Annotated in this window: 47 protein-coding genes and 1 riboswitch (2 of these 48 only partly in view); of the genes, 13 read left to right on the forward strand and 34 right to left on the reverse strand. The window is 45.6% G+C overall.

The window, feature by feature from the left end; all coding sequences use genetic code 11:
- From KOE27_RS05200 to KOE27_RS05220, 5 genes are all read right to left on the reverse strand, one after another.
- Nucleotides 1-119, reverse strand: the start of a protein-coding gene (locus KOE27_RS05200; RefSeq protein WP_215237768.1) for a GNAT family N-acetyltransferase. The gene continues 382 nt to the left of window position 1, outside the view; the window shows 119 of its 501 coding nt (coding positions 1-119); its start codon is at nucleotides 117-119; its stop codon lies beyond the left edge, outside the window.
- 215 nt (nucleotides 120-334) lie between these two features.
- Nucleotides 335-1,984 carry a pyruvate dehydrogenase complex dihydrolipoamide acetyltransferase gene (locus KOE27_RS05205; RefSeq protein WP_215237769.1) on the reverse strand — a complete coding sequence of 550 codons (1,650 nt, stop codon included), beginning with the start codon at nucleotides 1,982-1,984 and terminating at the stop codon, nucleotides 335-337.
- A gap of 122 nt (nucleotides 1,985-2,106) precedes the next feature.
- On the reverse strand, nucleotides 2,107-3,894 hold the full coding sequence (gene lepA / locus KOE27_RS05210) for a translation elongation factor 4 (protein ID WP_215237770.1): 1,788 nt from the start codon (nucleotides 3,892-3,894) through the stop codon (nucleotides 2,107-2,109).
- 248 nt (nucleotides 3,895-4,142) lie between these two features.
- Nucleotides 4,143-5,768 carry an NADP-dependent glyceraldehyde-3-phosphate dehydrogenase gene (locus tag KOE27_RS05215; RefSeq protein ID WP_215237771.1) on the reverse strand — a complete coding sequence of 542 codons (1,626 nt, stop codon included), beginning with the start codon at nucleotides 5,766-5,768 and terminating at the stop codon, nucleotides 4,143-4,145.
- 295 nt (nucleotides 5,769-6,063) lie between these two features.
- On the reverse strand, nucleotides 6,064-7,404 hold the full coding sequence (locus tag KOE27_RS05220) for an MATE family efflux transporter (RefSeq protein ID WP_215237772.1): 1,341 nt from the start codon (nucleotides 7,402-7,404) through the stop codon (nucleotides 6,064-6,066).
- Between the two features lie 447 nt (nucleotides 7,405-7,851).
- Between KOE27_RS05220 and KOE27_RS05225 the strand changes: the two genes are divergently transcribed.
- The 3 genes from KOE27_RS05225 to KOE27_RS05235 all read left to right on the forward strand — a co-directional run bounded on the left by KOE27_RS05225 (nucleotide 7,852) and on the right by KOE27_RS05235 (nucleotide 13,991).
- Nucleotides 7,852-10,236, forward strand: coding sequence for an outer membrane beta-barrel family protein (locus KOE27_RS05225; RefSeq protein WP_215238383.1), 2,385 nt, complete (start codon nucleotides 7,852-7,854; stop codon nucleotides 10,234-10,236).
- A gap of 321 nt (nucleotides 10,237-10,557) precedes the next feature.
- Nucleotides 10,558-11,007: a response regulator gene (locus KOE27_RS05230; protein ID WP_215237773.1), complete on the forward strand. Its 450-nt coding sequence runs from the start codon at nucleotides 10,558-10,560 to the stop codon at nucleotides 11,005-11,007.
- A 158-nt stretch (nucleotides 11,008-11,165) separates the two neighbouring features.
- Nucleotides 11,166-13,991: a PAS domain-containing protein gene (locus KOE27_RS05235; protein ID WP_215237774.1), complete on the forward strand. Its 2,826-nt coding sequence runs from the start codon at nucleotides 11,166-11,168 to the stop codon at nucleotides 13,989-13,991.
- Here KOE27_RS05235 and KOE27_RS05240 read toward each other — a convergent pair.
- Entirely contained in the window at nucleotides 13,954-14,856 is a 903-nt protein-coding gene (locus KOE27_RS05240) for a DMT family transporter (protein ID WP_215237775.1), read from the reverse strand. The genes KOE27_RS05235 and KOE27_RS05240 overlap by 38 nt on opposite strands.
- Nucleotides 14,857-14,958: 102 nt before the next feature.
- Here KOE27_RS05240 and KOE27_RS05245 point away from each other — a divergent pair, with 102 nt between their 5' ends.
- On the forward strand, nucleotides 14,959-15,309 hold the full coding sequence (locus KOE27_RS05245; protein ID WP_215237776.1) for a DUF1801 domain-containing protein: 351 nt from the start codon (nucleotides 14,959-14,961) through the stop codon (nucleotides 15,307-15,309).
- 8 nt (nucleotides 15,310-15,317) lie between these two features.
- On the opposite strand, the gene namA is transcribed toward KOE27_RS05245, so the two are convergent.
- The 3 genes from namA to KOE27_RS05260 form a co-directional block, all read right to left on the reverse strand.
- Entirely contained in the window at nucleotides 15,318-16,382 is a 1,065-nt protein-coding gene (namA, locus tag KOE27_RS05250; protein WP_215237777.1) for an NADPH dehydrogenase NamA, read from the reverse strand.
- Between the two features lie 109 nt (nucleotides 16,383-16,491).
- Complete coding sequence (locus KOE27_RS05255) at nucleotides 16,492-16,695, reverse strand: YwbE family protein (protein WP_215237778.1); 204 nt, start codon at nucleotides 16,693-16,695, stop codon at nucleotides 16,492-16,494.
- A 22-nt stretch (nucleotides 16,696-16,717) separates the two neighbouring features.
- On the reverse strand, nucleotides 16,718-18,955 hold the full coding sequence (locus KOE27_RS05260) for an FUSC family protein (protein WP_215237779.1): 2,238 nt from the start codon (nucleotides 18,953-18,955) through the stop codon (nucleotides 16,718-16,720).
- A gap of 217 nt (nucleotides 18,956-19,172) precedes the next feature.
- On the opposite strand from KOE27_RS05260, the gene KOE27_RS05265 reads away from it, so the two are divergent.
- From KOE27_RS05265 to KOE27_RS05275, 3 genes are read left to right on the forward strand one after another with little or no spacing between them, the layout of a single operon-like run.
- Entirely contained in the window at nucleotides 19,173-19,784 is a 612-nt protein-coding gene (locus tag KOE27_RS05265) for an HPP family protein (RefSeq protein WP_310590057.1), read from the forward strand.
- Nucleotides 19,777-21,039 carry a chloride channel protein gene (locus KOE27_RS05270; RefSeq protein WP_215237780.1) on the forward strand — a complete coding sequence of 421 codons (1,263 nt, stop codon included), beginning with the start codon at nucleotides 19,777-19,779 and terminating at the stop codon, nucleotides 21,037-21,039. Before KOE27_RS05265 ends, KOE27_RS05270 begins: the two co-directional genes overlap by 8 nt.
- On the forward strand, nucleotides 21,026-21,607 hold the full coding sequence (locus KOE27_RS05275) for a GNAT family N-acetyltransferase (RefSeq protein ID WP_215237781.1): 582 nt from the start codon (nucleotides 21,026-21,028) through the stop codon (nucleotides 21,605-21,607). Before KOE27_RS05270 ends, KOE27_RS05275 begins: the two co-directional genes overlap by 14 nt.
- 52 nt (nucleotides 21,608-21,659) lie before the next feature.
- Here KOE27_RS05275 and KOE27_RS05280 read toward each other — a convergent pair whose 3' ends face one another.
- From KOE27_RS05280 to KOE27_RS05290, 3 genes are all read right to left on the reverse strand, one after another.
- The gene (locus KOE27_RS05280; RefSeq protein WP_215237782.1) at nucleotides 21,660-22,184 is read right to left on the reverse strand and encodes a ferritin; all 525 of its coding nucleotides are present in this window, start codon (nucleotides 22,182-22,184) and stop codon (nucleotides 21,660-21,662) included.
- 113 nt (nucleotides 22,185-22,297) lie between these two features.
- Complete coding sequence (locus tag KOE27_RS05285) at nucleotides 22,298-22,645, reverse strand: hypothetical protein (protein ID WP_229252652.1); 348 nt, start codon at nucleotides 22,643-22,645, stop codon at nucleotides 22,298-22,300.
- Nucleotides 22,646-22,789: 144 nt separating this feature from the next.
- The gene (locus KOE27_RS05290) at nucleotides 22,790-24,463 is read right to left on the reverse strand and encodes a glutamine--tRNA ligase/YqeY domain fusion protein (protein WP_215237783.1); all 1,674 of its coding nucleotides are present in this window, start codon (nucleotides 24,461-24,463) and stop codon (nucleotides 22,790-22,792) included.
- A gap of 106 nt (nucleotides 24,464-24,569) precedes the next feature.
- On the opposite strand from KOE27_RS05290, the gene truA reads away from it, so the two are divergent.
- A complete protein-coding gene (truA, locus tag KOE27_RS05295) occupies nucleotides 24,570-25,331 on the forward strand; it encodes a tRNA pseudouridine(38-40) synthase TruA (protein WP_215237784.1) in 762 nt (253 codons plus the stop codon).
- A 23-nt stretch (nucleotides 25,332-25,354) separates the two neighbouring features.
- On the opposite strand, the gene KOE27_RS05300 is transcribed toward truA, so the two are convergent.
- The 4 genes from KOE27_RS05300 to KOE27_RS05315 form a co-directional block, all read right to left on the reverse strand.
- Entirely contained in the window at nucleotides 25,355-26,956 is a 1,602-nt protein-coding gene (locus tag KOE27_RS05300; RefSeq protein ID WP_215237785.1) for an aldehyde dehydrogenase (NADP(+)), read from the reverse strand.
- A 146-nt stretch (nucleotides 26,957-27,102) separates the two neighbouring features.
- The gene (locus tag KOE27_RS05305; protein ID WP_215237786.1) at nucleotides 27,103-28,065 is read right to left on the reverse strand and encodes an AAA family ATPase; all 963 of its coding nucleotides are present in this window, start codon (nucleotides 28,063-28,065) and stop codon (nucleotides 27,103-27,105) included.
- Nucleotides 28,066-28,120: 55 nt separating this feature from the next.
- Nucleotides 28,121-29,491 carry a peptidylprolyl isomerase gene (locus KOE27_RS05310; protein ID WP_215237787.1) on the reverse strand — a complete coding sequence of 457 codons (1,371 nt, stop codon included), beginning with the start codon at nucleotides 29,489-29,491 and terminating at the stop codon, nucleotides 28,121-28,123.
- 86 nt (nucleotides 29,492-29,577) lie between these two features.
- On the reverse strand, nucleotides 29,578-31,875 hold the full coding sequence (locus KOE27_RS05315) for a peptidylprolyl isomerase (RefSeq protein ID WP_215237788.1): 2,298 nt from the start codon (nucleotides 31,873-31,875) through the stop codon (nucleotides 29,578-29,580).
- 327 nt (nucleotides 31,876-32,202) lie between these two features.
- Between KOE27_RS05315 and KOE27_RS05320 the strand changes: the two genes are divergently transcribed.
- Nucleotides 32,203-32,694, forward strand: coding sequence for a hypothetical protein (locus KOE27_RS05320; RefSeq protein ID WP_215237789.1), 492 nt, complete (start codon nucleotides 32,203-32,205; stop codon nucleotides 32,692-32,694).
- On the opposite strand, the gene aqpZ is transcribed toward KOE27_RS05320, so the two are convergent.
- From aqpZ to KOE27_RS05350, 6 genes are all read right to left on the reverse strand, one after another.
- A complete protein-coding gene (aqpZ, locus tag KOE27_RS05325) occupies nucleotides 32,695-33,375 on the reverse strand; it encodes an aquaporin Z (protein ID WP_215237790.1) in 681 nt (226 codons plus the stop codon).
- 154 nt (nucleotides 33,376-33,529) lie between these two features.
- Complete coding sequence (gene gloA2 / locus KOE27_RS05330; RefSeq protein ID WP_215237791.1) at nucleotides 33,530-33,919, reverse strand: SMU1112c/YaeR family gloxylase I-like metalloprotein; 390 nt, start codon at nucleotides 33,917-33,919, stop codon at nucleotides 33,530-33,532.
- Nucleotides 33,920-34,003: 84 nt separating this feature from the next.
- On the reverse strand, nucleotides 34,004-35,191 hold the full coding sequence (locus KOE27_RS05335) for an acyltransferase family protein (RefSeq protein WP_255573693.1): 1,188 nt from the start codon (nucleotides 35,189-35,191) through the stop codon (nucleotides 34,004-34,006).
- 144 nt (nucleotides 35,192-35,335) lie between these two features.
- A complete protein-coding gene (locus KOE27_RS05340) occupies nucleotides 35,336-37,054 on the reverse strand; it encodes a GMC oxidoreductase (protein WP_215237792.1) in 1,719 nt (572 codons plus the stop codon).
- Between the two features lie 54 nt (nucleotides 37,055-37,108).
- The gene (locus KOE27_RS05345; protein WP_215237793.1) at nucleotides 37,109-37,708 is read right to left on the reverse strand and encodes a gluconate 2-dehydrogenase subunit 3 family protein; all 600 of its coding nucleotides are present in this window, start codon (nucleotides 37,706-37,708) and stop codon (nucleotides 37,109-37,111) included.
- A 235-nt stretch (nucleotides 37,709-37,943) separates the two neighbouring features.
- A complete protein-coding gene (locus KOE27_RS05350) occupies nucleotides 37,944-38,999 on the reverse strand; it encodes an acyl transferase (protein WP_215237794.1) in 1,056 nt (351 codons plus the stop codon).
- A gap of 189 nt (nucleotides 39,000-39,188) precedes the next feature.
- Here KOE27_RS05350 and KOE27_RS05355 point away from each other — a divergent pair, with 189 nt between their 5' ends.
- Nucleotides 39,189-39,716: a hypothetical protein gene (locus KOE27_RS05355; protein ID WP_215237795.1), complete on the forward strand. Its 528-nt coding sequence runs from the start codon at nucleotides 39,189-39,191 to the stop codon at nucleotides 39,714-39,716.
- A gap of 56 nt (nucleotides 39,717-39,772) precedes the next feature.
- Here the strand turns inward: KOE27_RS05355 and KOE27_RS05360 are convergent, their stop codons facing one another.
- Entirely contained in the window at nucleotides 39,773-40,984 is a 1,212-nt protein-coding gene (locus KOE27_RS05360; RefSeq protein ID WP_229252653.1) for a sensor histidine kinase, read from the reverse strand.
- 358 nt (nucleotides 40,985-41,342) lie between these two features.
- Between KOE27_RS05360 and hemA the strand changes: the two genes are divergently transcribed.
- Entirely contained in the window at nucleotides 41,343-42,602 is a 1,260-nt protein-coding gene (gene hemA / locus KOE27_RS05365; protein ID WP_215237797.1) for a glutamyl-tRNA reductase, read from the forward strand.
- 494 nt (nucleotides 42,603-43,096) lie between these two features.
- Here the strand turns inward: hemA and KOE27_RS05370 are convergent, their stop codons facing one another.
- From KOE27_RS05370 to KOE27_RS05400, 7 genes are all read right to left on the reverse strand, one after another.
- Nucleotides 43,097-44,893, reverse strand: a complete 1,797-nt coding sequence (locus KOE27_RS05370; protein ID WP_215237798.1) for an ABC transporter ATP-binding protein — start codon at nucleotides 44,891-44,893, stop codon at nucleotides 43,097-43,099.
- 74 nt (nucleotides 44,894-44,967) lie between these two features.
- Nucleotides 44,968-46,296 carry a DEAD/DEAH box helicase gene (locus KOE27_RS05375; RefSeq protein WP_215237799.1) on the reverse strand — a complete coding sequence of 443 codons (1,329 nt, stop codon included), beginning with the start codon at nucleotides 46,294-46,296 and terminating at the stop codon, nucleotides 44,968-44,970.
- A 166-nt stretch (nucleotides 46,297-46,462) separates the two neighbouring features.
- Nucleotides 46,463-47,104: a porin family protein gene (locus KOE27_RS05380; RefSeq protein WP_215237800.1), complete on the reverse strand. Its 642-nt coding sequence runs from the start codon at nucleotides 47,102-47,104 to the stop codon at nucleotides 46,463-46,465.
- 192 nt (nucleotides 47,105-47,296) lie between these two features.
- Nucleotides 47,297-48,352 carry a hypothetical protein gene (locus KOE27_RS05385; protein WP_215237801.1) on the reverse strand — a complete coding sequence of 352 codons (1,056 nt, stop codon included), beginning with the start codon at nucleotides 48,350-48,352 and terminating at the stop codon, nucleotides 47,297-47,299.
- A 21-nt stretch (nucleotides 48,353-48,373) separates the two neighbouring features.
- Nucleotides 48,374-49,282 carry a hypothetical protein gene (locus tag KOE27_RS05390; protein WP_215237802.1) on the reverse strand — a complete coding sequence of 303 codons (909 nt, stop codon included), beginning with the start codon at nucleotides 49,280-49,282 and terminating at the stop codon, nucleotides 48,374-48,376.
- A 1-nt stretch (nucleotide 49,283) separates the two neighbouring features.
- A complete protein-coding gene (gene purN / locus KOE27_RS05395; protein ID WP_215237803.1) occupies nucleotides 49,284-49,859 on the reverse strand; it encodes a phosphoribosylglycinamide formyltransferase in 576 nt (191 codons plus the stop codon).
- 160 nt (nucleotides 49,860-50,019) lie between these two features.
- Nucleotides 50,020-50,901: a geranylgeranylglycerol-phosphate geranylgeranyltransferase gene (locus KOE27_RS05400; RefSeq protein WP_215237804.1), complete on the reverse strand. Its 882-nt coding sequence runs from the start codon at nucleotides 50,899-50,901 to the stop codon at nucleotides 50,020-50,022.
- Nucleotides 50,902-51,089: 188 nt separating this feature from the next.
- Between KOE27_RS05400 and bshA the strand changes: the two genes are divergently transcribed.
- Together bshA and KOE27_RS05410 are read left to right on the forward strand one after the other, a co-directional pair.
- Nucleotides 51,090-52,229, forward strand: a complete 1,140-nt coding sequence (gene bshA, locus KOE27_RS05405) for an N-acetyl-alpha-D-glucosaminyl L-malate synthase BshA (RefSeq protein WP_215237805.1) — start codon at nucleotides 51,090-51,092, stop codon at nucleotides 52,227-52,229.
- A gap of 198 nt (nucleotides 52,230-52,427) precedes the next feature.
- Complete coding sequence (locus tag KOE27_RS05410; RefSeq protein WP_215237806.1) at nucleotides 52,428-52,670, forward strand: DUF4834 family protein; 243 nt, start codon at nucleotides 52,428-52,430, stop codon at nucleotides 52,668-52,670.
- Between the two features lie 74 nt (nucleotides 52,671-52,744).
- Here the strand turns inward: KOE27_RS05410 and KOE27_RS05415 are convergent, their stop codons facing one another.
- The 4 genes from KOE27_RS05415 to KOE27_RS05430 all read right to left on the reverse strand — a co-directional run.
- Nucleotides 52,745-53,839: a M12 family metallopeptidase gene (locus tag KOE27_RS05415; RefSeq protein WP_215237807.1), complete on the reverse strand. Its 1,095-nt coding sequence runs from the start codon at nucleotides 53,837-53,839 to the stop codon at nucleotides 52,745-52,747.
- A gap of 261 nt (nucleotides 53,840-54,100) precedes the next feature.
- Nucleotides 54,101-55,459: a sigma-54-dependent transcriptional regulator gene (locus tag KOE27_RS05420; RefSeq protein ID WP_215237808.1), complete on the reverse strand. Its 1,359-nt coding sequence runs from the start codon at nucleotides 55,457-55,459 to the stop codon at nucleotides 54,101-54,103.
- Nucleotides 55,460-55,507: 48 nt separating this feature from the next.
- Nucleotides 55,508-56,803 carry a voltage-gated chloride channel family protein gene (locus KOE27_RS05425; protein ID WP_215237809.1) on the reverse strand — a complete coding sequence of 432 codons (1,296 nt, stop codon included), beginning with the start codon at nucleotides 56,801-56,803 and terminating at the stop codon, nucleotides 55,508-55,510.
- 31 nt (nucleotides 56,804-56,834) lie between these two features.
- A riboswitch (Fluoride riboswitch) is annotated at nucleotides 56,835-56,902 on the reverse strand.
- Nucleotides 56,903-56,947: 45 nt separating this feature from the next.
- Nucleotides 56,948-57,671: the 3' end of an aminotransferase-like domain-containing protein gene (locus tag KOE27_RS05430; RefSeq protein ID WP_215237810.1), read on the reverse strand. It continues 752 nt past the right edge of the window; only the last 724 of its 1,476 coding nucleotides appear in the window; its start codon lies beyond the right edge, outside the window; the stop codon is at nucleotides 56,948-56,950.

Genomic DNA, 57,671 nt, shown 5'->3' on the forward strand with positions numbered 1-57,671 from the left:
TATAAATCGGGCTGGTCTTTCGCCGTGATGGGGATGTTGAATTCATTTTGCTGGATTTCAAGAATCATGCTCACAAGCTCATTCTGCTGAGTGATACGGTATGGGGTAATCTCAAGCATGCATATATGGAATTGGACAGGATTTTTTTCATCAATGGATATAAAACAAAAGTGCCAGGCTTAAAAACCTGACACTTTGTACATGTGCTGTTGTGTTTGAAAGTCACTCTGGACTAATTATTATTGCTTAACAATGCCAGAATAGTTTCTTATGCTAATTTAGACAAACCAACACCAACTTCTGATTTCCTATAGTGTGTGTTGTACAAATCGTTCTAAACCAGCATGCTCATAGGTTCTTCCAACAGTTTTTTAACTGTCTGAAGGAAGGAAGCTGCGGTTGCTCCATCTACTACACGGTGGTCCGACGACAACGTAACTTTCATGATGTTGGTTGGGTAAACAGTACCATCTTCCTTGAAAGCCGCCACTTTTTTGATGGCGCCGATAGCCAGTATACAAGCATCAGGGGGATTAATGATAGCAGTAAACTCATCTACACCAAACATTCCCAGATTGGAGATCGAGAAGGTATTTCCTTCCCAGTCTTTTGGCTGAAGTTTTTTGTCTTTCGCTTTTCCGGCAAATTCTTTTACCTCAGCAGAAATAACCGACAGCGTTTTCTTGTCAGCATCACGCACTACAGGTACCAGCAGACCTTCGTCTACTGCTACGGCTATACCAATGTTAACGTAGTTATATCTTCTGATTTTATCTCCCAACCACGCTGAATTTACAGCAGGATGTTGTTTCAGAGCTACCGCGCAAGCTTTAACGACCATGTCATTAAAAGAAATTTTGGCAGGACTTACTTCATTCAGCTGCGGACGAAGCGCCATAGCTTTGTCCATAACGATTTCCATGGTGACATAGAAATGCGGAGCAGTAAATAAGCTGTCACTTAAACGACGGGCGATGGTTTTCCGCATTTGAGAAACCGGCAGATCGGTGTAATCACCTGAGGCAACTGCTTCCGTTGCTTTTGGTGCTGCTTCAGCAGGCGCCGCTTTTGGCGCGGGAGCTGCCGCTGCTTCGGCTTTAGCGGCTGGTTTGAACTCGTCCACATCGCGTTTCACTATGCGTCCGTTATCACCACTTCCTTCAATTTTGGCAAGGTCAATACCTTTTTCATCTGCCATGCGTTTGGCAAGCGGCGATGCTTTGATTCTGTCTCCTGAATCAGCAACAGAAACTGCTTTTTCTGATGAGGCATCAGGTGCCGGAGCATTTGGTTTTTCGGCCGTAGCTTCCTCCGTTCCGCCTTCTCCGTTTTCACGGGCAAGCAAAGCTTCCACATTAGCACCACTTTCACCAATTACCGCAATAATTCCGTCCACAGGTACTGCTTCACCCTCTTTAATACCAACGTATAAAAGTGTACCGTCTTCATATGCTTCAAGCTCCATGGTCGCCTTATCCGTTTCCACTTCGGCCAGAATATCTCCTGATTTTACCTGATCACCCACCTTTTTCTGCCATGAAACAAGTGTTCCCTCTTCCATGGTATCACTCATTTTTGGCATACGCACCACAACCGCATTGATTTTTTCAGTTGATTGTGCCGGAGCCGCTTTGGGCGCAGGAGCGACTGGAGCAGTTTCCTCTTTCTTCGGCTCTTCGGCTTTTGGCTCTTCCTTGGCAGCACCGTTGGAGCTTCCTCCATCCAGCAAAGACTTGTAGTCTTCGCCTTCATTTCCAACCACAGCCATTATGCCATCAATGGGTACAGCATCACCTTTTTTGACTCCAATATACAGCAGCGTACCATCATAGTAAGATTCAAGATCCATCGTTGCTTTGTCGGTTTCCACCTCGGCAATTACTTCTCCTGATTTGATTTTATCACCCACTTTTTTGTGCCATTCTGCGATAACACCCTCTTCCATGGTGTCGCTCATCTTGGGCATACGGATTACTTCTGCCATATCGCTTGTTAAGGTATTTTAGTTTCTTGGTCTAAAAATTAGATTTCTGTCAAAATTACAACAAAAGGGTAATTTAGCACTTCCTTTTGCCATTTATTATGCTCGTCCCCGCACCAGCAGCACTAGTTGATTTTCAGAACCGCCATAAATGCTTCCTGCGGTATTTCTACATTTCCAACCTGTCGCATGCGTTTCTTACCCTTTTTCTGTTTTTCCAAAAGTTTGCGTTTCCTGGAAATATCACCCCCATAACATTTGGCCAATACATCCTTACGCATGGCTTTCACGGTTTCCCGGGCAATGATCTTTTGCCCGATGGCAGCCTGAATGGCAATTTCAAACATCTGGCGCGGAATGAGCTCGCGTAATTTTTCACATAGTTTTTTGCCCCATTCATACGATTTGGATCGGTGGACAATGGCCGAAAGTGCGTCCACGGCCTCACCGTTGAGCATGACATCCAGCTTTACCATGTCGGATTCCTGGTATCCATGTAATTCGTAATCCAGTGAAGCGTATCCCCGTGAAATGGTTTTAAGTTTATCAAAAAAGTCAAAAACAACTTCTGCAAGGGGCATGTGGAACTGAAGTTCGACGCGCTCGGCTGTCAGGTATACCTGATTTTTAAGGATACCCCGTTTGTCCATACAGAGGTTTAAAATCGGGCCAATGTAATCGGACTTGGTGATGATTTGCGCGTTAATGAAAGGCTCTTCTATCCATTTGATGTGATTGGGTTCCGGCATTTCGGAAGGCGCGCTGATGTTCAGCAACTGATCTTTGGTATTGATGATCCTGAACTGAACAGAGGGTACCGTTGTGATAACAGTCATGTCGAATTCCCTTTCGAGCCTTTCCTGCACAATTTCCATGTGTAGCATACCCAGGAACCCGCAGCGGAAACCAAAACCCAAAGCAGCCGATGTTTCGGGTTCCCAGACAAGGGCGGCGTCATTAAGCTGAAGTTTCTCCATGGCTTCCCTGAGTTCCTCAAATTCACTGGTGTCAACAGGGTATATACCTGCAAAAACCATTGGTTTTACCTCTGAAAATCCCTGAATTGCCTCGGCCGCAGGCCGACTGATATGGGTAAAGGTATCACCAACTTTTACTTCCTTCGCTACCTTGATTCCGGATATCAGGTAACCTACATCTCCGCATTCCACGGTTTGTTTGGGTATCTGATTGAGCCCGAGCGTTCCTATTTCGTCGGCAAAATATTCCTTTCCGGTGGCCATGAATTTTACACGGTCACCTTTTTTTATACTTCCGTTTTTAACCCGGAAAATTACTTCTATTCCTCTGTAGGAGTTGAAAACGGAATCAAAAATAAGAGCCTGAAGCGGCGCTTCAGGATCACCTACGGGTGCGGGAATCCGCTCCACAATCGCATTCAAAATCTCTTCAATTCCGATCCCCTCTTTGCCGCTTGCTGGAATAATATCTTCACGGTCACAGCCAAGCATGTCTACCATTTCATCCTTGATCTCCTCCGGCATTGCGCCTGGCAGATCAATTTTGTTCAGTACCGGAATAATCACCAGGTCATGGTTGATCGCCAGATACAGATTGGATATGGTTTGTGCCTCAGTACCTTGTGAAGCGTCCACCAGCAACAGTGCGCCTTCACAGGCCGCTATAGACCGCGAAACTTCGTATGAAAAATCAACATGCCCGGGGGTATCAATCAGGTTAAGGATGTATTCCTGGCCCTGATACGCATAGGTCATCTGGATGGCGTGGCTTTTTATGGTAATGCCCCGCTCTCTTTCCAAATCCATATTATCCAGAAGCTGGGCCTGCATATCCCGGTTAGAAACCGTTTTGGTGAATTCCAGCAGACGGTCAGCCAGTGTGCTTTTCCCATGATCAATATGGGCGATGATACAAAAATTGCGAATATTCTTCATGTAGTATATTAAGCTGATAACCCTTTGCTGGTTATCGTATTGACCTACAAAATTACGAGGCTGTTGGTGATTTTAACAGAATGCAGCATTTATTTATCGTTTTTTCTGCATTTGCACATCATAGAAGCCGCCCTGGCGCATTTGCGAACCTGCCGGACTGGGCACGCCTGTTGAACACGGATATGAAAAAAGCTCTGCCCCTGGATGGCAGAGCTTCAATATTAATACAAATACTCTGAGGGGTAAAATCAGAATATGAATTTGGTACTCAGGAAATTGGAAGTATCCTCTTTCACGATCTGGTTGATCAGCTGTTTGTTAGAATCATTCATCTTGAAAGCAACCAGTGACCGGATTGAGAAGGAACGGATGGCATCGGCTACTGAAAGTGTTCCTTCCGCGCTGTCTTTTCTTCCCGTGAATGGGAAAACATCAGGCCCGCGCTGGCATTGGCTGTTGATGTTTACCCGGCTTACCTGGTTGACCAGCGGATCAATTAATGCTGCAACCTCCCCTGCATCCTCACTGAAAATGCTGACCTGCTGGCCATGGGTAGATTCGATCAGATAGGATATCGTTTCTTCCAGGTCGTCAAAAGGTACAACCGGTACAATAGGGCCAAACTGCTCTTCATAGTAAAGTTTCATTTTGTTATTGACCGGATATACAACTGCCGGATAGAAAAACGAGCCTGCCGATTGGCCGCCGTTTTCATTTACTACCTGTGCACCATGCAGTTGGGCATCCTCGATACAGCTGTTAAGGTACTCAATTTTATTGGTTTCGGGCAGGGGTGTGAGTGAAACTCCTTTTTCCCAGGGCATGCCATATTTCAGTTCTGCAACAGCCTTACTGAATTCGGATAAAAACAAATCCACTTTGCTTCGGTGTACCCAGACAATTTTAAGGGCCGTGCAACGCTGCCCGTTAAATGAGAGTGAGCCAGACAAAGTTTCTTTTACCGCAAGAGAAATGTCTGCATTGGAGGTGACAATCGCGGCATTTTTTGCATCCAGTCCTAAAACAGCGCGTAGGCGGTTAACCTTAGGGTGAGATTTCTTCAGTTCATTGGCCACTTTACTGGACCCGATGAGCGTCAGTACATTGATTTTTCCTGACTGCATCAGGCCCGGTACGATGGCATTGCCGCGGCCATAGATCACATTGACTACCCCTTTGGGGAAACAATCACGGAATGCCTCCTGTAAAGGATAATGGAGTAATGTACCAAATTTCGGAGGTTTGAAAAGAATTGTATTCCCCATAATTAGCGCGGGGATGAGGGTTGTGAAGGTTTCGTTGAGCGGGTAGTTGAAAGGTCCCATGCATAATACCACACCAAGCGGAGACCTGCGCACCTGTGCTGCAATACCATCGACAATCTCGAAACCCGACGAATCCCGGTCAAGGTTTTTAAGTGAATCTATGGTTGCATAGATATATTCAACGGTTCTGTCAAATTCTTTGTTGGAGTCGGCAACGGATTTTCCGATTTCCCACATAATCAGTTTAACAATGATATCTTTCTGTTCGATCATTTTCCCCGTGAAGCGTTCCACGCAGTTGATACGTTCGGCCAGTCCCATGGTCGGCCATTCGCCCCGGCCATTGTTGTACGCGGCTACAGCCGCATCCAGTGATTCCATCGCTTCTTTTTCCGTACACACGGGATAACTACCGATGAGTTTCCGCTCCAGTCCATTTTCGGTATGGATACAAACAGGAGAAAAAACTTCATGAACCGGACCGTTCCATTCCCGCATTTCACCATTGCTTAGATACTCACGCTGGTGAACAAGTGACGGAAGCGTAAATTCTGTAGGGATATCTTTGTCGGCGTAAAAGATTCCGGATAATTTGGAGTTGAAATCCATTTCTGAAAAATTAAGATAATAAAATTAGTTAATTGTCCTTTTGACAATTATTGACATACCAATAATTGTTTTGAAACTGAAAATTGCCTTTGGGTCATTAAAAAATTGTTAGGTTTCTCCCGGACAGTTTACCGGGGTGTACTGAGTAATTGATATAAAGACGATGGAATATCATTTCTCACCTGAACAAAAGCTGAAAATGATATAGCCAATTGCACTTTCCATAGGAAGCACAGGTCAGGCGCCTCTGAAATTTCAAATTTATAAATTAAACTCAGATTGAATGCCAAAGGTGTTACACCGTTTTCGAAATGTTATTCTTCCTGCTCATCTTGAAAAATCGTATGATCAGAAATATGGATGCGAAGGTGAGCCCGGCAATCAGGCCGAGCCACATACCTGATGCTCCCATATCAAATCGAAATGCCAGTATATATCCGATTGGGATACCTAAAACCCAGTAAGCGATACCTATAAAAATGGTTGGGGCTTTTACATCCTTGATCCCCCTCAGCAGCCCGGCGGTAATCGCCTGTGTGCTGTCGGATATCTGAAAAAAAGCCGCAAAGATGAGCAGAAGTGACGCCAGTTCAAGTACCTGCCGGTTGTTGTTGAATGCTTGCGGGAGCTGTATCCTGAACACACCAAAAACAATTGCACAGAGGGTGCCGTAGATCAGGGCGGTATAAATAGTGCTTTTTCCAATGAGGTGAATCTTGGCCCAGTTTCCTCTTCCAAAAGCATTACTAACACGGATGGATCCTGCCTGGGCGAGTCCCATAGAAGCCATAAAGGTAAACGAGGCGCAACTGAGGGCGATTTGATGAGCCGCTTGTGAGACGGCTCCCAGTGTGCCGATGATGATTCCTGACACGGCAAATGCCCCGGCTTCCATTCCAATCTGCAGGCTGCTCGGTATGCCTATGTACAGTAGCTCCCGCCAGGTTTTCAGGTTGAATTTCCACTGGTTCCGGCCAACTGTTATGTAACGCTGAAACGTTTTATGTCTCAGAATAACAACAGCCAGGGCAGTGAAGATAATGGTGCGGGTGATGAGCGTTGCCCAGCCGGCACCCAGCAGTTCAAGACGGGGGAAGCCCCAGTGCCCGTAAATCAGCAGCCAGTTGAGCAGGATGTTGAGGGGCATACCCGCCAGGGATAGTATCATGGCGGTTTTGGTATACTCCAGACCATCCGTGAACTGCTTGAGCGTCATAAAAAGCAGCATAGGAATGATAGAAATGCCCATCAGCCTCATAAAAGGTATGGCCAGTTCGACTACCTCAGGATCCTGACCCAGGTGGTGCAGGATATCTTCTCCCGAAATAAGGACCAGAGAAATAAAAATGGCCGTAAGTGCACAGAGGCAAAAACCATTAAAAAGATAATGAGATACCAGCTTGCTGTCGTGCCGGCCATGGGCCATCGATACCATTTGCGAAACGGAGATCGTCATCCCGATACCTACCACAAACGGGATGTTCATGGTGTTCAGTACCAGAGCGGCAGCTGCCAGCTGTTTGTAACTGATAGCCCCTACCATGGCAGAGTCAATCAGATGGAGCGCCATCTGAGCCAGTTCACCGATAATAATGGGCAGGGCAAGTTTAATAGTTTGTGATGCTTCTTCTTTCATGGCTGAGGTATTCACGACCATAAGGTCAAAATGTCTGAATTGTTGTTATTGGCTGTCAGCTGTTAGCTATATAGCGTCTACTGCCTACTGCCTACTGCCTACTGCCTACTGCCTACTGCCTACTGCCTACTGCCTACTGCCTACTGCCTACTGCCTACTGCCTACAACAAAAACGGGCAGCAAAGATAGGGAACTTCAAAGCAAAGGAGTCATGCCGGTAAGAAGTTTTATCTTTTGGTAATGTCCGTACAGACGTGCAGTTCGGATGATTCCGCACATATCACGGCTCTGTTTGGAGTAAATGACATTCACCTATCTGCTTTATAGGAGATATCTTCTTCAGTCGTAGTCTTTAAGAAATTATTAAAAATGAAATTCCCCGTAGGTTTGCAAAGGAGCGTAAGAGGTACACATTTTGGCGGAGCCACTACCTTGTGGTATTTATTAATGGCACTTTGTATTTCGGAATACAGCTTCGCGCAGAGCAGCCAGAAAGTGAAGGTTACCGGAAAAGTGATTGATGCGCAGAATAACAGCGCGCTGGGCTATGCTAGTATCCGGTTGTTCAGGAGTGCAGACAGTACCTTTGCAGATGGTGCCATCTCAGATGAAAAGGGCGGATTTGTGGTGGAAGTAGGAACGGGAAATTATTATGCTATCTCCGAATTTATTGGTTACAGAGCAATCACCACCTCAAATATCCGGGTTGGAAATTCTCCGGTAGATATCGGTATGATTAAGCTCGGTGCATCGGCCAGGTCGCTGGAAGAAGTGACGATTCAGGGTGAAAAGAGTACCATGGAATTATCATTGGACAAGAAAATCTTTAACGTTGGAAAAGACCTGGCCAATGCCGGCGGAACGGCCGTAGACATCCTGACCAATGTGCCGTCTGTGGCGGTGGATGTGGAAGGGAACGTAAGCCTGCGGGGCAGCGGGAATGTAAGGATTCTGATTGATGGGAAACCGTCCGGACTGGTAAGTATCAAAGGAGCTAGCGGCCTTCAGCAACTTCAGGGAAGTATGATTGAACGTGTGGAAATTATCACCAATCCTTCGGCACGTTATGAAGCAGAAGGTATGGGTGGCATTATCAATATTGTTTTGAAAAAGGAAAGAAAACAAGGTTTTAACGGGTCTTTTGACATTATCACCGGGCAGCCTGTGAATTACGGGGCCGCAGCAAACGTCAATTATCGAAGAAAAAACCTCAATTTCTTTATTAACTATACCATGTCGTTCAGGAACACACCGGGGCGCAACACGATCTATCAGGAATTATACCGCAATGATAGTACTTTCATTACCCAAAGGAGCATGACCAGCAAGCTCAAAGGGCAGAACAACAGCGCCCGGGGAGGGCTGGATTATTATTTCAATGAAAAAAATGTCCTCACAGCCGCTTATACCTGGCGTATCAGCAATGGTAAACGTTTCTCTGATCTTAACTATTACGATTATATCGGAAGTATGGCGAATCCCGTGAGCCATACCAACCGGACCCAGGATGAGACAGAAAAGGAGCCCAACTCCGAGTATGCATTGACCTACAAAAAAACTTTTAACCGAAAAGGGCAGGAGTTTACAGCAGACGTAAGGTACCTCAACAACTGGGAAGACTCGGATCAGTATTACCGAGAAAATGTGTACAAGCCCGACGGAAGCCCTTCGGGAATTCCCTCTTTGTTTCAGAGAGCCCCTAATTACGAAACGGAAAAGCAGCTTCTTTTTCAGGCAGATTATGTGCATCCGTTCGCTAAGGACGGAAAACTGGAAGGCGGTTTGCGAAGCAGCAGCCGCAATATGACCAACGATTACAGTGTGCTGGAACAAAATGAGGACGGAACCTGGGTGAACCTACCCGGCCTCACCAACGACTTCCTTTACAAAGAGCGGATCAACGCCGCGTATGGTATTATCGCAAATAAAATGAAGAAATTTTCCTACCAGGTGGGCCTGCGGGCGGAATGGACAGGTGTGACCACCGAGCTCCGGCAGACCAGGGAAGTAAATGAAAGAAATTATGCAAACCTCTTCCCGAGTGTCCATGTGACCTATGAACTGCCCAAGCAAAATGCCCTGCAGCTCAGTTTCAGCAGAAGGGTACGCAGGCCGCAGTATAATGATTTGAGTCCCTTCATGACTTACAGTGATAACAGGAATTACTGGAGCGGTAACCCGGATCTCAATCCTGAGTTTACCAATGCTTTTGAGGTAGGGCATATCAAATATCTGGAAAAGGGATCACTCACGTCTTCGTTATACTACCGTCATACCAATGGCAAGATTATCAGTATCAGAAGGGTGGAGGATAATGGTAATTCGTATACGCGTCCGGAAAACCTCGGAACGGAAGACGCCTATGGGGCTGAGTTTACAAGCTCATTTAATCTGTATCAGTGGTGGAAATTGGACGGAAGTTTTAATTTTTTCAGGGCGATGATCGATGGGACAGGTCTGGATGAAAATTTTCAGAGTGATACTTACAGCTGGTTCGTACGTACTACTTCCCGTTTCACCTTATGGAAAAATACCGATGTGCAGTTTCGAGGAAATTATGAAGCGCCGCAACAGACACCACAGGGCAAAAGAAAAGCGATGGCAACGCTGGACCTGGCAGCAAGCCGGGACATCCTGAAAAATAACGGAACATTAACCCTCAGTGTTATAGATGTCTTCAATTCCAGAAGATACCGTTCGATCACTGATGGAGCCAATTTTCATACGGTCAGTAATTCCCAGGGAAGGCTGAGGCAGGTGAACCTCACGCTCAATTACCGGCTGCATCAGGCTAAGAAAAAGCCGAAGGAAGGAATGGAAGGAGAGTTTTAAGCCTGGCGTCCCTGCCTGCCTCTGACTTAGTCAGTCTGAGGGCCTGTGGTAGCTGTTTAACCTACTCTGCTGATTAAATAGAAATGGTAACTAAATCTACATGGCCGATATGCGGTTGTAGATTTAGTTACTATTTTGCATTGTAAGTAGTATTATTTCTAATCAATTATAAAACTTTATTTGTTTTTACTGGTTATTGACTTTATAAGTGCGTAACTTAGATACCGGGTTGATCAAGTGGAGTAACAGAAATCGTGAATATTCTTCGCTCCTTTTTTCCTTAAGCGCCTCTTGGGAGTGATTTAATTAACCCCGGTTATCATGAAAAACGAACATAACAGATCCATCTTCCTTGCAGATGACGACGCAGATGACTGTATGTTGTTTGAGGATGCCTTGAGGGAGGTGTGTACAAAAACCGAGCTCACCACTGCTAATGATGGAGTGGAGCTGATCCATCTGATGGAAACGGCCGTTCCGCCACCACCGGATGTTATTTTTCTGGATTTGAATATGCCCCGGCGGAATGGTTTCGAATGCCTGGAGCTGATCAAGAATAATCTGGCCTGGAAGGATATCCCCGTCATAATATTTTCAACCACCGGACAAGAGGAAATGGTGAAAAGGGTATATGAAACCGGCGCAAATTATTTTATCAGGAAACCGGGGTCCTTTCCCAAACTGAAGCAAGCCATACGACAAGTCCTGGATACCGACTGGAGCCAGCATACCTGGTCGCTCTCTCCCGAAAATTTTCAATATTTATATTAAATTTCTATCTTGGCGCTATGGTGTACAAGGTGTAAAAGGTCATATCCAACTTGCTGGTGTCTGGTGCCACTTGTATTAAGTAAATGATGCGTATGCTCCTTGCGAAAAAGGGATAACCGTTACATGCTGATTAATGAACAAGGATAGCAGGAAGTTTAATGAATTTAATTGAGCTTGATTTTGAACGGGCCAAGGCGCGCCATTTGCTGTTCAAGACCAGATTGAGATCAATACTCTACGGGGCATCTCTCGACGAGGAAACGGTAATTTCTCCTACAAAATGTTTAATGGGTAAATGGATATACAGCCATGCACTGGTTGTGTATGACTATATCCCCGAGATACGTGAACTTGAGCGTGTCCATGTTAAAATTCACCAATATGCCGGTGAACTGATCAGTTTATATAAAATTGGCAGAGAACAGGAAGCCAAAGATGGTCTGCAGACCATAGAAGTAATGGCATCAGAGCTGCTGCGGTTGTTAGCTGTTATAGAAAAAAAAGTGGTATCAGCAGAACCGAATTATCAGCAGAAAGGTGATATAGAAGAACTCCGAATTAATTATTCAGAGCTGCGGGATCTGAACAGCATGCTTCAGGACTTGGACAGGCGTATTAAGGAACACATGGAGGCTACCTCGGTGGTCCGCAAAAAGGCTGTTGAAAACGAAGAGAAGTTCAGAAGTGTGGTCAAACAGGCACCTGTAGGTATCGCCATCCTGAGAGGTCCTGACATGATAGTGGAAATGGCTAACATAACTTATCTGCAGATTGTAGACAGGGCAGAGGAAGGTTTTGTAGGTAATTCGCTTTATTCGTCCCTCCCCGAAATTAAGGCTGCAGTGGATCCTATCCTGTCAAGTGTTTTCAATACCGGTATACCCTACCATGGAAATGAATTTGAAGTAACACTCCGGCGCTTTGGACGGCAGGAACAGTGTTTTTTTAACTTCGTATATCAGCCGTTACAGGAGGCCAACGGAGACATTACCGGCGTTGTAGTGGTAGCCACAGAGGTTACGGCGCAGGTAAACGCCAAACAAACCATACAGCAAAGCGAGGTACAATTCAGAAACCTGGTCACACAATCTCAGTTTGCTAAAGCCATATTCAAAGGGGAGGACATGGTGATCAGTGTGGCTAACGAGGCACTTCTTAAAATCTGGAGGCGGAAAATAGAGGAAGTGGAAGGACGGAAACTGCTGGATATATTTCCGGAATTAAAGAATCAGAGATTTCCGGAAATATTAAAGGATGTATTTACTACCGGAGAGATATACCGCGAAAATGAAGCGCTTGCTTTTATTGACGGTCCGGGAGGTACCCGGGCGCATTACCTGGATTTTCAGTATGCCCCGATGTTTGAAGCCGACGGGAGTATTTCGGGAATCATGGTTTCGGTGAACGATGTAACCGATAAGGTGCAGTTCAGAAAAGAGATCAGTGATGCCGTTGAGCGTCTTTCACTGGCTACGGAAGGAACCCGGCTGGCAACGTGGGATTTGAACCTTATAACTTCTGATATTATTTACTCCCCCCGCCTCGCTCAGATTTACGGATATGAGGAGCATGTTATGCTGACGCACGATCAGTTACGCAAACGAATGCATCCCGATGATCTAAGGTCTATTATCGAGCCTGCATTTGCAAAAGCGATGGAAACGGGTACCTATTTTTATGAAGCGCGGCTGGTGCACCCGGATGAGAGCATTCACTGGGTAAGGACGCAGGGGAAGGTGTACTATAATCATGAACAAAAGCCGGTGCGGATGCTGGGTACCTTGATGGATATCACTGAGCAGAAGCAGTCTGATTTGGCCCTTCGAACCAGTGAGGGTAAGTTCAGAACCCTCGCAGATTCTATGCCACAGCTGGTGTGGACCGGAGATGCCAATGGGAATCTTAATTATTTCAACCAGTCGGTACGTACCTTCAGCGGGCTTTCCCCTGAACAAATAGAGCAGGATGGATGCCTGTCACTGGTTCATCCTGCAGACGCTGAACTGAGCCGCAGGCGATGGAATGTAGCCCTGAAAACGGGTACTGATTTTTTGGTAGAACACCGTTTCCGAAAAAGCGACGGAGCGTATCGCTGGCATCTCAGCCATGCAATTCCTCAAAAGGACACAGACGGCGTGATTACCATGTGGGTAGGAACCAGCACCGATATTCACGACTCCAAACTCTTTATTGACGGGCTCGAATCCAAGGTGGCACAGAGAACTCAGGAACTCACGCTCATTAACGATGAGCTGGTCAGGACGAATATGGAACTTGCTCAGTTTGCCTATGTGGCGAGTCATGACCTTCAGGAGCCACTCCGTAAAATACAAACGTTTGCGAGCCGGATACTAGAAACGGAAGTTAACCTCTCTGAAAGAGGCAGGGATTATTTTGGCAGAATGCAGGCTTCCTCTACCAGGATGCAGCAGCTGATCACCGACCTGCTGGCATTTTCCCGTGCCAATGCCGTCGAAAAACATTTTGAAAAAGCAGATCTCAATGTGGTTTTGGGAAGTGTAAAAGAGCAACTCAACGATACGATTCAGATGAAAAACGCGGTAATAGTTTCCGACAATCTGCCGGTCATGAATATCATCGTATACCAGTTTGAACAGCTTTTTACCAATCTGATCGCTAATTCACTGAAATTCGTTAAATCCGGTACTACCCCGGTTATTACCATCACCAGCGGAACGATTTCGGGCAGGGAGATACCCGAACTGGAAAACGGGGATAACCGCCCTTTCTGGTTTATTTCATTCAGCGACAATGGGATCGGTTTTGAGGAGCAGTTCAAAGATCGGATTTTTCAGGTATTTCAACGGCTCCATACCCGGAATGCCTATGATGGGACGGGAATAGGGCTGGCGATCTGCAAGAAAATTGTTGAAAATCATCACGGCATCATTACTGCCGCGGGAAGACCAAACGAAGGGGCCACTTTTACCTGCTATTTCCCTGTTGCCGATCGGCAATCTTAGGATGGGGAGAATCCGTTTTTGATCTGTAAAAGGTAACAGCAATTCCCAGAAGGATAATTATCCCTCCGAGGATCATCTGAAGGGTTACTTTTTCCCCGATAAACATCCAGGCCATGACGCCGGTCACTACCGACTGGCTCAGAAGCCCGAGAGATACCCGTCCGGCATCCATTTTTTGGATGGCATAGCTGATCGTAAACCAGCCAAGCAGCTGACAAATTACCCCCTGAATCATTAGCACACTCCACACCATAGCGGAGAAATGCCATAAAGGCTGATCAAGCAATAAGCAAAGGGTCAGCAGGTATACTGCAGACACGGACATACTGAACATCAAAAAATTTATAATGTTGATTTTATCCAGTACTGTTTTGCTGATGAGCATGTAGGAGGCGTATAATATGCCGGAGGCAATCGCCATCAGAAACCCCTTGTCGAAGCGCATTTCTAAAATAGTATCAAACCCGATCAGTACCGTCAGACCTGCCAGTGCAATCGCCGTTCCAACCCAGAACTTGGGTTTTGGCTTTTTTGTGAGAAAAAGAAAGCTTGCAATACCAACCCAAACCGGGGAAAGGTTGGTTAGCAGGGTGGCCTGTGTCGCGTTGGAGTACTGAATGGATAGATTCCATACGGCGATATCGCTTCCGAAAATAATCCCGCAAAGGATAATAGGTATCCAAAGTTTCACCGCTGGAAGGATAAGTTTCCTGGAGAACAACACATAGGGTAAAAGCAACAGGGTGCCGATCGCCATCCTGTAAAAAGCAGAAGTAATCCCTGAAACGGGTGCCCATTTCACCAGAACGGGGAATATACTGATACTGATGAGGCCAATAAGTAGGCTGATCCGGGGACTGAACATGCTGATATAATTTACTACAAAGGTACAGTACCAGCCGGATTGACATAAAACAATTATTAGTCGCTATATTACCTTTTATTTGTAAACGCTAAAAAAAGAAAGTTGAGGGACATCGATAACTATTTTCTGAGCAGGCAAGAGCCAGCCCGAAGTATACTCGGTTCACTGAGATCGCTGATCTTAGGATATGATCCGGGCATTACAGAAGTGTGGCGTTACCGCATGCCTTTCTATTGTTTTAACGGGTGGCGTTTCTGCTATTTGTGGCAGGAAAAGGATAATGGCAAGGCCTATCTGGGTTTTGTAGATGGTAATTTAATAACACACCCGGACCTGGTGGCCGAAGACCGCAAACGAATGAGGGTTCTTAAATTTGACCCCAATCTGGATTTGCCGATAGAAAAGATCAATAGCTTGTTGGGTATGGCCATTGATCTTCTACCGGATAAATAGGTTCTATTCTAAATTTTGGCTCTTTCGTACTGGACCGGCCAATGGATGTCCTCTCCAAGCTCCCGCGCTGCCGAAAGCGGGAAATAGGGGTTGCGGAGTAACTCCCTGGCCATAACAATCAGGTCGGCTTGTCCGCTCTGAAGTATTTCCTCGGATTGAGACGCATTGGTGATCAGCCCGACTGTCCCCACGGGTATACCCGCTTCTTTTTTGATCCTTTCGGCAAAAGGTACCTGGTAGCCGGGGCCGACAGATATTTTCTGATGTGCCGCTAGTCCGCCACTGGAGACATCGATAAGATCCACCCCCTCATTTTTTAATATCTCGGAAAGCCGGATGCTTTGTTCTACATCCCAGCCGCCATCTGCCCAGTCGGTTGCCGACAGGCGTACCACCATTGGAACATCTTCACCGATTTTTGCTTTAACCCCTTGTACGATTTCAATTAACAGCCTGATCCTATTTTCAAAGTTGCCCCCATAGGCATCCTCACGCAGGTTACTCAGAGGTGACAGGAACTGATGTACCAGGTAACCATGGGCCGCATGGATTTCTATCACTTTAAAACCGGCTGATACAGCTCTTCCCGCACCGGAAACAAAGTCAGCCACCACCTTTTCAATACCCGCTTGATCCAGTTCCTCAGGAGCATCTTCATTTTCATGGAACGGAATAGCCGATGCACTTAAAGTTTTCCATCCGCCCTGGTCTAAAGGTACCTGTCCTCTGCCTTTCCAGGCGGGATAGGTACTTGCTTTTCTTCCAGCATGTGCGAGCTGAATGGCCGGAACCGCTCCTTGCGCCTCAACGAAACCGGTAATTTGCCTTAATTTTTCAATGTGTTCATCCTTCCAGATCCCCAGGTCCTGTGGAGAGATACGGCCTTCAGGGGATACCGCTGTGGCTTCGGTAATGATCAGTGCTGCGCCGCCAACGGCCCGGCTGCCCAGATGTACCAGATGCCAGTCGTTGGCAAAGCCATCTTCCGAAGAATACTGGCACATGGGTGAGACAACAATCCTGTTTTTTAGCGTTATATTTTTTAACTGGTACGGCGAAAATAAAGAAGACATATTTTTGAATTTTAATGGATGGTGGTAAATGATTCCCACACCTTGTTAAACAGCCTCAAAGCCCAAACAATTCCTGTTAGGGATGTCCAGGAAATTAAAATTCCCAGGGTTATGTATGAATGACTTTCACCCGGCCCACCAGCCCGCTTTCGAGCCGTACCTTAATACCGTGGGTATGAACCGGTGCTTTGGTCAAAACGTCTTTGACGATTCCGTCGGTGAGTTTGCCGGTTCGCTGGTCCTGTTTCAGGACGATGGAAACGGATAGTCCCTGCCTGATGTTTCTGCGTTCGGTTCCTGATAATTCTGTCATAATGAAAAGTTAAATGTGCCGGTCAGACTTTGGTCGTCCGGATTTTTTGCAGGATTTTTATTTCATCAATAGTGATGGTGCTGATCAGCTCAAAAAGCCCGTTGATCGTTCTGAGGTCCGAGAGCATTTTTCGTGCGGGTGATTGAGCCGATTTTTCAACACCTAATTCTTTGATCTCCTTTTTACGGGTAGCCAGTAAAGCCAGCAGTTTCTGGTTTTGGGGCAAGGCTTCTCTTGCAATTTCCAGATTTCCGGAAATTTTACCATCCAGTACATCCAGTACGGCTGTGAACTGCCGGTCGATCTGGCGGATCATTAATTCAAATTCGAATGAAAACTGTTCATAACCAATTGTTTGTGCATAGGTGGAAAGCGAAGCTATGTAGGAGGTAAGCATGTGGCTGGTTGCCACAAACTGGTGGTACTCTTCCATGTTGTGCTGCTGACGCTTAGGCTCTGACAACATTTTTTCAAAATTATCAGACAGGTTTGCCAATGCAATGATCGCATTTTTACGGTGTATTTTCAGTTCGTTAATATCAAGCACCTTTCCGGTGAATCTGGCAGCTACTATGTCAAAGTACTGACGGTTTGCTACCAGCGCCTCACTGATATACTGATTGATCTGGGAATGTTCCCAAACCGGCAGCACGTAAGAAGAAACGAGATAAGCAATAATAGAGCCAATGAGTGTATCCAGTGCCCGGTCCTGAAGTACATCTGTAATGTGATGAGGGTTCAGGAAATTGAGAGAAAGTATCACATACAAAGTAATGCTGGTGGAAGCAATGAAATAATTGGTTTTCAGGAAGGTGTACGCCAGGATCATTGCAATCATCATAAGCCCGAAAAGGGCCGTTCCGTCTTTGATGAAATACAGGATCAGAAACCCCGAAACCACACCCAGCATAGTCCCTCCGATCCGGTAAAGATTCCGTTGTTTGGTGATACTGAATGCCGGTTTCATGATGGTGACGATGGTCAGGAGGATCCAGTAGCCATGGCCCAAATCGAAAAATAAAGAAGCTGTATATCCGATCAGCAAGGCCAGCGTAACCCGTACCGCATGACGGAAATGGCTTGATTTCAGCGACAGGTTATCCAGCAGAATACGCGGATGGTATTCCTGTTTCGGAATAAAATTTTCAACAGACACATTGGGTTTGTAATCTGCACTGAGAGAAACATCGTAGGTGGTGGCAAGGTGCAGTTTTTTTACCCTTTCGGTGATATCCTGTAGGCTGTTCAGGATTTGGCGCAGCATCATGTAGTCTTCAATGTTGTCGTGTGTCATTTGTTCGGCACGCATACGTTCAAATACCGACTGGCATTTGTTGAAGGCTTCGTCCAGGTCATGTTTGGGTCTGGAGGGAAATCCGCTCTGGACGGCTATCCCAATCTGCTGTATTTCGGCTGCCAGCCAGGTGATGTAAGTCCCGAAAAGCCGGAGTACCTGAGAGTGATCGAAAGCCTTATGCAGGTTTTCGTAGTTTTGCTGAGAATTAAGAATTCTTTCAAAGAGATCAATACTGTCCAGGAACATCAGCATGAGTGTCCGGCTGGTATTGGTGGATTCTGTAACAAATTCCCGGGTTTTGAAGAGGATCTCCCGCAGATTTTCGTGGTTTTCCCGCAGAAGTACCTGCTCATGGACCAGCCTTCCGAACAGGTCGTCGTAGTCGGGTTTTGCAAAATAATACCGTGCTTTGATGAACAGCAGTTTCCCAAGCTCAATAAAATTTTCGCCCAGCAGTTGCTGTATCAGCTTATAGGGAAGGAGTTTTTCAAGTACCATAAAAAGAAAGAAGTACCAGATACCTCCCAGTGCGAAAATACTGGCAGTGCGGAGTACCATTTCCCCGCTCAGGTGGTCGTCAATATTAAATACGAAGACAAGAAGCGATATTAATCCGATGCTGTTAATCCGGTTGCCGTATACGCCGGCAAGGGAGAAGAACATTCCGAAAATTATAATTTCCGCAAAAACCATAAAATGGATATGCCGGAGCAATCCTGTAATGCACGCCACCGAAAAACAGGTAATAATGGCAATGATCAGTGCGTTGCGCCTGCGGTGGTAAGGGCCGGGATTATCCGTGCTGCCAATGAGCAATGTACCCAGCGGAAAAGCGATGAGATCTCCCAGGATTCCATAATGCTGGAAAATCAGACTGGGTACTACGGCACCCAAGCTCAAACGGATTCCCGTACTCAGGTGGTGACTGGAAATGAATTTTTTAAATTCGTCGAGGTAATTCATGCTAAGCAAAAGCCGGTACCTGTCGCAATAGTACCAATTAATTATCTTTAATGCTCAAAAAGCTGTGCCAACGAGGAAATTTTTAATCCACTGGTCGGGTTAGCTTTGCATTCATTTAAGTGAGATATTGCATAAATTTTATTTCAATACTGTATTTGACTGAATTACAACCGGAGCTCTATTTTCATGTTTCGGTTAAGAAAATGGTGGGTTTATAGTGAGACAAAGAATAAAACGCAATGCACGGCTGGTCCGTTACGTAATTTACAAAGAGACGCTTGTTGATTTTAAAGATCATTTCTGGACTTTTATAGGGTCATTTCTGGGTATCGGAATCATAGGATATCTCAATCGCGAAAATTTTGCAGCTAACGACAATCTCTTTCTGATCGGTTCTTTTGGAGCCTCTTCGGTGCTCATCTATGGCATTGTGAACAGTCCGCTCGCCCAGCCACGTAATTTGATCGGCGGGCATCTGGTTTGCGCAATCATTGGTGTAAGTATCCATTATCTGATTCCGGGGCAGATCTGGCTGGCGTCTGCTTTTTCGGTTTCGCTTTCCATCGTTGCCATGCAGATCACCAAAACGCTTCATCCGCCTGGCGGGGCCACGGCACTGATTGCAAATATCGGCTCCGAAAAAATTACCAGCCTGGGATACTGGTACGTTGTAAGTCCGGTACTTTCAGGCGTTTTGATTTTACTGCTGGTCGCCATATTGATTAATAATGTTGCAGCACACAGGAAGTATCCCGCCAGAAAGGATTGGTATAAAATATGGCAGCGCAGGAGAAAACGAAGGTTTACAACAACACGTCATAATGGTTAATAAGAATACGTATCATAGAACAAAGAAACAGCGGGTGGTGGCGGTAATACTGGCCGCAGTGGTTATTGGGATTATATCGGCGCTCATTGCAGATACTTTAAAGGTTGTTACCGAACATTACGAGCATTTGCTGGCAGGAAAGGCGGCCGATCATAAATATCTGCTCTTTCTTTTTCCGGCGGCAGGTTTCGTGATCATTCATTTGCTGCGCGAACTTTTATTAAGGAATAAACCCAACAAGGGGATCAGGGAGGTAATGGATGCCTTGGAGAAAAAGGGAAAGGCTTTGCCTGCTTACAAAATACCTTCTCATTATTTCAATGGTTTTCTCACGGTGATATTCGGCGGATCAACCGGTATCGAAGTATCCACGGTAGTGGCCACGGCGGCATTGGGAGGACTTCCCGAGCGAAAAGCGGGATTTCTTAAAAATCACAGGGCTGATCTTACCTGTGCAGGCCTGGCTGCGGGTGTAACCGCTTTGTTTAATGCTCCGCTGGCCGGGCTGTTTTTTGCCCTGGAGGTTTTTCTGAAGAAGAGAAGCAAGTTATATATTGCCTGTCTGGTGGCAGCAGTGACCTCGTCTCATCTGGTGACGAAGTATTTCTTCTATGTTCCTGTTTTCCATTTTAAGGTATTATTCTGGCGTTATGAAGCATTGCCTTTTTTCGTCCTGGTAGGGGTTTTTGCTGGAATTAATGCGGTATACCTGTCAAAAAGCGTGATTGGGGTGAAGCAGCTTTTTGCGAAAGCCGCAAGTCTGCCCCGCCAGATTCTTTATGGTTCGCTTGCAGTGTCGGTACTGCTGTTTTTCTCTCCCACGCTTTATGGCGAAGGCTATGCCGGTATAAACCAGATAGCCGGTATCAACAGCATTTCTGGCCTGTCTATGATATTGCCGTTGCTGGCGGCAATGCTCTTGAAGCCTATTGCTACTTCGGCTACTTTGGGGGTTGGGGGAGACGGCGGTGTTTTTGCGCCCAGCCTTTTTATTGGTGCCTTTTTAGGACTTATTTCCGCCTTAACCTTAAATTACTTCTTTCATCTTGATCTGATGCCGGTTAATTTTATCCTGATCGGTATGGCTGCTGTGCTGAGTGGGTGTATCCACGCACCATTTACGGCTGTTTTTCTCACCTGCGCCATCGCAGACAACTTCGTTCTGCTGTTGCCATTATTGCTCGCTTGTTTCATTTCCAAATTTGTTGCGAAACTGATTTTCCGGGATAACGTGTATACGTATGGACGAAGCTGAAGGCCGTCTTCCGGATATGGGTTTAACTCCCTTTCCCGTTCTCAGTACGAGGCGATTGAACGTCCGTCGGCTTGTAGATGAGGATGCAGAAGCTGTTTACTGGCTGCGGAGCAATCAGGAAGCGATGAAATACATTGGTAAACCAGTTTTAAAGTCGTTCCAGGAGGCGCGTATCCTGATTGCCGGTTTTGACAAAATTATTGATACGAATGCTGGCCTTGTATGGGGAATTGATGACATAGAAACCGGCAGATTGCTGGGGACCATCAGTTATCACAAGATTGACTGGGCAACCGGTCGGGCGGAAATTGGTTATATAATCCACCCCCGCCATTGGGGAAAAGGGTATGTTTCGGAAGTTTTGGATGAAGTTATCATCTTTGGCTTTTCAAAACTTGGTCTGAAAAGTATCGCGGCTGTGGTGGAGGTTGATAATCATGCCTCTGTTAAGGTATTACTGAGACAAGGTTTTGAAAAGGAGGGTATCGTGAAGGAAGACTTGAATAATGAGGGCAGCTCTTGCTGTATTCAGGTATATACGTTAGAAAGACCCCATTTCTCGTTATAAAAAACAAAAAGCCGTGTTTTGCACGGCTTTTTACTACTGTTTACATAACAGGTTATTCATCGCTGCCAATTTTGGCAATGGCTTTGTCTATCTGATACAATCCTGTTCCGGCTTCGCCGATTACGTCAAAAAGCTCAAGAGCACGGCGTGCATTATCTTCCTCTTCAATTTGCTCAGTTACAAACCATTGCAGGAAATTTTCAGTAGCATAATCTTCTTCTTTTCTGCTGGCGGTTACCAGTCTGTTGATGGAGTGAGTTACGCTGATCTCACTTTGCAGGGCAGCCTCGAATACGCTTCTGAAAGAAGCAAATTCCTGCCTTACAGCGGGAACTTCCGGAGAAACGGCAGTTCCGCCAACGGTCATTATATAGTTGAAAATTTTGAGCATGTGCACGCGCTCTTCATTGGATTGTTTCATGAAGTAACCAGCGCTGTTCCTGAAACCGTTACGGTCGCACCAGGATGCCATAGCAAGGTATTTGGAAGATGCTTCCGCTTCCATTTTGATCTGGCTGTTCAATAATATTTCTATTTCCTCTTTAAGGGAAGTACGTTGTCTGAGTAGATCTTTCATGGGTGTAATATTTTTTTGTACACATTGATAAGTGCAAATATTACAGGAAAGTTCGTGAGAACAAGCCCCTGAATGAAATTTGGAATTGGTCTAAAAGGAAGGAAATGAGCTATTTAGATTAATTCTGATTCCTGATAAAGGACTTCATGCAGGAGAGAATTCAGCTCGATTGCGAAATGGGTACCATTCACAAGTTCACGTAACTGGATCAACTCACAGAGTGTGAGTTTTTGATAGATGTTAAGCCGTGGCGCTTCAATGAACTGGTAGTCAGATTCGTCGGAAAGATCGAATATTTTACTGCGGATATCAATATTATTAATGACCCGGCGGAAATTCAGAAAATCCTGAATTTTGAAAGAGGCTTCCATTTCACCAAAACGGATGAAAATTCTGGAAGTAGTATCGCATTGAAAACTCAAACCTTTTGAAGTACTGAATAACTCATTCAACGAATTCACTGCACGCCGTTGTTAATGTGATTAGAATTGTACTGCAAAGATAAGGGTGGAAATTTTCTCAGACAAGTTTATTTAAAAACATTCTAAGTATATATAATAAAAAGTCCGGCTACACATTAACCGGACTTTTTCGGGGTGGGGCAATTATTTTTCTGTTGCTTTGGCCCAGGTATCTCTCAGGGTTACGGTTCTGTTAAAAACCAGTTTTTCAGGAATACTATCCTTATCTTTTGCAAAATATCCTTTTCTGAGAAACTGAAAAGATTCTCCTTCCACAGCTTCTGTGAGCGCAGGTTCTGCATAGCCGGTAATGACATGAAGTGAGTCCGGGTTGAGGTACTCCTTAAAATCGCCTTCCTGATTGGAGGCATCTTCCACGGAAAACAAGCGGTCGTAAAGCCTTACCTCAACAGGAACGGAGTAGTTTACGGAAACCCAGTGGAGGGTTCCCTTTACATTGATACCCGTGGTATCCTGGCCACTTTTACTGTTTTCTATGAAGGAACACCTTACCTCGGTTATTTCTCCGTTTCCGTCTTTCACAAAATCATCACACTGGATAATATAGGCACCTTTCAGACGTACCATTTTGCCTGGGGCGAGGCGGAAATATTTTTTGGACGGCGTTTCCATAAAATCTTCCTTCTCTATATAAATCTCTCTGGTGAACGGAATTTCCCTGTTACCGGCAGCGATATCTTCCGGGTTGTTTTCGCTATGGCACATCTCCGAAATCCCTTCGGGGAAATTGGTGATTACCACTTTCAGCGGATCCAGGACAACCATACGGCGTAGGGCCTTTTTATTCAGATCTTCCCGTACACAGAATTCAAGAAGTCCTACATCAATCATATTTTCGCGACGTGCCACACCAATCCGTTCACAAAAATCACGGATGCTTTCCGGGGTATATCCTCTTCTTCGCAGGCCGCTGATGGTAGGCATACGGGGGTCGTCCCATCCGCTCACATGGCCTTCCTGAACAAGTTGTAACAATTTACGCTTGCTGGTTACGGTATAATTAAGGTTACGCCGGGCAAATTCATATTGGTGCGACGGGTAAATAGCCAGCTGTGCGATCAGCCAGTCGTAAAGTTCACGGTGCGGGACGAATTCCAGGGTGCATATAGAGTGCGTTACGGTTTCGATGGCGTCGCTTTGGCCGTGTGCAAAATCGTACATCGGGTAAATGCACCATTTATTGCCTGTCCGGTGGTGATGCGCATGTTTGATCCTGTAGAGAATTGGGTCCCGCATGAGCATATTCTGATGTGCCATATCAATTTTGGCGCGCAGGGTTCTGCTTCCGTCCGGGAACTCTCCGAGTTTCATTCTCTCAAAAAGAGTTAAATTTTCTTCAACAGAACGGCTCCGGTAGGGGCTATCTTTCCCGGGTTCGGTGGGTGTTCCTTTCAAAGCGGCAATTTCTTCCGAAGTTGAATCGTCCACGTATGCCAGGCCTGATTGGATCAGTTTGATGGCATAACCGTACAGTGTGTCAAAATAATCGGAAGCATAAAGTTCATTTTTCCACTCGAAACCCATCCAGCGGATATCATTTTTGATGCTCTCCACATATTCCGTATCTTCTGTAACGGGATTGGTGTCATCAAACCGCAGATTCGTATAACCCGGATATTTGTTTGTCAGACCAAAATTAAGGCAGATGCTGGAGGCATGCCCGATGTGCAGATAACCGTTGGGCTCCGGCGGGAAACGCGTGATGATACTTGTGTACTTTCCTGCTTTTAAATCGGATTCAATGATTTCTTCAATAAAATTCAGGCTCTTCTCTTCTTTTTTCTCTTCCGTAATCATACTTAACCGCAAATAATTAGAATTCAAAGTTAATGCACTTCACATGAATATCCGCAATCTGCGATCGTAAATCGAAAATCAGTTTTCTTTCTGTTAATTTTGCCGGATGCGTTATTTTATTGAATTCAGTTATAAGGGTACGGCTTACAACGGCTGGCAAAAACAGAAGAACTCACTGGGTATCCAGGAAATTCTGGAGGATGCGTTTGGCAAAGTTTTGCGCCAGCCGGTTGAAATTACCGGAAGCAGTCGTACAGACGCGGGTGTGCATGCGGAACAGCAATTTGCACATTTTGATACTGAGCTGCCCATCGTAGCACCGGATTTACTTGTCCATAGTATTAACGGGATGATACCCAGGGACATTGCGGTAAAAAGCATCAGAGCTGTAAATAAAGAGCTGAATTCCAGGTTTGCAGCGACACACCGACGATACGAGTACCGTATAATAAAGAATAAAAATCCTTTTCTCATCAACGAAGCATACCTTTTAAGAGGCGACCTTGACGTAGTCAGCATGAATGCAGCAGCTGGTTTTTTGCTGGGGCTCCATGACTTTGAAAGTTTTAGCAAGATTCATACCGAAGTCAATCATTTCAGATGCACGGTCAGTACTGCCGAATGGACTATTCTGAACGATAAACTGATTTTTAAGATACAGGCCAACCGGTTTTTACGCGGGATGGTGCGGGCAATAGTAGGTACACTTCTGGAAGTGGGCAGAGGCAAGAGAACCGTAGAGGGTTTTAAAGAGGTACTTCAGGCCAGAGACCGAAAAGCCGCCGGTCCCCAGGCTCCCGCCGAAGGGCTTTTTCTGGTGGAAGTAGGATACCCGGCTGCTATTTTCAACGAGTCTGTCCAGGCTTGAGATTTAAGGCCCATCCCTGTTTTTTACGGTTGAATGGTATCTCTGGTTTCCTTATTGTTTACCAGGCGCATGATGCCTAGCGGATTTTCATTTTTAAGTTCATCGGGTAACAGATCGTTGTCCCAGCCCTGGTAGGATTGCGGACGTACAAACCGGAGAATAGAATGCCTTCCGACAGATGTAAACTTTGCATCACTGGAAGCAGGAAACGGGCCGCCATGGTGCATGGAAGGACAAACCTCAACGCCCGTTGGTACACCACGGATGATTACCCTGCCCGAAATCCGGGATAAATTTTGAAACAAAGCGGTATGCCTGCGGATTTCTTCCGATTCACCCATGACGGAAGTTGTCAGCTGGCCTTTAAGTTGAGATATGGCGAGGGATAACTCTGCTGCATCATCGCAAACCACCAGCAGTGAAAAAGGCCCGAAAACCTCTTCCTGAAGTTTGGGGTTTTCGATGAATTCTCTCCCGGATACCTTTGCCACCGACGCCTGAGACTGGGTTTTGCTTTCAGAAGTCCGACCGGAAAGGGCTAGTTCCGTTACACCAGATTGTTGGAGAATATCGTCTCTCAAATGATAAAAATTCCTGCAGATACCAGCCGTCAGCATCGTAGCGGACTCTGTTTTGAGTATTTCTTCACTATAAGTTTTCTCAAAAGTTTCAAGTCCATCCGAATTGGTAACAAACACCAGGCCCGGATTGGTGCAGAACTGTCCAGCCCCCAGCGTGACAGACGCCGCAAGCGTATGGGCCAGATTTTCAGCATTCGATTTTAAGTACTCCGGCAATATAATTATTGGATTAACACTTCCCATTTCGGCAAACACGGGAATGGGTTCCTCGCGTTCCTGTGCCATTTTGTAAAGTGCCATCCCGCCTTTGAAGGAGCCCGTAAAGCCCACCGCTTTGGTATAGGGGTGTTTTACGAGGCTTGCTCCCACTTCAAATCCATCGTCATATAACATAGAAAAAACGCCATCGGGCATACCTGTTCTTTTTGCCGCTTTAACCACAGCCTGAGCCGTAAGATCACTTACGCCGGGGTGTGCGGCATGTGCCTTTACAATGAGCGGATTTCCGGCTGCCAGGGCAGGGCCGGTGTCCACACCGGCGACCGAATAGGCAAAAGGAAAATTACTGGACCCGAAAACAACAACCGGCCCGATAGGCACCAGCATTTTCCGAAGATCCGGTTTTGGCGCGGGAAGACGGTCGGGGATAGGGGTGTCTATGCTCGCTTCCACCCAGGAGCCTTCCCGGAGGAGATCAGCAAACTGGGTAAGTTGGGTAATTGTGCGTGCCCTTTCTCCCGCCAGGCGCACGGCAGGCAGCCCGGTTTCCAGGCTGGCACGTTCCAGTAATTCATCACCCAGGGCCAGTATTTCTTCGGTAATGGCCATTAGGAAATTTGCTCTTTGAGGAGGGGGGATGTATGCATATTCCAGGAAAGCCTTTTGCGCCAGTTCCATGGTACGCATTACTTCACCCGGCGAGGCCGCGTGGAAATCATCTTTTAAATATGCATCATCGACGGGTACATAAGCTTTAAAGGTATATGGATTTTCAGCCGAAAGTGAATAACCGATATAATTTTTACCCTGAATGACTGTTGACATACTTTTGCAGTTTTTGGTTAATATCTGATACCCGGTTCGAAAATAACAGGCGAAGGATAAACTAAGATATAAATGGGTTTATAACTAAAAGAATTTGTGCCGGAACGACACAAATTCTTCACACCTGTTAAGTTTATGATGTCCTGTCAGAGCAGTCGTCTGATCAACTGATCAACTGAAATGCCTTCTGCTTCTGCTTTGAAATTTCTGATAATCCTGTGGCGAAGAACGGGTAAGGCCACTGCCTTTACATCTTCAATATCCGGTGAATACTTTCCTGAAAGCAAAGCATTACATTTCGCGGCGAGTATCAGCGACTGAGAGGCTCGGGGCCCTGCTCCCCATTCCAGATAATCATTGGTTTCTTTTATCGCCAGTTCAGAAGATGGCCTGGTTTTGTGTACCAGTTTTACGGCATATTCGATCACGTGATCCGTCACCGGAACCCGGCGTACCAGATTCTGAAAATCCATAATTTCCTGGGCACTAATGATTTCCCTTACCTGGTATCTCCGGTCGCTTGTCGTACTTCTTACGATCGTGACTTCTTCCTGATAGGAGGGATAATCGAGCTGGATCATAAACATAAAACGATCAAGCTGTGCTTCAGGAAGTGGGTAGGTACCTTCCTGCTCGATCGGGTTTTGAGTGGCCAGAACAAAAAATGGTTTTTCCAGCAAATGTTTGGAACCTGATATGGTAACAGAATACTCCTGCATGGCTTCCAGCAATGCCGACTGCGTTTTGGGCGGAGTACGGTTAATTTCGTCGGCCAGGATAATATTGGCAAAAACCGGCCCTCTGATAAACTTAAAATTCCGGTTCTGGTCCAGTGTTTCAGATCCCAGGATATCGGAAGGCATGAGGTCAGGCGTGAATTGAATCCTGTTGAATTTAAGATCGAGAGAAGAAGCAATCGTCTGAATGAGCAGTGTTTTGGCAAGTCCCGGAACGCCTACAAGCAAGCAATGTCCCTGACAAAATATGGCAGTCAGTAAACTTTTTACAACTTCATCCTGTCCCACAATCACTTGCCCAATTTCACTGCGGATTTTATCATAGGCTATTTTCATAGCTCCGGCAGCTTCTACGTCCGATGAATAATTCACAATTTCAGATGGTTATCAATGTACGTTACTTATTCTCAGCGAAGTAATCTGGTTATTATAAGTCGTCATCCTTGACGAGTCCCAGCACCTTACAATTTTTATATTCAGGTTCAATACTGATGAAAACATCTCCCTGCGCTTTTTTGAACCATTCTTCAAGTGCATTATTCCTTTTATTACTTAATACGATCTGAGCAAGTTTTTCGTAGTCGTCTTTGAGGTTGGCAGTATGGGGTTCTGATTTACTCTTATACCACAGAATGCGCATGGCGCTTCTTCCGTCTTCGGTACGGTACGAAATCGGTTTGCTGATTTGCCCCACTTTCATGGTATCTATGGCGAAATAAAGAGCCGGATCCATTGAAGCATCCAGGGTTAGCCTGCCCACGCCGGTGCTTCTATCCTGTATAAGCCCGCCAGTTTCAGCGGTTTCTTTATCCTCGGAATTGTCCAGCGCTGCTTTGGCGAAACTCAGTGTGTCGCTTTGAATGAGTGCTCTCAGGCTGTCCAGTGTCCGGAGGGCGCTAGTCATGTCGGTACCTTTATTATAGTCCGGACGAAGCAGGATGTGGCGTGCATGGTATTCAGCCCCACGGGTTTCAATGAGTTTGATCAGGTGAAAGCCAAATTGTGATTCGACAATACCTGACATTTCCCCAGGTTTCAGAGCCAGAGCGGCACCTTCAAATTCGGGCACCATGGCACCCCGTTTGGCAAAGCCGAGATCACCGCCGTTTTTGGCAGAGCCAAGGTCTTCTGAATATATCTGTGCAAGCATCATAAAATCTTCACCCTTTTCAGCGCGCGCTTTCAGGTCCTGCAACTGTTGCCTGAGTTTTTCTTTCTGTTCTCTGGTTACAGTACCCAGTCTTACGATATGGCCTATTTCTACCTCAGAAGGGATATACGGTAAACTATCCTTGGGGATTCCGTTAAAAAATCTGGCTACCTCTTTGGGGGTGATTTTTTCACTCTCAGAGATGGTGTGCTGCATTTTTTCAACGATCTTCTGATCCTTTACCTGCTGACGAAGTTCTGCTTTAAGATTGTCAACACTTTTGCCATAGGCTTCAACAATGTTTTTTTCCGAACCAAACCGCTGGATCATGTATCCCATTTTGGCATCAAGTTCCGCATCAACGTCTTTGTCTTCCACCAGTACTGAGTCAATTTCAGCTTTGGCCAGCAGCATTTTGTTGATGATCAGCGACTCTAGCAACTGGCATTTTTCGGGTGCGCGTTGGCCCTGAGAAACATAGGAATTGTACATTTCCTCCAGCTCGGAATTGAGAATATAGTGGTTGTCCACCCGGGCAATTATCTTGTCCAGACTTACTCCTTTCTGCCCCTGCCCATTACTGTAAAGGCTTAAGCCTAACACTAAAACGGCCAGCAGGTTAAACGCAATTGACTTATTTATGTTCATTTTTTTTCTGATAGTTCCCTATTGATATCTTTACTCCTGATCAGTAGCCGGTGTTGCAAGCCGCCAACCAAAATGCTAAAGTACGGTTATGGCTTTATTTTTTCTAATTCTTCCTGATTCACTTTAACAGGAAATTGTTCTTTCAGTTTTGAGAGCCATTGCTTTTCAAGCTCTTTCTGGTAATCATTAATCACACTCCCACGCGCCTCACTAAACTTTTTGTTACGTGCGGGCTCTATTTTCTGTATTTCTATGGATCTCAACGCAGCATTTTCGTCTTTGAGAATTTGCACTCCGGGTTCCCATTTAGCCCCTTTCAGGAGAGGGTTGCTCTGAGAAAAATAGCCATCCTGGATGGTAACGGTTCCGGGATTGAAAGAATTATAAACTTTCTCTACATCTTTTTTAGACTGGCTGAAAAACTGAAAGCTTATCCTTCTGTTGCGTTGGGCTTCACCGGATGGCCTGAAAGAGCCGTAATCCTTTTCAATGATCCTTTCCAAAGGTATGTTCTTCGTAATCAGGTATTTGATCACATTTCTGATTCTCGCCGAAGACGTCGTTTCCGGTTCCTGGGCAGAGCGGTATCCTGCTACTTCAACAAGGTAATCGGGATTCTTGTCCATGATTATGTTCAAATCAAAAAGAGCCTCGTTGTGTTCTGGTGTAATATCTGCTTTTCCCTCAGGAAACAAAAGCTCTGCTGATTTCCTTTCCAGTTTATAGGGGGCCTGTGCAAGTGTTTTTTGGATGGCGTTCAACGTCTGCGTATCTGGAGCAGCTATGACAGTTGCCAGGGCACGCTCGGGAAACCGGTATTTCGATGGGTTTTTCTGATATTGCGCCATCTGTCCGGAGGAGTCGGATAGAGAACGCTGCCATACTTTTTCTTCCATAACCTGCGAGAGCAGCACTCCTTCTCTGATTTCATTCATCAATGTTTTGAATTCAGGACTTGTTTCTTCAAGATGCTCTTTTTCATAAGCCTTCAGACGGTCAGTAAGGTATTCATTATAATATCTTTTGAAAACAACGGTCGGTGAAGACCCTTTCGGTCTGGGCTGTTGCCTGCGTTTTACATCATTCAGAAACGCCAGGGCATCGTAAGGCTTGCTGTTGATAGAAAACAAATTAATTCCGGCCCAGTCGGTAGAAACCGGCTTCATGTAATCCCATTTGCCGGTCAGCAGGGTACTGTCGGCAAGGGGCAGTAATTTGTTCCATTGCTCAGGATATTCGATGGGTTTGAGTTGATCGGTCAGTCGTTTTGCATGGGCCTGTTCCAGCACTTTCCCTCGTGAATCGGTAACCACTTTCTGACGAAGTGATCCGGCCATATTCTGATAAGTCTCGAGGCCTCTTTTTTCAATGAGTTTTATAATATGCCAGCCATAGATGGTTTTCAGGGGTTTGGAATAAGCATTCACCTTTGGCAAGGAAAATGCAGCTTCCTCGATTTCGGGTACCATCTGGCCTATGCCAAAAATGGGTAGTATACCCTGGTTACGCTTGGATTGTGTGTCATCCGAATATGCCGAAACCACACTTTCCCAGGTGTCGCCATTCTGGATTTTTTGGTAGGCTTCCAGGATTTTGGTTCTTGCCAGGTCTTTTTTTGATGGAGAATCAGCGGTATCCGATGCGATCATAATGTGTGCAATCTGCACCAGTCCGCGATTCGCCCTCTTATCAGTTACCTTGATGAGATGATAGCCGTGCCTTGTTCTGACTGGCTGAGAGATTTTGCCGGTCGGAAGGTTATATGCAGCGTTTTCAAAAGGGTATAACATTTGAAACGCCGTGAAATATCCAAGGTTACCTCTGTTGCTTTTTGCGGTTTTGTCTTTGGAAAAGCGGGAAGCCATTTCTTCAAAGTCCGCACCTTCTTCCAATCTTCCTCGAAGTGTAACGGCTGCATTGTAGGCTTCCAGGGTATCCGAAGGGGAGGCATCCTCCGGTACGGCGATCAGGATATGGGATGCTTTGACTTCCTGTTTTAACCTGTTGTATGCTTCAATAGCCAGCTTTTCAACCATTGCCTTATCTACCAGAAAGTTCTTTGCCAACTGTTCGTGATAGGACTTTATCTCCTCTCTGAAGTCGGTGACGGTATCCCTTCCTTCTGACTTTGCATTCAGCACTTTCAGCTTTTGGTCTGTATACAACACCAGGTACTCAGCGGGGGTGAGGGCCTGGCTGGAATCTGAGGCAAACTTGTTTTTTTCGTAGGAATCTTTGAACTCGGCGGGTGAAAATTTCTGCCCACCGATTTCAACAAGCGCGGGGGTGCCACTGCTGACAATCTGTTTGGTTGGGGCTGGTTTTTTACAGGAATTAAAAAGAAGCAGGGCGAATGATAAAAAGATATACTGGTATTTACGCATAATGCTCAGGTTATAAAGTAACCTGCCGGTCTATATCACGGCGGGTAATAAATGGCAAAGTTAGAGTCTTTCGGGTTAGTTAAAAAATATAACGTAAAAGGGTGTGTGATTTGGTATACATCCCATTCATTCCCAGTTCCCCAGCTGTATGGCATTTTTGCCACAGGAAGTCAGGTGAAAGTTGTCTGTGTTGAAAGTTGAAATATTTTTTTAGCAACAGAAATGGGTTTTATATCAATATACAAAGAGTGGTTACATAATCAGTGATTTTGTAATCTTTCGGGCACAATTTTTATACTTAGAGCGGAAAATAAACAGGAGACGGAAATGGCAACGGAAGAAGAAAAAGCAGGAGATTTTACCGCGAAGATCAGCTCGCTCTGGAAGGAGCAGAAGATCAGGGAACTGTTGTATTTGAAAGCATTGAAAAAGGACGGTATGGGGCCGTTAAGACGAATGTTGTCGCAGGGGCATTTCAGTGCGGTGCTTTTTCAGCGGGAGATAGGCTGGATTTATGATTACTTCAAATGTTTTCTGACGGATCAGGATCTCGGCGCAAATGAAACGGATTCCGAAAATTCACTGGTACTGAACGACTTTGACAGTCTGAACGGGCAAGAGCAGGTAGCGGGATTTCTGAAAAGAAAGGAAGAAGCGGTGCTCAATTCTTACCGGTCTGTATACAACCGTCTTGAATTTGACACGGAAACAGGAAGGGTATTAAAGGAACATTTGGACAGGATTACTGAATTTTGTGAAATCCTGTCCAAACAGGAAGACAGATCCGGCAGAGTCTGGAAAATGAAGGTTTCCGCCTGATCAATCCTGTGTTGAAAACACTTTATAAACGATGCCGGCTACTGCCGCACCTGCAACAGGGGCAACTACAAAAACCCAAAGCTGGGAAATAGCCCATCCACCTACGAACAGTGCCTGGCTGATACTACGGGCCGGGTTTACTGAGGTGTTTGTTACCGGAATACTGACCAGATGAATAAGGGTAAGCGCCAGGCCAATGGCCAGGCCTGCAAAACCCGGTGACGCTTTTTTGTCGGTTGAACCAAGAATGACCAGCAGGAAAACGAAAGTCATAACAAATTCGGTTAACAAAGCGGCTTCCATATTATACTTGCCGGGGGAGTGGTCGCCATATCCGTTAGCCGCAAAATCACCCAGTATGCTGCCATTGCCGGTTGCAATGATGGAGAGTACCAGTGCTCCGGTGATTGCCCCCAAAATCTGAGAGATGATGTAAGGTATCAGTTCCTGAGCGGAAAAACGCCCACCTACCCACAAACCGACTGACACCGCAGGATTTAAATGTGCCCCGGAGATATGGCCCAGAGAATAAGCAATGGTTACCACGGTTAATCCAAAAGCCAGAGAAACCCCCAGTAGTCCGATTCCAACGCCGGGGAATCCAGCTGCAAGAACCGCACTGCCGCAACCGCCCAGTACCAGCCAAAAGGTACCGATGAATTCTGCCAAATACTTTTTCATGATAAGCTGTTTTAGTGTGTGTGATCAAAGCTTTCCCAATAGACGCAGAATACCACCGGGTGGTCACCCATTATTTAAAGGAACAGCTACAAATTAGAGTCGGTGCCGTAATCCCGAATGAGGTTTCCTAAGGTTATGGTATTACAGGCTGCTTTTAAACTTCATAAAGCTCTATGGGCAGATTATCGGGATCAGAGAAGAAAGTGAATTTTTTGCCGGTAAACTCATCTGTGCGCACGGGTTCGGCAACAATTCCTTTGTTATGCAGAGCGTCAATGGCCAGTGTAATATCATCCACTTTAAAGGCGATATGGCGCAGCCCGCAGGCTTCAGGACGAGAAGACCTGGCGGGTGGTTCAGGAAAGGAAAACAGTTCGATGCAGTAGTCGCCGTTCAGGGAAAGATCCAGTTTATAGGATCGGCGTGCTTCCCGGAAAACCTCTCGATCAATGGAAAACCCAAGTATTTCAGTATAAAACTGTTTGGATTTTTGATAGTCTGAACAGATAATGGCTATGTGGTGTACGGATTTAAGAAATGTCATGATGGCATTATATTTAAGTTGAATCAAATATAATGCCATTTTGAGATTCCCTATCAAAACCAGATACCTCCTGTTCGTTCTGCCTTAAATCCGGATGAAAAGTTTTTTGGTATACATCCACCGTAGAATGAGCCATTCTACAAGAAGGATTACGGTACCACTGACCAGGGTGCGGTAGGGTAAGCCAAAAATGGTATCGTACTGCGGACTGATGTTGATACGGAACGATTGGTCAATGAAGCTATCGATGGTATGTGCAATGATGTATGCTGCGATTGAATTGGTGCCGATCACAACAAGCGGGTAAAACCATTTCTGATTCTGTTTGACATCCACTAAAAAATAAAATATACCCAGAAACAGAAAGCACCAGCCGCCACTGAACAATGTCCAGGCCGGAGTCCATATTCTCTTGACGATCGGGTTTATTCCCAGAATATCCAAAGCCAGGGCAGTGACGAAAAGAATGGCAGAGGTGATCATCACTCTTTTGATAAACCAACCGGAACTGGGGGTACTTCTGAGCCATTGACCGGCGATGAGTCCCAGTATCATGGTGCCCAGGGTGGGTATAAAACTCAAGGTACTGTATCCCCCTCCATTAAACCGAAATACGTTTTCTCTTGGGAAAATATTCATAAACCACCGGTCAAACGCCCAGGCAGCATTTGTGTTTTTGTTCCAGTGCGCGGCAAATCCTTTGAGGTGGTGTGGCCAGTCTGCCGTGACACCGGTTTCTGTCCAGTCGAAATACAAGCCTGGCAGCGGATAAAGCGCAAAAAACAGCCAATAGCCTATTAATATAACAGACAGTGCAATCCATTGTGTTCTTTTTCCGGCAAAGCCCAGGGCAAACAGAAAAGGGTATCCCAGCCCTATTTGGGTAAGCGTGTCTTCAAAAGTAAAATTGGTTTGCGTGCTGTGCATGGATCTCAGAAAGATACCCAGCAAAATCAGGATCAGCGATCTTCTGATGGTGTGAAACCACATCATTTGCCTGCTTTGCTGTTTGGTGGCCCGGCTTGCCACTGAATAGGGGAGGGCAACGCCTACAAGAAACGAAAACGAGGGCTGAATAAGATCATGAAGTGAGCAGCCAACCCAGTCAACATGACTTTGATGCCAGTCCAGCAAAGCCCAGAAGGAACTTTCGGGCAGCGCTTTGGATACCGCTCCGAAACGGAGGACTTCTCCCATCATCAGTAACATAACGAAGCCACGGTAGGCATCAACGGAAATAACCCGTTGGGGAATTGCAGGTAGATCTTTCAAAAGCTTCAATGTTTGAGGTGGCGTGGGCGGATTATATTATCAAGTACAGTCATACTTTTAAAATGTACTATTTTGTGAAAAGAAAAAACCCCGCCGGATTTACCCTGCGAGGCTTTCATGCATGTTAAGAAAATGATTTTATCACTATAAATTCATTTTTTTTAGCTCTTTCACGGCAAAGTCTGCGGCGCGGGCAGTGAAGGCCATGTAAGTAAGTGAAGGATTTACACAGGATGCGGATGTCATGAAGGCACCGTCCGTAACAAACACATTTTCAGCACCCCAGACCTGATTGTTTTTGTTGAGGACCGATGTTTTCGGGTCGTTACCCATGCGGGCGGTACCCATTTCGTGTATGCCTATTCCCGGGTGTTTGGTTTCGTCGTTGTAGGGCGAAACGTTTTTGAATCCGGAGGCTTCGAGCATTTCCACGGCATCGTTCATCATATCCTTACGCATTTTTTTCTCGTTGTCGCCATAAGCCGCGTCAAAAACAACGATGGGTAACCCCCATTTATCTTTCTTGGTAGGATGGAAGGTAAACCTGTTTTTTTCATCCGGGATCATTTCACCAAATCCCTGCAGGTTCATAGTCCATCCTCCTGGTTGTGATATTTCCGTTTTAAAGTCCGCTCCGAAGCCATCTTTTCCCACACCACGTCCCCAGCTCTCCCGGCTTGCACCTCCCTGGTAACCAAAACCACGGATGTAATCACGCTTGTCAGAACCCCAGTTACGGTACCTAGGAACGTAAATTCCGTTGGCGCGGCGCCCGAAATAATACTTATCCTCAAACCCTGGTACCTCGGCTCTGGCACCCACGGCCAGATGGTGATCCATGATGTTACGCCCAAGCTGGTCACTGTCGTTACCCAGGCCGTTGGGGAAGCGTTTGGATTTTGAGTTCATCAAAATGGAAGCAGAGGCAATGGCCGAAGCATTCATGAAAATAATTCTTGCGAAATACTCTTTGACTTCCAACGTATTCTGGTTGATGGTTCTCACGCCTGTTACTTTTCCAAGCTTGTCGTCATAGATCACTTCCGATACAATGGTGTCAGGTATCAAAGTAAGGTTTCCGGTTTTCTGTGCGGCCGGGAGTGTTGACGACTGGGTACTGAAATAAGCTCCGTAAGGACATCCCCGCATACACATGTTACGGAACTGGCATGCGGCCCGGCCGAGTTCGGTATGGAATGCCTGCGGCTGCGTTAGATGAGCGGCACGGCCCATAATAATATGGCGGCCTGCAAACTTCTTTTCCACTTCGGCTTTAACATGTTTTTCAACGCAGTTCATCTGCATGGGGGGCAGAAAATGGCCGTCGGGTAAAACATCCAGTCCCTCCCGGGATCCGCTGATACCTGCAAATTTTTCGACATAGTCGTACCAGGGTGCAATATCATTATAACGCACCGGCCAGTCCACACCGATTCCGTCCTGGGCATTGGCCTCAAAATCTCTCGGGTTCAGGCGATAGCTCTGGCGTCCCCATAAAAGAGACCGGCCTCCCACGTGATAGGCTCTGATCCAGTCAAAGCCGCGGGTTTCTTCGTAGGGATTCTCTTTGTCGTTTTCAAACAGGTACCGGTGTTCCTCATTGGCTGTATAGCCAGTTCGCATACCCGCCCAGTATTGTTCCTTGGCCATTGTGGTCACTCTTCCCCGGTGCTCAAATTCCCAAGGTGCTAACGTGGCCGTTTTGTAGTCCACAATATGTTTAATGTCTCGGCCTCGTTCCAGCATCAGTACTTTTAATCCCTTTTCGGTCAGTTCTTTGGCTGCCCATCCGCCACTGATCCCGGAACCAACCACGATTGCATCAAAGGTGGTTGGTTTAGCTGCTTTAATATTTAAGTTCATTGTGAATAATTTTCAGGTTAGAATTCATACCACTGCTGCATCTCGTCTGATGGCTTACATCGCCCATGCTTTCTGCCCGGGTTTGTAATCAATACAACCGTCATAGCGCCCGGGAACCGGAACATAATCAAGTGCTTGCGTGGCTCCTGCCTCGGACGTGAAGTATCCCAGCAAGGTAAGTTCTTTCATGAGGCGGAAGAAAGGAACGTGCGCTTCTGAATATTCCTTTCCGGCTTCGGTGTACTTTTTCTTTTCGTCTGCTGCTTTGGCTATCTCTTCCTTAGCGGATGCCTCCATTTCTTTCAGGATTTTCGTCTGCTCATCCGGACTTACTTTCATAAAATCCTTCTTTTCAAGCTCTTTCAGGCCCTGGTTGAAACCATCCTGATCTTTTGCCGCGTAACAATCTTTCAGCATCTTTTCAATAAAATCGCCCACCTTAGCATCTTTTGCCCCGGGCGTATCCGTTTTGGGTATTATGATTTCCGCTACTTCCGATACCAGACTTTTTCGCTCAGCTGTGAATGGGAAAGAAAGGGCAGAAGCAGACTCATCGGCAGATTTACAGCCTTCCAGAAAGGCGATCATGGTAGGTGCAGACAGGGTGCCCCCCATCAAAAGCGCCACACGGCCAAGTGCATCACGTCTTTTCATCTTAATGTGCTTACGGTAGGTTAATGATATAATTGTATTAATTTAAATAAAATAAATACAATTTGAATAGAACGGTCTAATTTAGGAAATATTCCTTTCTGCGGATTGTTAGAAAGGTTCTATATAGTGAACAAGACGATATGATTTTGATAATCAATTGATTATAGCATTAAAATGGAATTAATTTTAGAAGGGTTTTGAATGCAGGAATAACAAGCCCGGAGATGGGAAATGGTTACAAAATCATCAGGTTACAGCCCCGGATATCGGAGTTGTCGAACCGGCCCATCACGTAAAACGAATTTGCATCGTTTCCGTATCTTCCCAGGTCCTGGGTTTCGACAAAGGAGCAGGTATCCAGGTTGGCCAGATCAATCACGTTAATGCCACCAGTTTTGTTGGAGGAGATATTTTGGTCATGTACAGAGAAAGGATCGTTGATATCCCGCAGTAAAACCCTCATGGTTTTACCAGGCACAAACAATCCGTCGCCTGAAGAGTATCCCTGGGATAATAATTCCGTCATCCCATATTCCGAATGAATTTTTGATACTCCAAAAGCGGACGTAAGTAAGTCATGAACTTCCTCTCTTAGCATTTCGCGTCTGCGGCCCTTCATGCCACCGGTGTCCATTACCGTGAGCTGCGGGAGTCCTTTTAGAAATTCAAGACGATCTCTGTTTTCAGCAAGATCCAGTAATGCAAAAGTTACACCCAGCAGGAGGATTTGTTTGCCATCGGGGTGGTCTTTGAGATACCGGAGGCGGGTCAGTAATTCCTGGGTATCATGGAGGTAAAAACCAGAATATTCCGAGCCACTTTCCTTAATAAAATGATCCATCATATACACCAGCGATGAATTGTTTCGTTCAAGGTACGAAGGCAGCAGCGCAAGGATATGGAAGTTTTTGAGCGGGCCATAATGCGCTTCAAAAATGCGGACGGAAATAGCTTCATAAAGGGCAGCATCATGCAGATGATGACGACTGGTGTTGGAGCCCGTAGTTCCGCTGCTTTCAAAAATGACCTGTGAAACAGGCGGCTGGCCGGTCCTGATGGTATGTTGTTTGAAAAGCTGTATAGGGAGAAAAGGGATTTCAGTCAGCCGCCTGACCTTGTCAATGCCGGTATTCAGATACAACAGAAATTCACGGTAAACAGCGTTGTACTTCGCCTGAAAGCGGAAGATATCCAAAGCAAGCGGATTAAAATCCTCGTGTTCAATTTGGAGGATTCTCTGCCTTAGGGTTGTCCGTTGTTCGGAGTATATTTTGTTGTTTGGTATTTCCAATACTGTTACTTTCGTAAGAATATGACAAAGGTAAACCGGCAAAGGCACAATGCGAAGCAAAGTCGTTATTTAGTAAACCGGTTGGCTGGTTGCGGAATGCGCGATAGCAAATTTTAAAATATAATTGCGCAGGTATTGCATCGTAAATCTATTAGTCCATAAATTGTTTAATATTAATTTTTGCAAGAAATGAAGTTAAATATCTGCTTATTTTTTATAAGTGCTGTGGTGCTGGCAAGCTGCGTGGATATTCCTGATTATGACAATACCCCTAAAATTTATTATAATGGGGTTGATCACTACACTGAAACGGATGAGAGCACTGGTCAGCGAAAGGAAACCGTGATCATTACCATTGATTTTGAGGATGGCGATGGAGATTTGGGGGCCTCACCGGCAGAAATCTCGAACCCAGACTTTAAGGCACCGTATGGTTCATGGGGTAATTATGAACTTGTAACTGCCAGAAAAAATATTGACGGTACCTGGTCGGAATCCATTCTGGCGTTAGACCAGGAGAAATGGATGCCTATTCTTAAACCAGACGGAAAACCGGGCCCTATCAAAGGAAAGCTGGATTTGAATACCGGTGGTAACCCTTATACCAATTCTACGGTGCCAATCACTTTTAAGTTTAAGGTAAGGATCAGAGACAGGGCGCTTCGTGTAAGCAACCAGATTGAAACAGATACTGTAATCCTTCCGGGTTATCGTTGAGAATCAACTTTTTGTACGGCATCAGCGGGTATATTGTCATGTACCTGCTGCTATGTTTATACCTTTTTCAGCTCTTCCTCTCCAATAATCTTCGCATTCAGAATTATCCTGAAGGTAGTTCCCTTGCCAATCTCGGAACTTTTAACGAAGACCTTGCCCGAGTGGTAGTTTTCGATGATCCGCTTGGCAAGGGTAAGCCCCAAGCCCCAGCCACGTTTTTTGGTACTGAAGCCCGGGTTGAAGATTTTGTTCATATTGGCTTTGCTCATCCCTTTTCCCGAATCCGAAATATCGATCCGTATCTCCTTAGTGAGCGGTGGTGATTGCAGTATTACGTTTATTTCTCCCACACCTGCCATGGCGTCAACGGCATTTTTACAGATATTCTCAATTACCCACTCAAAGAGATTTTTGTTCATTAATACGGTTTGTCCGTTCGCCAGTTCGTTGGAAACATAAAATTTCACTTTGGAGGAAACCCGTTTTTCAAGGTACGAAATGAAATTGCTGACGACGTCGGCCACTACTTCTTCCTTCATGGTGGGTACGGAGCCAATGTTGGAAAACCTGGTGGTAATCATTTCCAGGCGGATCACATCCTTTTCTATTTCCTCAGCGATAGAAGGATCAATTGATGGCTCGGACCGGAAGTATTCCACCCATGCCATGAGCGAAGAAAGCGGTGTGCCCAACTGGTGGGCCGTTTCTTTCGCAAGCCCTACCCAAACCCTGTTCTGTTCTGCCTTGCGTGCTGAACTAAATGCCAGGTAAGCCAGGTAACCTATGAACAGCATCACAAAAAGGGAGATGAAAGGATACAGCCGGAGTTGTGTAAGCAGAAACGAATTGCTGTAATAGATATACCCCTTGCCCAAGCCGGTTATTTCAACCGGGATAGCCGGGTGCTCCTGCTTCATTTTGGCCAGGCTTTTGTTTACGATATCCTCCTGCTCTTTTCTGGAGCTGTTCTTAGGGAATTTCATATTGATCTTTTCCTGAGGAAAGCCGTTCTGGTCAACATATATCGCCGGGATCTGGTAGAAATTGACAGCATCTTCTATCACTTCCATGACCACTGTAAAATTTTCTCCCGGCTGGCTGTTAATGGCATACTGCAGACTTTTTGCATACAGACGGACTTCTCTTTCTTCCCTTTCTTCCAGCTTGTCTACCAGATAATTGGTGTAAAACAAAGAGCCGATGCTCAGAAAAAGCAGGATAATGGCAATTACATATTTAAACAGGCTTTTCTGCTCGTAGGTATCCATGAAAGAACGCCTGAGTTTCTGACTGTTTAAAAGTGCCACAGGATGTAATCTGAAGCGCGGCTTTTTTTTCGGGGTTGCGGTAACCATGCAGGTCGGAGGCACATTTTGGCCCGTAAAATTGTTTACTCCTACAAATAACGTAAAATATTCAAGGTTAGTGGGGCCTTAAGCAAATGTGTGTTTCATGAATCAGGAAAATAACTGACTTTCGTCATAATCTGACCCGTATTGTCGTCGGAAATTTACATGACAAAAGGCTGCTTTATTTATATGATTTCTAAATAAGTGAGCTTCGTTTTGATTGGGTTCTTAATCTGAATATTGTGAAGTACTTTTGTAAATCGAATCGGAAATAGTGATGTACAATCAGTTCAAATCAGTTAGTTTATCGCATAAGAAGGCCCCTGTTGACATCAGGGAACAGCTTGCGTTGACTGAGGAAGGTGCCAAGGGCATCATGATTAAGTTAAAGGACTTCTTTGACATTGCCGATGTGCTGGTGGTTTCGACCTGTAACAGAACAGAAATCTATTATTCGGCAGCGGATGACCTGAATGGCCAGATTGTGAAGCTGTTACTCCTGGAAAAAGGGGTTACCGATATCCCTCGCTTCCTTCCTTATTTTGAATTATTTTCTTCCGGAGAGTCTGCCGTCAAACATTTGTTTGAAGTTGCTACGGGCCTGCATTCGCAGGTGGTAGGCGATATGCAGATTCCGAACCAGATTAAACATGCCTATCAATGGTCTGCTGATCTGAACATGGCGGGACCTTTCCTGCACAGACTATTACATACTATTTTCTTTGCCAATAAAAGAGTAGCGCAGGAAACATTTTTCCGGGACGGAGCAGCGTCGGTTTCTTATGCTGCCGTGGAGTTACTGGAAGGCCTGATGCCCAATCCCAAGATACTCATTGCAGGTTTGGGTGAAATTGGCTCAGACGTCTGCCGTAACCTGGCTGAAAAGGAAGGTGCTGATGTTACGCTGGTGAACAGAACCAAAAGCAGGTCCGAAAAACTTTCGCAGGAGCTGGGTTTCCGTTTTGCCGAGGTCGAGGATATAGAAACAGAAATTTCAAGAGCTGATATCATCATTACTTCCATCGCCGCCGACAAGCCTTTCTTTACCAAAGAGATGATGGTTCGGCTGCGCGGCATGTCTTTCAAATATTTTATTGATCTTTCGGTACCCCGCAGTGTTTCTCCGGAAGTGGAAGAAATTCCCGGAGTGATGTTGTATACCATTGATTCCATCCGTTCACGGGCAGATGAGGCTTTGAACCGCCGTATGGATGCTGTGCCGCATGTCAGGGAGATCATTGAAGAAGCTGTTACTGAATTTAATGACTGGTCAAGAGAAATGATTGTATCTCCGACCATTCAGAAACTGAAAGGTGCCCTGGAGAGTATCAGAAAAGAGGAATTAACACGATTTACCAAAAGTTTGTCGGAAAGTGAGCTTGAAAAAGTAGACAGGATCACGGCAAGCATGATGCAGAAAATATTAAAACTTCCGGTTTTGCAGTTAAAAGCAGCTTGCAAAAGAGGAGAAGCAGAAACTCTGATTGATGTTTTGAACGATCTTTTCAATCTGGAAAAACAGAAAGAAAGTCACTGATATTCACTATGGCGTATGACTACCCGGTAGGATTTATTCTTATCGGGTTTTTTTATGAGCATACAAAAAAGAGCGATAAACCTTTGGTTTACGCTCTAAGCATTACCTTACCCTCCACAATAGTCTTTAATATCTATATATTACTAATGGACCGTTTCGCTAGCTGCAGCATATCGTCCTCATTAGTTGTTGTTCTACTTGTCGTTTATCTAACCTGTTGTTTTCGAGGTACCGCTACACATTCCAACAAATCGGGGTTATACCATCGCTTGTATCCATATTTACGATGATCAGCAGCATTTGGATGTTTGGGTTGAAAAAATATTTTTGACAATCATCTGAATTATGAATGCCTAATTGTATTATTTAAATTTAATTAGCCATTTTGCTTGGTAATATTTGTAATATATATAGATTATTTGTCTGATTATTTTTTAAAAACATAATGGTTTTCAAAATAAGACATTCACAACCTGTCCTGATTTTGGAAGGCATCAGGGAGCATTTCGGTTGTCTGTTTCCCACAGTCCCACCATTTTGTCGAGGTTCAGGCTGCGGGCCGATGCATTGAAGATCTCACGGTAAACTCCATCCTGCTGATATAATTCGTTATGCGTTCCATGCTCGGCCATCCGACCTTTTTTTAACACGTAAATGTGGTCCGAATCCAGAATCTGAGACAAACTATGCGATATGATTACGACGGTTCTGCCTTTCTTGATGGCGTCCAGGCTGTTCTTTATCTGTTCGGTAGCGATCGCGTCCAGGCTTGCAGTGGGCTCATCCAGAAAAATAACAGGTGGGTTTTTGAGGAACAGCCTCGCAATAGCAATGCGTTGCTGCTGCCCGCCAGAAAGCAGTTGTGCGTCCGATGCGTACTGATGCGGTAATTCCAGTATCTGGTCGTGCAGATATGCTTTTTTAGCAGCTTCTTTAATTTCTTCTTCGGTAGCATCCATTTTTCCGTAACGGATGTTTTCTGTAACAGAGCCTTTGAAAATGTGGTTCTTCTGTAATACCATGCCGATCTGGCTCCGTAAAACAGCCAAATCATACCGGTTCAGGGGTACGCCGTCCAGCAGAATATCTCCGGAATCAGGACGGTAAAATCCGACCAGGATGTTAATCAGCGTACTTTTCCCAGCACCTGACAGCCCGACCAGCGCGGTTGTTTTTCCGGGCTCAATATGCATATCAACATTGAAAAGTGCTTTGGTGCCGTTGGGATATGTGAAAGAGATGTTCTTTAAAAGGTAATTTCCTTGGATGACTCCGGGTGCAAATTTGCCGCTTTGCTCAGTGGATGCTGCATCCAGAATATCAAAAAAACCTTCGGAGTAGGTGAGTGCATCGTTCATCTCGTCATATATCCTGTGTAACTGGCGTATGGGCGCGGACACGTTGTTGAACAGAAGGATATGGAACATAATGGCCCCGATGGACATCTGCTGATCCAGCACCAGATAGGCTGTCAGAATAATGATAAGTACCACCCCTATCTGCTCAATGAAACTTTTGATACCGTCGTAGAGGAAGTTGGTTTTGCGGGTTTTGAGCTGTGAGTCTGTCAGCTCCATCTGTGTTTGGTACTGTTTTTTCGCTTCGAAATTTTCCTGTACAAAAGACTTGATCACAATAATGGATTCGATCAGGTTGATCAGCCCGCTGCTTTTATTCTCCCGTTGCTTTTTCAACTTACGCCTGACTCCCTGTAACTCTCCTGCCTGCCTGTAACTTACCCAGAAATAAACCGGCAAAATGGCCAGTGCTATGGCTCCTACGTATACATTGGCCGAAAACATGATTCCAAGTGCTACTGCGGAATTTGCAAAAAGCGGCAGAATATCTATGAAAAAATTCTGGATGAGCTTGGTGAGGCTTTCCACACCGCGGTCAATGCGGGTCTGAAGTTTGCCTTTTTGATTGTCGTTGTCGTTAAAAAATGAAAGATCGTAGGTCAGGATACTGCCCACGGCTTCCTGTGCCAGATCGCTGGAAACACGGATCCTGATTTTTTCACCAAAGTACCGCTGCCCGAAAACAATGAGGGAGTTGACGATTTCCTTAACGAAAAGGATCAGTGATATTTGTATCAAAAGTTCCTTGCCCTGGGAAATACCCCATTTTTGGTCCAGCATGGCCTGAACCGAATCAACCGTATGCCTTAAGACCCACGGATTGACCTGAGCGGTAATGGCACCGAGTAATGTCAGGAAAAGTGCAAAGATAATCTGGCGGTAATAGGGTTTTACATACGGCTGCAAACGTTGAAATATTTCCCAGATACTCATACCTCAATTATTTTGGACGGATGGCCCAGTTTTGCTTCAATTTCCGGGCCATGGTTAAGCTGCCCGTAGCTTGTTTATTTTTTCCCAGATCGTTTGATCGGCCGGCCGTACTTTCTCATTTTTTCTTCGGCGTGGTTGCGGCGGACGTTTACTTTCTGATTCTTTGCTTTTTTTTCATGGAAGGCGGGCCCCACATCTTCCGGTTTCGGCCTTTTCGGCTCAATCGACTTCATGAAAATCTTCGGCTGTTCATCTTCAGTAAGCACTTCTGAAATTTTCAGATTTTCGGGTAATGGCAGTTCAGGAATCTGGTAATTCATCAACTCTTCAATATTATCCCTGAATTCTTTTTCCGCTTCGGTAATAAATGAAATGGCAATGCCTCTTTTATCAGCACGTCCTGTTCTTCCGATCCTGTGAATATAATTTTCAGGTGTTTCGGGAATGTCAAAGTTGATCACGTGGGATACCTCTGCCACATCCAGTCCGCGGGCAATGATATCGGTTGCAATAATGATCCTGAAATTTCCTTCCTGAAACTGCCTGACGGTATTGAATCTGTTGTTTTGTTCCTTGTTGGAATGTATTACGCCCACTTTGTTCAGGTATGCCACCTCCATTTGTGCAAAAAGCTGGTCGGCCAGCTTTTTTGTGGCGGTAAATACGAGGACTTTGGTCATATCCTCGTTTTCTTCCAGCAACAGATCCAGCAGATTTACCTTTGTATAAAAATTAGGCACCAGATAGGCTCTCTGTTCAATGTTTTCCAAGGGGGTACCGGCTGGAGCCGCCTCCACCCGCACGGGATTGTTGAAATAGGTTTTCATGAGCAGCTCCACATGCTGGGTAATGGTGGCAGAAAACAGCAGATTCTGCCGACGCTGAGGGATCAGGTCCAGTATATTGGTAAGCTGTGCCCTAAAACCCAGGTTCAGCATTTCGTCCACTTCATCAATAATCAGTTTTTTAACAGCTTTCACTTTAAGGGAGCCGTTCATGATGAGATCCACCAGGCGCCCGGGTGTGGCAACAATAATATCGGCGCCGTTTTTCACTTCGGCCATCTGAATTTTGATATTCCCTCCGCCGTAAACCCCCACCGTTTCCACGGTCATGTAAGCGCTGAGTTTTTTTGTCTCTTCCATCACCTGCACCACGAGTTCCCGTGTGGGGACAATGATCAGCAGCTGTGGCAACCTTTCTTTGGAAAACTGAAGCTGGCGCAATGAAGGCAGCAGATAGGCAAATGTTTTGCCGGTTCCGGTTTGGGCAATGCCGCAAACATCCTGTCCGGACATAGTCACAGAAAATACTTTTTGCTGTATGGTAGTGGGTGTGGTATAACCTAAATCCGCAAGTGCATTGAGCAGTGGTTTGGTCAGGTTGAGGTCTTCAAAAGTCATTACAGTTCTGATAAATAAGATACAAAGGTAAGATTTTATAGTTGGAACACCGTTTTCTCCTTTTCATAAAACAAAGCCCGGAACCTGGGGGCTATGCGCCTCGGGGTTCCGGACTTTATCTGGTTTTTATTTATTCTGAAGTGTGAATGTCAAAAATCTCAGTGGCTCATCTTGTTCTTAGCTTACCTGTTCTGCTGTTGTAAGTTCCCAGCGGGAAGCTCAACCCCACGTTAATACCCCAATTATGATTGTAAACTCTGTTATTGGGGATGCGGCTTACGTCCAGTAGGCCAAGTCCGTACCGGGCGTCCAGATTGAGCCAGATCTTATTCTGGAGCTGGTAATTAAGTCCGCCGCCAAAGGTGAGGCCAAGGTCAAAAGGGTTGTAAACAGGATCGTTCCTTTCTCCATTAATATTCTTGCCATCCTTATCAGTAGCGGCAAGAAGGAAATTGGCATTGGGGCCAAGAAACAATTTGGGTCGAAGACGGTCTCCGTACTTACCAAAAAAGAAGGTAGCCAGAAGAGGTACCTGAATATAGTGCAGGTTTACTTCGTTGGTTTTATTGTTAACCTTTGCGCCGAGCTGTGTGTACAGGAGCTGGCCGCTGAAACCAAATCCGCTCCGGGAGCTGTAGTTATAGAATCCGCCGACGGTTAGTCCGGGTTTCCAGTTGTTATTGGAGATATCTCCCCGAAAATTAGCGATTGAAACTCCCGCGATCGGGCCTATCGAGACATTCTCCTGGGCGTGTAACTGTGAGGCAATTAAAAGGCCTGTGATTAATAAAATAATGCTATTTTTCATAAGACGCTGGTGGTCGGTTTATCCAGCCTGTTTCAAATAGTATACCCGTTACACCGGTATATGGCAACAATTTGGAAGACCGCCTCAGGATCAGGCCATATTGAATGATTACAATTCTGGCACCTCGGAAATACTGAGTACTATCTTCTACATTTCGTGGGATTATTTAACAATAGCCTTCAGTAGCTTTATCTAATTCTCCGGTATCTGATAGGTTTTCAGGTAAGCCTTCAGCCGGGTGATATCCTTCCAGACGGTGATGATATGCTTAATGTTCTTGATTTCGGATTTTGCCTGGTTGACAATGCTGTTGAACTGGATATCGGCAATGTTAAAGGACTGGATATGCTGTGGCGGAATATGGCATAAGCCGGCAAGTTGGTTTTGGATCAGCACTTTTTCGTTGTCCAGATATTCCAGTTGCTGTTTCAGTGCCTTGTTATAGTAGGTAAGTTCGTTTTTGGTTAAATTTTCCAGCGTTACTTCTGCTGAATGATCCGTGACGATCTGCATTTTCAATAGTTCGAGCAGATTGTTTTTCTGATAGGCTGCCGTAATCTCCTGAATCAAAGCGGTTTTCTTAAGTTTTTCATTCTCATCTCGTTCAAGGTCGGGGTGGTAGGCTTTTACCAGATCCAGGTAAATAGATCGCACAGCGCGGCTGGTTTTATGCCTGTCGAGAATTTGTCTTGCTGCTTCTTTTTGTTCTTCTGCCTGCATCCGCCGTTTTTCGGTTTTCCAGCGCAGTTGTTCTTCTTCATCCCATTCATAGAAATTGGATGGGTCCTGGAAAGCAGTTTTGGAGTTTTGAGGCAAGTCTTCCTGGATTTCCTCCGCTGTCTCCTCGTTGCTTTCCAGTGGCTGTTTCAACAATGCCTCATAACTGATATCATTGTATTGATCAAAAACAGGGATCAGTTCTTCCACTCCCTGGCGGATCAGGTCCAGGCTGTTTTCCGAAATGAGGTAAGCAAGTTTGGTAAGATATGCCTTTCGGAGCAGGTCGCTTTTGTAGGCGCTCTCCATGATCCTGACCACTTCCACCCGGTGCGTCTGATATTCAGCAGTCAGCGGTTTCAGTTCCTGATCCGCGCGTTGCAGCAAATGGCTGAACGCACGATGAAGGTCTGCGATGGTAGCTTCTGTTTTTTCAATTGTATCAATAAGGGTATTAAATTCCTGCTGCTTTTTATTGAGAGCCGATTTCGGCTGTCCGATCCGCAGCAATGGTTGCCTGTTACTATCCAAATTTTTTAATTGTTAAGTGAACTACAAACCGAGTTCCTGATAAGAAATAAGAATTACCGCAATGACGGCAATCACCAGTCCCAGCCGGTTAAGGTTATTGAGCTTTTCCTGATATACCACCCACGCAGTAAAAGATGCCACCAGCATGGTCAGTATGTTATAAATCGGGAAAACATAAGCTGCACTGTTACCGAAAGACGAAAGCGCCTTCAGCAGAAAATAAAGAGAAAGGAAATTGGGTACTCCCAGTAACAATCCGCCAGCCACACTTTTCCAGGCAACAGTTTCTTTGTTGTAAACCACGCGCAGCAGCAACAAAATAGTACCCACCAGAATCGCCCCGGAGCAGGCTATGATCATAAAAACAGTTGTGTGCCCCGGTGCATAATAAGTGGACGACAGGTAATTGATAAGTGTATTATTGGTGCCGCTTGCAAAAAAAGTCAGAACGGGTAAGAGTACCACCATCACCGGGGTTTTCCCCGGAACCGCTATGGAGGATGCTTCTTTTTTTTGGATGGCACCTAATGCCAGCGCAAGAACGGCCAGTACCAGCCCCAGATAATTGGTACCTGTAAAAACCTTATTATTATTCTGAAACACAAACAGGCCGAAAATCACAGGAATGACCAGGGACATGTTGGCCGAGAGGGAAGAGGCCGTTACGCTTACCTTCTGCGCCGTGCGCCCGATGAGTATAAATGCAATCACAAACAGGATTCCGAGCGCCAATGTGAGCAATGTACCTGTTGAGGACCAGCTTACTTCTGTAAAAACGCGGAGGTCAGGCGTTAGCACCAGCCCCGTCAGGACACAGGAGTAATAGTTGAAAACTACCGCATGAAAAGAATTTACCCCATAACGCGGATAGGCCCTCATGATGAGGTAAAGCGCTACGGTAAACAAAACGGCAAGGAAGAAATAGAGCATGTTACCTGGTCGACTCGGTGATGACCTTATCAATCACTTCGGGGTAGTGCGCATGTTCAAGCACCTGTACCTTGCTTGCCACGTCGTCGGGGCTGTCGGTTGGTGTTATCTCGCAGCTTGCCTGGAAAATGATGTTACCTTCATCGTAAAACTCGTTCACAAAATGGATCGTTATGCCCGATTCCCGCTCTCCGGCGGCTACTACGGCCTCATGCACAAAATGCCCATACATGCCTTTCCCTCCATATTTAGGTAAAAGAGCTGGGTGGATATTGACCATTTTGCCGGGGTATGCCTCCACCAGAAACGGCGGAATTAGCATCATAAAACCTGCCAGAACGATGAAGTCAATCTTTTGATTTTTTAATAAATCAAGTATTTTTTCGGATTCATAAAAACTCTTGCGATCAAAAACAACCGAAGGGATATGGAATTTCCGGGCTCTGGCAATAACGCCTGCCTGCGGATTATTGGTCAGGATGAGGGATACTTCCACATCCGTTCTTCCTTCAAAATAAGAACAGATCTTTTCGGCGTTGGAACCTGAACCTGAGGCAAAAATGGCAATTCTTTTCATGAATGATTTATATGAAATCCAAAACAGCAATATCCGAACCTTGATCGGGGGAAGGTTATTCTTTAGATTACAAAGCTATGAAGAAAACGGCTTTCACCAGCAGGTATCTTGTATTTGGGGCAACCGGGAATTGATAAGTACTGTACCGCGTGCAAATGACTCACGCAACCAGCATGGTCATCAGGCCCAGCAGCATGATGATCTTGCTGATACTGCTGATTTTTCGGAAATCCTTTTTAGTATCGGCTTTGGTAAGGCGGAAGGTGAGCCAACCCAAAGGCAGGAGGAGCATAAAGAACAGGATTAAAAGCAAACGGTTTTCCAAAGCGCTGGCCATGCTGAATAAAACCACCACAAAAAAACCGACTACAATGTAAAGGAACGTTTTGGTCCTTCTGATTCCCCAGATAATCGGGAGGGTCCGGCAGCCATGCGCTGCGTCTCCCCGGATATCTTCCATATCCTTGACCACTTCCCGGATGAGTGAGATAAAAAAAGAGAATATGGCGTAAATAAGTACCAGATGACGATTGGCTGGATAATGGACAGTCAGGATCAGTAACGACAAGCCGGTCAGCAGCGAAACAATAAAATTCCCGATAAAAGGCAGGCGTTTAAATCTTTCAGAGTAAAACCACAGCAGGGTGATGGAAAATACATTGACCAGGAAAATCCATGGACTGACGACCATCCCCAGTGCTGCTCCTAATACATTGAAGACCTGGTGCGCTCCCATAGCCCATCGCCTTTTGAGGTAACGACCCACCACCACGCGTTCGGGCTTGTTGACAATATCTATTTTGATATCGAAATAATCGTTGATGATGTATCCTGCTGCTGCTATAAAAACCGTTGACAGCGAGAGAAAAAACATGTCATAATCGGTGATGATCTGCTTCCAGTTTTCTTTCGGCCCGATCAGGAGGATACGCGTCAAATACTGCGTCAGCGCAACAATCACCAGGTTTGTCATCCTGACAAGGCGTACGCTTCCGGCAATATAATCCCTGATTCTTGCTTTGGATCGGGCAGACACATTCATTCGGTTTGTGGGAGGTAATTTGGCTGGTTCCAACATTAAAGTTATTCAACTTTAATCTATAAATCGAATTTTAGGAGTTTTCTGTTCCTTTTGGGATTAAAAAATAATGTTTTGTGTTATCTGGCTACACAGTAATACAGGGAGGTTCCATCCCTGATCAGATTTGTATTTATCTTAGATCATAATTTATGAAAATAGGAATTGTATGTTACCCTACTTTCGGAGGAAGTGGTGTGGTAGCTACCGAACTTGGCAAAGCACTGGCGAAAGCAGGCCACCAGGTTCACTTCATTACATATTCACAGCCGCAAAGACTTGATTTTTTTAACGAAAATTTATATTATCACGAGGTAAATATCCCTGCTTATCCTTTGTTTCAGTACCCACCATACGAGTCGGCTCTGTCCAGTGCTATGGTGCATGTGGTGGCAAGTGCAGGGTTGGACCTCTTGCACGTGCATTATGCTATTCCGCATGCGTCTTCGGCCTACCTTGCCAAGCAGATACTCGCTCAGCAGGGTATTCATATCCCGGTCATTACAACGCTGCACGGTACGGATATCACCCTGGTCGGGAAAGATGAATCCTATGAACCGGTTGTTACGTTCAGTATCAACCAGTCGGATGGGGTTACTACCGTTTCTGACTCACTTCGAAAAGATACCTACGCGCATTTTAATATTACCAGGGATATTGAGGTGATTCCCAATTTTATAGACCTGGAAAGATTCAACCGGCAGAAAAAGGATCATTTTAAACTGGCCATTTGTCCGAACAATGAAAAGCTGATTGTACATACTTCAAATTTCAGAAAAGTAAAGCGGATTGATGATGTGGTACTGGTTTTTGATAAGCTCCGCAAAATAACGCCAAGCAAGCTGCTGCTTGTAGGAGATGGTCCGGAGAGGGCACGGATCGAGCGTTTGTGCAAGGATCTGGATATGTTGTCGGATGTTCGCTTTTTGGGCAAACTTGATGCCATAGAAGAGGTGCTTTCTGTTGCTGACCTTTTTCTGATGCCATCCGAGTCGGAAAGTTTTGGTCTGGCGGCGTTGGAGGCTCTCGCCTGCGAAGTACCGATCATCACTTCAAATGCCGGTGGACTTCCCGAGTTGAATGTGCAGGGCTATTCGGGTTTTATGAGTAACGTTGGTGATGTAGATGACATGGTACGCCACGCTGCTTACATACTAGATGATTCCAATTTGCAGACATTTAAGGAAAATGCGCTGGCAAGGGCCAAGGAATTTGATGTGGCAAAAATATTGCCCCAGTATGAAGCCTACTACGAAAAAGTAGTTGAAAACTCCAAAGCGATGGCTTTGTAAAACGGAAATGTGCTAAGCTTGTGCAAAATGAAATAAACGAAAGTGGTGTGGTACGAAATCCTTTTTCCTTTATATCACCGGTTGTCACTCTTTTTGTCCATCAGGCCAGTCGGACAGATCGTTCCTCAGGTTTTCTTTCAATTCTACGCGATATATATTAAGTTTACGTTATTGAAAGAGGTTATAAACATGTGAAAAATGAAGCTGGTATTTAATATTCTCATCATATTTTTTCTTTTGATTGCCTTTGTGCCCATCTTCAGGCGATTTATCTTCCATTTACTGGTAGGGCGCCAGCTGGTCAAAGAGCAAAAGCGGCAGTTCAGGGCGGAGCAGGAAAGAGCACGTAAGCCAGGTGTCAGGGTTGATAGTGTTCCTCCGGACGCCAATCAATCCCGGTTTAAAGGGGGAGAATATGTTGATTACGAAGATATAAAGTAATCCTCGTACATATCAGAAATGAAGGAAGCCCGGTTCGCCGGGCTTCCTGTTTTTTAATGAAGTAAATCATTCCGTTAATAGACCATCACCGATCCGCTTCCTTCCCTTTCTGCATAATATAACCGGAGCCTGACGATGTATTCACGTCCTTTGATGAGCCTGATATTAATTTTTGAATTGAAATCGGTACCGCTGTCGTCGTCGCCTGAGAGATATACCTCGCCTCCGGCGGTTCTTTCAAAGAGTACCATGACGGTATCCATCGCACCGAAGGTTTCTATCTTGTATTTTCTGGAAGTCAGCGGCTTGAAGACAAAATTCTTTTGCTGGCCCGCTTTAATATCCAGTACCTGGGATTGCGAAACCTTCATTTCGATATAATCAGCGGCCACCAGCGGCGGATAAAATTTTCTGACAAATTCTTTATCCTTTGCCGACAGACCACCGGCCGGGTTGATACCATTACGGAATTCCGCCGGTTCTTTGATCATCCCCGGACCAAAGGGGTAATGCATTACCGAATTGGGGTCGTGAGTAGAGCCTTCTACCTCAGTCGGCGATAGCTTACGGATAATATTATGAAAAGTCGTTTCACGCGACCAGCTGTTTGGTGGTTGTGCCAAAGAAGCATATACAGCCTCTTCATCCCACACAATACCCGCAAACGGGTTCTGGTGCTCATGTGGGGCTCCCAGCGTGTGGCCTATTTCGTGTATGGCAGTATCCATTTCATGAGTAATATCCCAACCGAAATTCATGGTCCTTTCGTCAGGTGAGGGTACCAGGTCAATCACATCACGGCCCACATACGACCAGGACCCGTCACCTGGCAAAAAACCTATTCTTATCTCTGCTTCGTTCCGGTCCGTTGTTTCGCCAAATTCCAATCCAATTCCAAGGTTCTTCCAAGCAGCAAAAGCATCTTTTACGACATTTTTCTGGGTTGTAGTTCCTTTCCAGTTTGCAGGGGAGCCGTCGGTACTGCCGTTATAAAAGTAGTATTTAAGTTTGGTGCCATTGGCCCATTTTTTCCGGGTCATCACGATCATGTGCGACCGCATTCCGCTTACATCCGGCGGAAGCTGAACGGGCGGCACGTTGACCATCGTGCAGTAATGCGGGGATGTTTCGTTTTCAACGATACTTGCAGGGGTGTCTTTTTTTGCCATGGTTTCTTGATTTTAGATGTTGAAACGGGATGTAAATAACAACGGGTAATACTGTTTTGGTATCTCTAAGATATTTGATTATCAGGTAGATATTGTTACCGTACAGTAATTTGCCATGGGATGTCGCTGCATACCATCGGGCTTGCCTGTAAAAGTATACGAGGGAGGTACTGCCAAAACAGGATTCTTAGCGGAGCGAAGTTACCGACTTGTATTTTGCCCGACCACCGCCGTCCCGGTGCAGATAAAAGGCAAGGGTTTTTATCCCGGGAAGTTTTGATTAAGCTTGTATTCTTCAATTTTGCGGTAGAGGGTAGCAATTCCCATTTCCAGCAGACGTGCAGCTTCCGCTTTGTTGCCTCTGGTGTAATTGAGTACCTTTTGAATATGGAGCTTTTCTACGCTGTTCATGGCAAATGCGGAGAGAGGGGATCCGGCACTGGCTTTTTTCTGAGTCAGTTCATAAGGCAAGGTGCCGGTATCAAGCTCCTCCGAATCGGTGAGGATAACGCTCCTTTCAATTACATTTTTCAGTTCGCGGATATTTCCCTGCCAGTAATTGTTTTCAAGGGTAGTAACATACTCGGGAGATAAGCCTTTGATTTTCTTGCCAATTTTCAATCCGATACTCAGTGCAAAACTTTCGGCCAGAGGTTTAATATCTTCTTTTCTTTCGCGTAGGGCTGGAATATTAATCTGAAATGCAGACAGCCGGTAAAAAAGGTCGCTCCGGAAAGTGCCATTTTTTATTTCTTCTTCAAGATTTCTGTTCGTAGCCGCAATCACACGGACATCCACTTTGGTAATCTTGCTGTCGCCCACTTTTATAAATTCCCCTGATTCCAGTACGCGTAAAAGTTTCGCCTGAAGATCCATTGCCATTTCCCCGATTTCGTCCAGGAATATGGTACCGTTGTGTGCCTCTTCAAATAGCCCTTTTTTGTCTTTCAAAGCTCCGGTATAGGCACCGGCCTTGTGCCCGAACATTTCACTTTCCAGTAAGTCCTTGGAAAAGGCGGAGCAATTAACGGCCACGAAAGATTTGGAGTTTCTTCTGCCTGCCAGGTGAATAGCCTGTGCAAAAACCTCTTTTCCGGTACCTGTTTCGCCCAGAAGCAAAACGCTGGTATCAGTGGGTGCCACCTTTTTCGCCAGTGTTACAGTTTCCTGAAATCTTTTGGAACGGCCGATGATATGGTCGAAAGAATATTTTTTACCCAGCTGTTTTTCCAGACTGTTGAGACGCTTGTTAAGGTCAACTTTTTCAGCTGCTTTATAAATCAGCGGGATGATACGGCTGTTGTCGTCTCCTTTGGTGATGTAGTCAAACGCTCCATTTTTAATTGCCTGCACACCATCGGCTATGTTTCCGTAAGCAGTGAGCAAAATCACTTCTATATGAGGATACCTCGTTTTGATAGTACCAGCGGTTTCGACACCATTGCCGTCCGGCAGTTTTACATCGCAGAGTACTATGTCCACATCGGTTTTTTCCAGTATTTTTAATCCCGACCGGATATCTCCGGCCTCCAGAACTTCGAAGCCTTCAAGTTGTATGATCCTTGCAAGCAGGCCGCGCAGTTTGGCTTCGTCATCAATGATCAGGATTCTTTTTGTCATTTTTGATTATAATATATACCTGAGAGATACAGACATCATTCGGTTGGGCTATAGTTTCTCTGGCTTGTTTCTAATAGCCGATAATGTTTTTCCCTCTTTCCTTCCAAAAAGCAAATGTTTCGGTTGCCCTATAACCTGTGCACCATAAATGCCGCGGTTGCCTGAAAAAAAATAAGCTGTTACGCAGGCCAGTGCAACAAAAGTACCACATTCTGCCCCGAAAAGCTCCATTGCCATCAAAGTACAGGCCAGAGGTGTATTGGCAGCTCCGGCAAAAACTGCTACGAAACCCATTCCTGCCAGCAGCCCGGTTGGTAATGGAATAATGGCGGACAGGGCATTTCCCAATGTTGCCCCGATGAAAAACAGCGGTGTAACTTCTCCGCCTTTGAAAGCGGCCCCTAAGGTCACCGCAGTAAAAAGTATTTTAAGGACAAAGTCGTAAGCGGGCAATGGCTGGCTGAAGGATTCGACTATCACAGGGACACCCAGCCCGATATATCGGGTAGTATCCATCAGCCATACAGCAGAGACCACGATAATTCCTCCTGCCACAGGCCGCAGGGGTGGGAATTTTATACTGGCCTTAAAAAATGAACCGATGCGGTGCGTGAGTTCTGTGAAGAATATAGAGCAGATACCAAAGATACTACCGGCAATGATTGCCCAGAGAATGTGTACCGTATTGTAATCCGGCATAACGGGGATATGGTAGTGGGTATGCCCCACCTGCCATGCGCGGGTGGTGAGGTCCGCGCATATAGAAGCTGCAAAGGCCGGGAAAAGTGCATCATACCGTAACCGGCCGATCAGGAAAACCTCCAGCCCGAAAACGGCCCCGGCCAGCGGCGTCCCGAACACGGATCCAAAACCGGCGGCTATACCGGCCACCAGGATTAATTTCCTATCCCTTGGTCTCAGTTTTAGAATGCTGGTCAGCTGGTCAGCTATGGAACCTCCCATTTGCAGGGCTGTTCCTTCTCTTCCTGCAGAGCCTCCGAACAGGTGCGTGGCAATGGTACCGATGAGAACAAACGGGGCCATTTTCACGGGGATTATCTTGGAGGGACGGTTGATGTTTTCCAGCAAAAGATTATTTCCGGCCTCTACCTCTTTGCCAAAATAATGATACATCATTCCAATAGCAAAACCTGCGGCGGGCAACAAAATGATAACCCATCGATGATTTTCCCGGAAGTTCGTAGCCCAATCAAGAGAAATCAGAAAAAAGGCAGATGCCGAACCAACGACTATACCAACAGCCGCTGAAATGAACAGCCAGCGCAGAATAAAAAAGGCAACAGGAAAAGCTCTGAATAATTTAGAAACAAATGATAACTTCATAAAAACACCTATTTAAGGTAACAGAAAATGAACCTAAATAGGCGCCATCATCCCTGAGCAGGGCGGTTTCAGCAGGAAGACACCATTTCCTGTAATACTGCAAATATAATAATTAATTGTACCCCGGGTCGTATCAGAAAGGTTTTATGACTTAAACTTAATCAGTTGTTCAAGAATTGCTACTGAATGCTCCAGCTCATCAGGGTTGGAAGATGCGAAACCGAGCCGTGTCGCTGCCTGTGAGGTACCCGGTATATCAAACAGGCTTCCGTCGGCAAAATAAAGGCCTTTTCTCAATGCCTGTGAAGCTACCTTTACCAGATCAATGTTTTTATCGAACCTGGTCCACACGGCCATGCCTCCATCCGGTACCTCAAATTCGAGGTAGTCATCTAGTTTATCTTTCAGTAATGAGCAGAACAAATCGCGGCGTTGACGATAAGTTCGCAGCGACTTTCGCAAATGGCGCTGGATGATCCCATTTTGCAGGAGTTCGGCTATGGCATTTTCCAGGATTGTATCGCCCTGCCGGTCAATCATCCGACGAAGTTTGGAAAAACAGGTAATCACATCGGCAGGTCCCACAAGGTACCCAACCCTGAAGGCCGGGGAGATGGTTTTGGTAAAAGAACCGCAGTAAAGTACCATACCGGCCCGGTCTGCACCCGCAAGTGGCAACAACGGCTTGCTTTGGTAGTGAAAGTCGTAATCATAGTCGTCCTCAAAGATAATAAAGCCATACTGCCCGGCCAGCTGCAAGAGTTTAACACGCCTGTCGGCTCGTAAAGCCACGGTGGTTGGATAATGATGGTGAGAGGTTATATATACCATCCTGATGGTGTGTTGCTGGCATTGCTTTTCCAGTTCG

Source organism: Dyadobacter sp. CECT 9275 (assembly GCF_907164905.1).
Classification (GTDB): Bacteria; Bacteroidota; Bacteroidia; order Cytophagales; family Spirosomataceae; genus Dyadobacter; species Dyadobacter helix.

What these genes read in the sequence shown, in the direction of transcription:
- KOE27_RS05205 (WP_215237769.1), bottom strand. Translation starts at nt 1,984, where the DNA reads ATGGCAGAAGTAATCCGTATGCCCAAGATGAGCGACACCATGGAAGAG.
- lepA (WP_215237770.1), bottom strand. Translation starts at nt 3,894, where the DNA reads ATGAAGAATATTCGCAATTTTTGTATCATCGCCCATATTGATCATGGG.
- KOE27_RS05215 (WP_215237771.1), bottom strand. Translation starts at nt 5,768, where the DNA reads ATGGATTTCAACTCCAAATTATCCGGAATCTTTTACGCCGACAAAGAT.
- KOE27_RS05220 (WP_215237772.1), bottom strand. Translation starts at nt 7,404, where the DNA reads ATGAAAGAAGAAGCATCACAAACTATTAAACTTGCCCTGCCCATTATT.
- KOE27_RS05225 (WP_215238383.1), top strand. Translation starts at nt 7,852, where the DNA reads ATGGCACTTTGTATTTCGGAATACAGCTTCGCGCAGAGCAGCCAGAAA.
- KOE27_RS05230 (WP_215237773.1), top strand. Translation starts at nt 10,558, where the DNA reads ATGAAAAACGAACATAACAGATCCATCTTCCTTGCAGATGACGACGCA.
- KOE27_RS05235 (WP_215237774.1), top strand. Translation starts at nt 11,166, where the DNA reads ATGAATTTAATTGAGCTTGATTTTGAACGGGCCAAGGCGCGCCATTTG.
- KOE27_RS05240 (WP_215237775.1), bottom strand. Translation starts at nt 14,856, where the DNA reads ATGTTCAGTCCCCGGATCAGCCTACTTATTGGCCTCATCAGTATCAGT.
- namA (WP_215237777.1), bottom strand. Translation starts at nt 16,382, where the DNA reads ATGTCTTCTTTATTTTCGCCGTACCAGTTAAAAAATATAACGCTAAAA.
- KOE27_RS05255 (WP_215237778.1), bottom strand. Translation starts at nt 16,695, where the DNA reads ATGACAGAATTATCAGGAACCGAACGCAGAAACATCAGGCAGGGACTA.
- KOE27_RS05260 (WP_215237779.1), bottom strand. Translation starts at nt 18,955, where the DNA reads ATGAATTACCTCGACGAATTTAAAAAATTCATTTCCAGTCACCACCTG.
- KOE27_RS05270 (WP_215237780.1), top strand. Translation starts at nt 19,777, where the DNA reads ATGGTTAATAAGAATACGTATCATAGAACAAAGAAACAGCGGGTGGTG.
- KOE27_RS05275 (WP_215237781.1), top strand. Translation starts at nt 21,026, where the DNA reads ATGGACGAAGCTGAAGGCCGTCTTCCGGATATGGGTTTAACTCCCTTT.
- KOE27_RS05280 (WP_215237782.1), bottom strand. Translation starts at nt 22,184, where the DNA reads ATGAAAGATCTACTCAGACAACGTACTTCCCTTAAAGAGGAAATAGAA.
- KOE27_RS05290 (WP_215237783.1), bottom strand. Translation starts at nt 24,463, where the DNA reads ATGATTACGGAAGAGAAAAAAGAAGAGAAGAGCCTGAATTTTATTGAA.
- truA (WP_215237784.1), top strand. Translation starts at nt 24,570, where the DNA reads ATGCGTTATTTTATTGAATTCAGTTATAAGGGTACGGCTTACAACGGC.
- KOE27_RS05300 (WP_215237785.1), bottom strand. Translation starts at nt 26,956, where the DNA reads ATGTCAACAGTCATTCAGGGTAAAAATTATATCGGTTATTCACTTTCG.
- KOE27_RS05310 (WP_215237787.1), bottom strand. Translation starts at nt 29,491, where the DNA reads ATGAACATAAATAAGTCAATTGCGTTTAACCTGCTGGCCGTTTTAGTG.
- KOE27_RS05315 (WP_215237788.1), bottom strand. Translation starts at nt 31,875, where the DNA reads ATGCGTAAATACCAGTATATCTTTTTATCATTCGCCCTGCTTCTTTTT.
- KOE27_RS05320 (WP_215237789.1), top strand. Translation starts at nt 32,203, where the DNA reads ATGGCAACGGAAGAAGAAAAAGCAGGAGATTTTACCGCGAAGATCAGC.
- aqpZ (WP_215237790.1), bottom strand. Translation starts at nt 33,375, where the DNA reads ATGAAAAAGTATTTGGCAGAATTCATCGGTACCTTTTGGCTGGTACTG.
- gloA2 (WP_215237791.1), bottom strand. Translation starts at nt 33,919, where the DNA reads ATGACATTTCTTAAATCCGTACACCACATAGCCATTATCTGTTCAGAC.
- KOE27_RS05340 (WP_215237792.1), bottom strand. Translation starts at nt 37,054, where the DNA reads ATGAACTTAAATATTAAAGCAGCTAAACCAACCACCTTTGATGCAATC.
- KOE27_RS05345 (WP_215237793.1), bottom strand. Translation starts at nt 37,708, where the DNA reads ATGAAAAGACGTGATGCACTTGGCCGTGTGGCGCTTTTGATGGGGGGC.
- KOE27_RS05355 (WP_215237795.1), top strand. Translation starts at nt 39,189, where the DNA reads ATGAAGTTAAATATCTGCTTATTTTTTATAAGTGCTGTGGTGCTGGCA.
- KOE27_RS05360 (WP_229252653.1), bottom strand. Translation starts at nt 40,984, where the DNA reads ATGGATACCTACGAGCAGAAAAGCCTGTTTAAATATGTAATTGCCATT.
- hemA (WP_215237797.1), top strand. Translation starts at nt 41,343, where the DNA reads ATGTACAATCAGTTCAAATCAGTTAGTTTATCGCATAAGAAGGCCCCT.
- KOE27_RS05370 (WP_215237798.1), bottom strand. Translation starts at nt 44,893, where the DNA reads ATGAGTATCTGGGAAATATTTCAACGTTTGCAGCCGTATGTAAAACCC.
- KOE27_RS05375 (WP_215237799.1), bottom strand. Translation starts at nt 46,296, where the DNA reads ATGACTTTTGAAGACCTCAACCTGACCAAACCACTGCTCAATGCACTT.
- KOE27_RS05380 (WP_215237800.1), bottom strand. Translation starts at nt 47,104, where the DNA reads ATGAAAAATAGCATTATTTTATTAATCACAGGCCTTTTAATTGCCTCA.
- KOE27_RS05390 (WP_215237802.1), bottom strand. Translation starts at nt 49,282, where the DNA reads ATGCTCTATTTCTTCCTTGCCGTTTTGTTTACCGTAGCGCTTTACCTC.
- purN (WP_215237803.1), bottom strand. Translation starts at nt 49,859, where the DNA reads ATGAAAAGAATTGCCATTTTTGCCTCAGGTTCAGGTTCCAACGCCGAA.
- KOE27_RS05400 (WP_215237804.1), bottom strand. Translation starts at nt 50,901, where the DNA reads ATGAATGTGTCTGCCCGATCCAAAGCAAGAATCAGGGATTATATTGCC.
- bshA (WP_215237805.1), top strand. Translation starts at nt 51,090, where the DNA reads ATGAAAATAGGAATTGTATGTTACCCTACTTTCGGAGGAAGTGGTGTG.
- KOE27_RS05410 (WP_215237806.1), top strand. Translation starts at nt 52,428, where the DNA reads ATGAAGCTGGTATTTAATATTCTCATCATATTTTTTCTTTTGATTGCC.
- KOE27_RS05415 (WP_215237807.1), bottom strand. Translation starts at nt 53,839, where the DNA reads ATGGCAAAAAAAGACACCCCTGCAAGTATCGTTGAAAACGAAACATCC.
- KOE27_RS05420 (WP_215237808.1), bottom strand. Translation starts at nt 55,459, where the DNA reads ATGACAAAAAGAATCCTGATCATTGATGACGAAGCCAAACTGCGCGGC.
- KOE27_RS05425 (WP_215237809.1), bottom strand. Translation starts at nt 56,803, where the DNA reads ATGAAGTTATCATTTGTTTCTAAATTATTCAGAGCTTTTCCTGTTGCC.